Below are 51,528 nucleotides of genomic sequence, written 5' to 3' on the forward strand. Positions count from 1 at the left end.
CCACAAGCACAAGAAGCACAAGCGTTGTCTCGATCGACCGGGGCAGGACATATCTTATGAGATGAGGCCAGTCGGCGCCCGAGCCGGAGATTGCGACGAGGACGACAGTTGCTACGGGCAGCAGAACGATTGCCGCGATGATGATGCTGGCAGAGAACGAAGCGGGATTGCGGGGACGCCTCGCGGGAGCCGCGTGAACGGTCAAAGCAGGATCGATGATACCTTTGCCGTGCATTTCGGTCCTGCCGGCTTTCAGTTTTACCGATCGGACAGACGCCGGATGCAGGAGCACCCGGCGTCAGAGGGCTGTATTTTCGCGATGTCAGCTCGACGGGCCGTCATCAAGGCCCACGCGATCGACCATTTCCGACGCTTCCTTGCGATGCTTGGCGATCTCGGCCAATGACAGCTCGTCAGGCTTGATCTGGCCGAATGACTCGACCACCTCGGAAACCTCGGCCCCGGGCAGAAGCGGATATTCGTAGACCTGTTCGGCATAGATTGCCTGGGCCTCAGGGCTAGCCAGGAATTGCATCAGCTTCAGCGCGTTCTCGCGGTTCGGCGCATTCTTGGCCATCGCCATGCCGGAGATGTTGACATGCGTGCCGCGATCCTCGGCATTGGGGAACAGGACCTTGATGGCATTGGCCCATTCTTTCTGTTCCGGTTCCTTGTCGTTGGTCATCATCAGGCCGACATAATAGGTGTTGCCAATGCCCAGGTCGCATTCGCCGGCATAGATCGCCTGCGCCTGGTTGCGGTCGCCGCCGTCAGGCTTCCGTGCAAGGTTCTCCTTCAGGCCCTTCATCCAATTTTCCGTTTCTTCCACCCCGTGATGGGCAATCATCGAGGCGAAAAGCGCGATGTTATAATTGTGCTGGCCGCTGCGCATGCAGATGCGACCCTTCCATTTCGGATCGGCCAGTTCCTCATAAGTTATGCTGTCCTGCTCGACACGCTCTTTGGAGGCGTAGACGACGCGACCACGGGTGGTGAGTGCGAACCAGTTGCCCTCGGGATCGCGATACTGCGCCGGAATATGCTGCTCGATCTCCGCATCCTTGACCGGCTGCGTGATGCCGAGTTCCTCGGCATTGACGAGGCGGCCTATGTCGACCGTCAGGATGACGTCGGCAGGGGAGTTAGCGCCTTCCGCCGCAATGCGATCCTCGAGGCCCTTGTCGATGAACAGGGATTTTGCCTGAATCCCTGTCTTTTCCTCGAAAGCATCGAGAAGGGGCTGGATCAGATCCGGCTGGCGATAGGAATAGATGTTAACGCTACCATCAGCCTGGGCAGCGGACGGGACAGCCGCGCTGCCGACAGCCAGAACGSCTGCCACAACGCCAGCCTTGAGCAAATGACGCTTATGGATATTCATTGCTGTCTCCTCACCTCAATGACGCTGGCTCTGAAAACTTGAGCTTTCTACTCAAATAGTGCGAGGGTAACAAGTGAAAGGCAAGCAGAATCAGCAATTTAGAAACGTTCTAAACTGCTGATTCTGCTTGGCCCCAGGTCCCGGTATGTGGTGCGCGACTGCTCTCAATCGGCAAGCACACGGGTCGGCGGGAAGACGATTTCGACCAATGTCCCTTCGCCGGACGTGGAGCTTATGGAGAATTTCGCCCTGTTGGCTTCAACCATGGCTCGTGTCAGAGGCAGCCCGAGCCCGGTTCCATCTCCGCGCTGGCGCTTCAGTGTATTGAGCTGCTTGAACGGCTTCAGGGCCTGCTCGATCTCCGCGGCCGTCATGCCGAAACCGGTGTCGCGCACGCGCATGACCACCGTGCCGTTCGACTCATAGGCGGTGGACACGATGACCTGGCCGCCGGCCGGCGTATAGCGGATCGCATTCGACAACAGATTCAGGGCGATCTGGCGCACGCTCCTGAGGTCCGCCACCACATCGGGCAGGCGGGAGGCAAAGCTCGACCGGATGATGACGCGCTCGCGGTTTGCCTGCGGCTGCATCATGGCGACGGTCTCGCCAAGGGTATCGTTCAAGGATACCGCCTCATAATGCATTTCCTGCTCGCCGGCCTCGATCTTCGATATGTCGAGAAGGTCGTTAACGAGGTCGAGCACGTGATTGCCCGAGCGGTTGATGTCGCGCAGATAGTCGCGATAGCGCTCGCTGCCAATGGGGCCGAATTTCTCGTCCATCATCAGTTCGGAAAAGCCGATGATGGCGTTGAGCGGGGTGCGGATCTCGTGGCTGACGCGGGCAAGGAATTCCGACTTCTGCGAAGATGAGTGCTCGGCCTGCGCCCGCGCCTGGGTCAGTTCCTCCTCGGCCCTTTTCCATTGGGTGATGTCGCGCACCACCGCACAGAACCCGCTGTCATTGGGAAGCCGGCCGATGGTCATGAAAAGAGGAATGAAGCGCCCCTGCGCCTCGCGGCCGATCACCTCCCGCCCGTCATTCAGGACGCTGGCGACGCCATTGTCGGTCAGACTGGTAAGGTAATCCTGCGCGGCGCGCTGGCTTTCGATGGCGAAAAGCGAGGCGAATGGCTTGCCGGCGACATTTTCCGCATCGAAGCCGAAAAGAGCCTCGGCCGGCCGGCTGATCGAACGGATCATGCCGTCATTATCAATGATGACAACGCCGTCTGTCGCCGTATCAATGACGGTGCGCATCTCGGCCAGGCGGAGCTCCAGCTCCTGTAACCTCTCGTCGGGCTGCGCTTCGGCGGCATTGACGACCGTCGCTTCCAAGGGCGGAGCTCGGCGCAGAGCCAGCAGCAATGCCTTGCCCTGGTTCCAGGATACCGATTGCAGATGTGCCTCGACGGGGAATTCCTCGCCGTCCGGCCTGCGCAGCCGAAGCGTTCTTCCTGTGGAGTCCGTCGCCCCCTTCTCATAGGGTTCGGCAAAAATGGCGTCGAGCCCGCCAGCGGTTGCGAGTTCCTCGAGGCTGTCATAGCCCGTCAGTTCCAGGAATTCCCGATTGGCATAGTGAAGGTCGTCGCCGGTATGGATGAGGACCGGCAGGGGCAGATTGGAGAGAATGCCTATGTCGAGCGGCGATCGCGCCGTTGTCCTGACCGCGCCCGAGAAGGCAGAAGGCAGGTAAGTCACGGAGGCGGCCTGCCGGTCATGGTCTTTCGAGGCTGTCTGAGAAGCAGTTTGTCCCTTGTCCGGCGTTCCATCTGCTTTGGCCGTCGCTTTTTCGCTCGCGGCCGACTCTTCCGCCGTTTCGGTAGAACCGGTATCCGGAACTCCATCCGATGTCGCGGCTCCGGCTTCCGGGGTTCCTTCGTTCTGTTCGATGCCGCTTTCCCGCCGCAGCCGGTCGCCGATCTCGCGAAAGGCAGTCTGCTCCGTCAGGGAGAGGCCGACCTCTCGCGTCTGCCGGTGCTGGGCCAGATGGATGACCTTTTCGTCGGAGACGGAGGCAGGTTCTGTTTCGATCGGCTTCGGCCGCCCCCTGTCTTCCTCGCGAGATTCATTGTCAACGACGGCCTCCGGCTTCTCGGGTTCCAGCGTCTCTTCCGCCTGGGCGTCTGAGGTCAGCGGACCGGGCACGAGCGCCATGCCGATTGCTTCCGGATCGTCCACCGCATCGCCAATCCGCAGGATGCCAAAGCCGCGAAAGCCTTCGAACGTCCGGTCGCGGCTATAGGCGGGCAGGGCAGCGAGATCGACCGGCGCCTTCAGGGCGGTACCGGCGATGGGCCACAGGACCGTGCGGCCGGACCAAGTGTCGCGACGTTCCAGAAGCGTCGGGATTTCCCCGTGCGGATCGAGGCCAAAAGCGTTGGCAACCTCGCGAAAACGCCTCCCTATGACGTCTGCCGCGGCTGGGCCGACCGCTTCGGCAAATTCCTCGGAGATTGCAGTGAAGCGGGTCTCGGCATCGGTTCGCCAGACAAAGCGGATGGGCCCTGCCGTCGGGTGGGGCGCTTCAGCGGTGCTACCCTCTCCGCGCCTTTCTGAACCAGCGGCAGCGGCAGTGTCACGGCGTTCCTCTTCGGCAAAATACCAGCGGTCGTGATCGCCGTTATGGGGTGCTTTTTTGAAGGTGGCGGATGATTGGGCGGCTTCGCGTTGCTGCTCCGGGCGTCTGGCCTCCGGCCCGGAAACCTTATCCGGCCGATGTCCGACGGTTTCGCTTTTCTCAACTGTCTCGCCTGCTGCCGCTTCGGCATATTCTTCGTTGACAACGACAAGCAGATGCGTTGCCGGGTCATCCGTCAAACGGGCGATTCCCGCCGGCAATTGGATGGTCTTTCCGGGGATGAGCCGCTTCACCAGCCGGTCGCGTTCCAAGCGAACGTCCTCGACCAGTTGGCGTAGTGTCGAACTGGCGATACCGAGATCCGAAAAGCATTCCGAGGAAGCGAGAATATCTCCTCCGGCATCGACCAGCGCGGCGAAATGGCCGACCTTATGGAAGCCGCTGATCGCTTTTCGGGAACGCTCGCTTGCCTGTTGCGCCACGGGTGCGGACAGCGCGAAAAGAAGGGCTGGTTCTCCATCCGGCAATTCGATGTCGCTGGCGTGAAGCGTGACGGCAGCCGCCTTGAAGCCGCTACTGATCCTTATGGCGACCAGTCTGTCGCGTCCGATGCGGGGAAATTTCGGTATCGACATGATCTGCCGGCGTGCGGATGCCGAAAGGCGCGGGGGCGCACCGATGGCGGATTCGATGTCGGAATAACCGAAAAGCGCGGCGCCTGGTCCATTGGCCCACAGCACTTCCTCCAGATCTGTGGACAGGATCGCCAATGCATCACCGGCAGCGAAGCACGTACGCACCTCGTTGAGAACGGCGATATCTATGAAGGAATAAGGTCTGGATACCATTCACTCAGCCGAATGTTTCCGGATAAACCAGATTAACTCTTAATTAATAAAACCGCGCGCCGGGCACGTCCACAAAGTCGCGCCCGGTCCGCCGCGAAAACTCGCCGCTTGGTTAATCTCTCATATTGCGTCGCAAAAATTATGTTGCACTGCACAAAACAAGGTGCTATATGGAATGCCAAGGATAGGGGGCGTGTCTGACAACAGCCCAAAATCGAGCCCGGAAGGAACGTCCATGACCAAAACTGCAACCAAGACAGCCGAAACCATCGAATTTCCGGCTTTTGATGCGAGCAAGGCGACCGATCAGTTCCGCGCCTTTGCCGAAAAAGGCGTCGAACAGTCCAAACAGGCTTATGATCGTATCAAGTCGAGCGCCGAAGAGACCCAGAAGGCTCTCGAAGCCAGTTTCGAGAGTGCCAAGGCCGTCGGCAGCGAATTCTCCCAAGCCTCGATTGCCGCCCTGCGCACCAATGCCGAGGCTGGATTTACTCATTTGGAGGCTCTGATCGCGGCCAAGTCATTGTCCGAGCTCATCGAGCTGCAGAGCGCCTTTGTTAGCAAGAGCTTCGAGTCCTCGCTGGAGCAGGTCAAGGCTTTGCAGGCGATCTCCACGAAAGCGGCCACCGAGGTGTCCCAGCCCATCAAGGACGTATTCGAGAAGTCGCTGAAGGAACTCAAAGTCGCCTGAGGCGTTTTGATATCCAAGTACACCTGTCCGCGGTTTCCTCCTCCCTCCGCCGACAGGTTCAGGCCGGTACCTCCTCCCACCGGCCTCCTATAGGAAAAGACCGGGTTCCTCCCCCGGTCTTTTTCTTTTCGGGAGATAAAAAGGACATCTTTCGAGAAAGGCGGTGCCTGACGCCGCTGCGCTCTTGAAAAACGCCTGAATTGTCCGTAAGGACGCATCGCCAGAGGCTGGCGCCGGAACACCGGCGCCCGTGCGGTTGTAGCTCAGTTGGTTAGAGCGCAGGATTGTGGCTCCTGAGGTCGGTGGTTCGAATCCACCCAACCGTACCATTTCCCTTCCGCAGACAAGTCAGATGCAGAGCGTCCGGCGCTCGATCTCAATATGGCCGTCTACTGCAGCCGCCCTGAAGACAAAGCGATCTCCATCCCTGTCAAGGCTTACGGAAAGGATGCCTTCTTCGTCGTGAGTGACGTCTGCATGGGTGACGACGCCAGCCTCCATCAGCTCTGCGAAATCGTCCTTGATCCTGCGGTCGAATGCCGCGCGCGGATCCGGTTCGCACATCGTCTCCATGAGCCTCGTGCGAACCATCCATTTCAAGATGGCCAATGCTTCGGAATTGCTGAACCCCATCAGCCTTGTTCCCTTCTGATACGCCCCATTTCACCGTAACGGCGCAGCCGGCAGGCTATCACCGCTTTCTGTCGATCGCCCTGCGTCGCGATGCCGCCCGCATATTCGTGCCAGTCGACGCACTAAAACAGCGAGCCCTGTCCGCCTTTCGGTCCCGGCACCGGCTTGGGCTTGCTGCCGGCATTGGGTGATGGAACGCTGCTCTTGCCGGCCGCAAGGGCCTTGATCCGGCCGTCGGCAAATTCGATGGAAAGAAGAGTCGATCCGGCTGCCACTTCCGCCGCTCTTTTCATCGGTACATTGTCTTCATTGCGGATGACGGCAAAGCCACGTTCGAGCACAGCCTTGTAAGAAAGCGATTCGGCCAGCCGGGCCGCTTGCTCGAGACGTGTCCTGTCCTTACGCAGATGGACATCCACACAGCGATCCGCCCGTATGCCGGCCGACTGCAGGCGGCTTCTGAACGCCTCTAAGCGCCGTAAAGTGCCGGTCGGGCTCACACGTGCCGCATCGCGGTCGAAGCGGATGCGCCGGTTGCGGACGAGGCCAAGAAAGACGACCGGCAGGCGATCCGCGCATTGCATCTCCCGGCGTCTGGCTTCCCCGATGCGGCGATGGAGGATGGCGGGGCTGAGACGCAATCCGTTGAATTCGGTCCGCTTGCGCTGCGTACTGGTCTCCAGCGCTCGTGACAGCCTGCTCGCCGTCTCGTCGAAGCGCCGTCGGGGCAGCGCCAAAAGCTGGTCGGCCGACGGCATGGCCCGCGCACAAGCGCGGAATGCCTGCCGCTTGCGGTCTGTGTCGCGGGAGATGGCGCCCTTTAGGCGCGCCGAGAGCCGTGCAAGACCGGCTTCCAGCTCCGCCTTGACGGGCACGGCGATCTCCGCGGCTCCCGTTGGCGTTGGCGCACGGCGGTCTGCGGCGAGATCAACGAGCGTCCAATCCGTTTCATGCCCGACCGCCGAAATGACGGGAATGCGGGAAGCGGCGACGGCTCTTACCACGGCCTCGTCATTGAAGCCCCAGAGATCCTCCAGGCTGCCACCGCCACGCGCCACGATAATGACATCCGGCCTGGGTACGGCATCCAGGGGACCGAGCGAGTTGAAGCCGGCCACGGCATTCGAGACTTCCGCGCCGGTGGTTTCTCCCTGCACGCGCACCGGCCACACCACGACATGCACGGGGAAACGATCGGAGATCCGGTGAATGATATCGCGGATGACCGCGCCCGTCGGCGAGGTGACGACGCCAATGACGTGCGGCATGAAGGGCAGGGGACGTTTGCGGCTTTCGTCGAACAGCCCCTCGGCGGCCAGGCGCTGCTTGCGCTCCTCCAGAAGTGCCATCAGCGCACCGGCGCCCGCAGGCTCGATATTGTCGATGACGATCTGATATTTCGACGAGCCGGGATAGGTGGTGAGTCGTCCCGTCGCCACCACTTCCATCCCCTCCTCGGGACGGAAGCGCAGGCGCGAGAAGGTGCCCTTCCAGATCACGGCCTCGATGCGCGCCCGGTCGTCCTTGAGGGCGAAATAAGCGTGCCCCGAGGAATGCGGGCCGCGATAGCCCGATATCTCGCCGCGCACGCGCACATGGCCGAACGCATCCTCCACGGTGCGCTTCAGCGCCATGGAAATCTCGCTCACTGAGAATTCGACAATGTTGCTTCGCGAATCGTTCTCGACAATCTCTGACATGACGCGATTGAGCCCTTAGGCCACGCTGGGGTCAAGCACCGGTGGCCGATCCCTTGGAGAGCCTTACCAACCCGGCAGGATCTGTCCGGGCCGCAGCCTTTTGCCCCTGCCATAGGCAACGGCGGCGAAGTCGAAGTTCCCCGTCTCCTCCACCAGAGCCGGCACGGAGATATTGTCCAGACTTTCCGCGATATGGCGGGCGAGCGCGTCTACGATCTCGGGTTTGCTCGTATGGCCGCGCATGATGCCGATGCGGCAATCCGGCAGTGGCTTGAAGCCGTCGGCCTCGCCCAGAACCCGCATGCCGGGGCGCAGCGCGCATTCGGGGAGCACGGAAACCGCCAGGCCTGCAAGCACGGCTGCTATGATGACTGTGGCTGAAAAGCTGGTGAACAGGATGCGGTATTCCCTGTTCATCTCGGCAAGCGCTTCCGTCGCGCTGCGCCGCCACAGGCAGGTGGGGCGGCCGAAGGCCATGGGCAATACGAGCTGTTCGTGGGTGGGATGGTTGTTCGAACTGACCCATAGCAACGGCTCGCGCCGGACAACTTCGGACATGCCCTTATCCTGATCGTGCGTCACCAGTGCGATGTCGAGATTGCCACGCCGGATCTGCTCGACAAGGTTCGTCGTCGGTTCGCAGATGACGGAAAGCTCGACCCGCGGATTGGAGCGCGAGAAGCGCGCCATGATCTCCGGCAGGAAGCGGTCGGCATAGTCATCCGGCGTGCCGATGCGCACATGGCCTTCGAGGCTGTTGTCATCGAAAGCCGCCAATGTCTCGCGGTTCAGCCGCAACATGCGCCGGGCGTAGCTCAGAAGCCGCTCGCCATCTTCCGAAAGCCGGTTGGTACGGCCGTCCTTGACAAAGAGTGTCTTGCCGATGCGCTCCTCCAGCTTGCGCATCTGCATGGAAACGGCCGATTGCGTTCGATGCACTTCTTCCGCCGCGCGGGTGAAGCTTCCGGTGTCGGCAATCGTGACGAAAGTAGCGAGCTGGTCGAGATCGAGCGGAGTGGCCATGGCTTATACCAATCAGATTTGTTGATGCCAAAGATTAGAAACATTCGTTCGACTAATCAATCACTGGATGGCATTCTGTATCTGTTCCGATGAAAGGCGCGCCCCGCCTGTCCGGCTGCATCCTCCCTGCAGCCGCGAAGGGAGTTCCGCGCGCAGAGAGGAGAGACGCCATGAGCGCTATCGAATTTGTCCGCTTGCCCCTGACCGCCGGAACCCGTTCGGTCGGCAAAGTGCGCGTGCTCCGTGCGCTCAATGCTCTTTTCCGTACCTGGCGGAATCGCGGCGAGATGCGCCGGCTGTCCGAGATGACGGAATGGGAACTGGCTGATATCGGCCTTACGAGGCGCGACCTTGCGCTCGCCTGCGATGGTCCCATGAGCAGCGATCCGACGCGCATCTTGCAGAGGATCGTTGTCGAACGCGCTGCGCGCGATTACGCGGCACGCAAGGTTTCCTGACTTACCGACCTTCCCTTGCAGGCATCCTACTCCCATCGCGCCGGTCCCCCTCCGGCTGCCTGCAAAATCTGCCCGGTCCTTCTGGACCGGGCTTTTTTATAAGCACTGAATGCCGATAGCGGCGACGGAACCTTGAATGCAGTTGCGCGGTTGATGGGAGCGGCCACTGTTCGGCCGTTTCAACAGAGGCCGCCCATGAGTGACAGCCCCAAAACGGAGCGTTCGATCCTGGCCCCGATTCCGTCCATGGAAGCAAAGGCGGAACCGATATTGGCGAATGTCGAGGCGGAGGAATTCACTGCAGAGTCCCTGCGTGACCTTGTAAGCTCGGGCATTCCCTTTCTGCTGGCTGGAACCTTTGCCGTCAGCGCGTATACCGGCATTTCCAGGCCGACCAAGGATCTCGACATCTTCTGCAAGGGCGGTGACTATCCACGCATCCTCGCCCATTTCATGGAGCTCGGTTATGCCGTCGAAATCGAGGACGATCGCTGGCTTGGCAAGGTTTTCAAGGGCCGCAACTTCTTCGACGTCATCTTCGCCTCGTCAAACGGAACCATGCCGGTCAATGATCAATGGTTCGAAAATGCGCGTCGGGTGGAGGCGCTGGGACACAAGGTCTGGATCATAGGGCCGACCGAGCTGATCTGGTCGAAGGCCTTCATCCAGCTACGTCACCGCTATGACGGCGCGGATATAGCGCATGTCATCCTGCGTGCGCATGATGAGATCGACTGGCATCGTCTGCTCGATTACATGGAGGTCCATTGGGAGGTCCTGCTCATCCATCTCCTGAATTTCCGATGGATATATCCGACCGAGCGGGACAAGGTTCCTGCCTGGCTGCTCGATGAACTGCTCGACCGTCTGACGAGCCAGCGCGAATTGCCGCCGCCGCAGATGAAAGTATGCCGGGGCCGCATGTACTCTCGATCCGATTACGAGATCGATGTGAAGGAGTGGGGGTTCGGCGATGTCGGCGGCGAGGGGGAACTGCGCAGCGATTGAAAAGAAGGAGGACATAGCGATGCCTGAAGGCGGCGGCACCTTGAAGGTTGCGGCGCTTGCCGACCTCCATGTGCGGGAAGATTCTGCGACCTCCTATCGCGACCTGTTCGCCGAGATATCCAAGGCTGCCGATGTACTCGTGATCGCCGGTGACCTGACCGATCTCGGCAAGCCCCAGGAGGCAGAGGTCCTGGCCGCCGATCTGCAGGCCTGCTCGATCCCGGTCGTTGCGGTTCTCGGAAATCACGACCATGAAAGCGGAGCGGTGGAGCAGATATGCGAGATTCTTCGCAAGGCAGGCGTCCATCTGCTGGAGGGGCAGCCAAAGGAGATCGCCGGTGTCGGTTTCGTCGGCGTGAAAGGCTTTATCGGCGGATTCGGACGCCACATGCTGGGTTCCTTTGGCGAACCGGCGATCAAGACGATGGTGGCCGAGAGTGTCGAGGAGGCGATGCGGCTGGAAAATGCCATGCGTCAGGTGAGTGCCAAACGTTCGGTCGTGGTACTGCATTATTCACCGATATTGGAGACGGTCGCCGGAGAACCGCTTGAAATTCTGCCCTTTCTCGGATCGTCGAGGCTGGCGGAGACCATAGACCGCTTTCACGTAAGCGCGGTCGTCCACGGTCATGCTCATCGCGGCACCTATGAGGGGAAAACCCCAGCGGGCGCGCCTGTCTATAATGTAGCAATGCAGGTGGAGAAGCCTACAGGCCGGCCCTATGCCCTGCTAGAAATCTGATTCTCAAACGATACACTTAAAGACATAAACATTTCTTTATGTCATTCTTGACAGTCAGCCTCCTTTGCCCCATGCTTTTCTGGTCGAGGTTCTCCGGCCTTCACCGGCCGGAGCTAAGAGGGAATCCGGTGCGTCAGCGATCTTCCGATCGTTCAAAGCCGGAGCTGCCCCCGCAACTGTAAGCGGCAGTCCTGTCCAGAATGTCACTGGGGCTTTTGCACCCGGGAAGACGGATATGGGTGACGATCCGCGAGCCAGGAGACCTGCCCCGACACAATGATGTCCACGGGGCGGGGTGTCCCGGTGGCTGCTGCAACTTCGGCATTGCCCGTTGCAGGCGCCTGCCTGACCCATGCCCCCAGCAAATGGGGTATGCAGATGAGTTTTCCCAATATTCCCGTCGCAACACTCGGTGTCCCGCGGATCGGCCGCCGGCGCGAATTGAAATTCGCTCTCGAGGCCTATTGGTCGGGACAAATCGAAGCAGCCGAACTTCTCGAGACAGCGAGAAAGTTACGCGCCGAGAAATGGATCGAGCAGCGCGATCGCGGGGTAACGAAAATCCCGTCCAATGATTTCTCGCTCTACGATCAGGTGCTCGACACCGTCGCCATGGTCGGCGCTGTCCCGCCCCGTTTCGGCTGGATCGGCGGCGCTGTTTCGCTCGACACGTATTTCACGATGGCGCGAGGCAGGGGAGAGGAAAGCTGCGGCCATGCCGGGCACAGCCAGACCATGACGGCGCTCGAAATGACCAAGTGGTTCGACACCAACTATCATTATATGGTGCCCGAATTCGGTCCCGATCAGAATTTCACGCTCAGTTCCACCAAGCCACTCGATGAGTTTCTGGAAGCGAAGGCGCTGGGCATACACACGCGGCCGGTGATCATAGGGCCGGTGACCTTCCTGAAGCTTGGCAAATGCATAGGCGAGGATTTCGACCGCCTTGCCCTGTTACCCCGTCTCCTTCCGGTCTATGCCGAGCTGTTGGCGAAACTGCACAAAGCCGGGGCGGACTGGGTACAGTTTGATGAGCCCTGCCTCGTCACCGATCTGGAACCGCGCGAGCGCGAGGCGGCCAGCTTCGCCTACGGCAAGCTTGCAGCAGAAGTTCCGGGCGTGAAGGCCATGGTCGCAACCTATTTTGGCGGGCTTGGCGACAATCTGGAAACAGCGCTCGGCCTGCCTGTCGCGGGGCTTCATCTCGATCTGGTTCGCGCGCCGGAACAGCTTGCGCCCGTTGGCCGCCTGGCCCGTAAGGATCTGGTCCTGTCGCTTGGCCTGATCGACGGTCGCAATGTCTGGCGCTCCGATCTTTCTTCTATCCTCGACAGGATCAAGTCTGTCGTAGCTGGCTGGACGCTCGACCGCATCGAGATCGCCCCCTCCTGCTCGCTGCTACATGTGCCGATCGACCTCGAACTGGAAACCGCCCTCGACGGAGAGCTTAAATCTTGGCTCGCCTTTTCGGTGCAGAAGATGGATGAGCTCAGGGTGCTGGCGCGCGCGCTGTCTGAAGGCAGGGACGCTGTTGCCAACGAACTGAAGGCATCGGCTGAGGCCGCCGCCTCGCGGGCCGCGTCGCCAAAGGTTCATGATCCGCTTGTGGAAGGACGCCTTTCCGCGATAACGGAACCGATGCGGCGGAGGCGGAGCGTCTTTGCCGAGCGTCGCAGGCTGCAGCGGGAGAAGCTTAACCTTCCCGCCTTTCCGACCACCACGATAGGCTCCTTTCCACAGACGCCGGAGGTTCGCAAAGCGCGCGCTGCCCATGCCCGGGGCGAGCTCAGCTATGTCGACTACGAGGCCTTCCTGAAAAGGGAGACGGAAGCCGCAATCCGCTGGCAGGAGGAGATCGGGCTCGACGTGCTGGTCCATGGCGAGTTCGAACGCAACGACATGGTGCAGTATTTCGGCGAGCAGCTTGCCGGCTTCGCTTTCACGAAGCACGCATGGGTGCAGAGTTACGGCTCCCGCTGCGTCCGCCCGCCGATCATTTTCGGGGACGTGTCGCGCCCGCGCCCCATGACGGTTGCATGGTGGCAATATGCCCAGTCGCTCACCAGCCGTCCGGTCAAGGGCATGCTCACCGGCCCGGTGACGATCCTGAACTGGTCCTTTGTCCGCGATGATCTCCCCCGTGCGGCGGTGTGCCGCCAGATCGCTCTGGCGATTCGTGACGAGGTGGCCGATCTGGAAGAGGCGGGCACAAGCATGATCCAGATCGACGAGGCGGCTCTCCGGGAAGGCCTTCCCCTGCGCAAGTCCGAGTGGCAGGCCTATCTTGACTGGGCAGTCGAGTGCTTCCGTCTCGCCTCTTCCGGTGTGCGCGACGATACCCAGATCCACACGCATATGTGCTACTCGGAGTTCAATGACATTATCGAGGCGATCGCCGCTATGGATGCCGACGTGATCTCCATCGAGACCTCGCGGTCGCGCATGGAACTGCTGGATGCCTTCCGCAGCTACAACTATCCAAACGAGATCGGCCCCGGCGTCTATGACATCCATTCGCCGCGCGTGCCCGATGTCGCCGAGATGAAGAATCTGCTCGCATTGGCGCGTCGGCGGCTCACCGATGGACAGATCTGGATCAATCCCGATTGCGGTCTGAAAACGCGCAAATGGGAGGAGGTCCGTCCGGCATTGGTGAATATGGTGGCGGCCGCCAGGGAATTGCGGGCTGCGGCAGCCTGATGGCTTCAAGGCGGCGCGGCTTCAACCGAGCCGCCTTCTTCGCATCTGCATATTTCTATGCTTCCACCTCGATAGGGCCAAGCGGCCTGGAGCAGCAGGCGAGGATGTAGCCTTCGGCGATCTCGTCATCGAGGATGCCGCCATTGTGGCTCATTTCCACTTCGCCTGCGAGCTTCCGTATCTTGCAGGTACCGCACAGACCGAATTCGCAGGCGGCCGAAATGCGCACGCCCGAGGTACGCGCCGCCTGCAGCACCGTCTGACCCTCGAAGCAGGTTCCGTCCACTTCGGAAAGACTGAAGCGCACCGGTTGCGACGCAGCCGCAACTTCCGTCGGAAGGTCGTCGGCAGCGATTTCGGAGAAGGGAGCCGGCACGAGATCTACCGGCGGGGCGCCGAAGCTTTCCTGATGATAATGCGCCATGTCGAAGCCGCTTGCCTGAAGCATCTCCCGCACGGCCCGCATGAAGGGATCGGGCCCGCAGCAGAAGATTTCACGTTCGCGGAAATCAGGCGCGAGGAGAGGCAGCCGGATTGCGTCGATGCGGCCCATATGGCCGAACCAGGTTTCACGGTTGGACCGTTCCTCAATCAGGAAACCGAGCGACAGGCCGGGCATACGGCTTCCCAGCAGTTCCAGTTCTTTGCGGAAGATGATCTCTTCCGGGCGGCGTGCACAGTTGACGAAGGCCACGTCCGTCCACGGCGCGCAGTCGTTCAGCCAGCGCAGCATGGACATCATCGGGGTGATGCCAGATCCGGCCGAAAGGAAGAGATATTTCGCCGCCGGGCTGTTGTGCAGCGAGAAGTCCCCGGCCGGGCCGTAAGCCTTGACGTGCATGCCGGGCTTGAGATTATCGAACATCCAGCGTGTACCGATGCTGCCGGCCTGCGCCTTTGCCGTCACTGCGATGGAAAAGGGCCGCGACGGGCTGGAAGAGAGCGTGTAGGTCCGCAGGACGGGGCCGTCATCGGTCGGCAGCTCCAGCGTCACGAACTGCCCCGGCTTGTAACGGAACCAGGTCTGGTTGTCGGAGCGGAAGGTGAAAGTCTTCACCTCTGGTGCCTCGTCGGCAATGCCAACCACCTCCAGCACCTGGAGCCGGTCGTCCCAAGGCGTCATCTCGTCGAGGTGACGATACAGGGAGAGTTCCGTCATGGCGTTCACATTTGCCCTCCACTGAGCCGGGAAAGGTGGGCTTTGGGGATGAAACGCAGAGCCAGCACCGCCGTTCTTCCTTCCTATGCCACGCTTCTCAGGGCAGGTGTCTCGCTTTCGCTCAACCGCGGCTCGATGAAACGGCAATACCAGTCGACGAACTGCGCCACTCCGCCTTCGTGGATTTCCGAATAAGGGCCCGGCTCATAAGCTGGTGAATGAATGCCGAAGGCATTCTCTTCCACGATCCGGCGGTCCTGGTCGTTGGTTTCCGTCCATACATGGGTGAGTTCGGCTAGATCGTAATCCACGCCCTCGATCGCATCCTTGTGCACCAGCCACTTGGTCGTCACAGCCGTCTCGGTGGCGCTGATCGGCAGCACCCGGAACGTGACGGCATGGTCGCCGAGGATATGGTTCCAGGTGGTCGGATAGTGATAGAGCAGCAACGACCCGATCCTGTCTTCCGCCACAGTGTCGGAGAGGTTCTTCGTGACCGCCCGCTTGCCTGTCATCGTATAGCTCACTGCGTCTCGCAGAAGCGGCACGCGCGTCATCCGGAATTGGCCATCATCGGCAATGCGGAAGGTGCTCGGCAGTCCCCCGGCTTCGCATTTTTCCCAGTGAGCGACGATTTCCGGATCCTCCATCGCCCCTTGAACGCCGGTAACGGTCGGTGCCTCGGGAAAGGTTTTGCAAAGCTCAGGATGATTGGCCGCGCAGTGATAGCACTCGCGATTGTTCTCCCAGACAAGCTTCCAGTTGCCTTTTTCGACGATCGTGCTTTCAAATGCGACTTTCGCTTCCTTCAGCCGATGCGGCAGGAAATAAGGCTCCATCATTGCGCGGAAGGGGGCGAAATCCGCCGGCGTCTCGGCGAGGCAAATGAAAATATAGCCGCCGGCGCTTTCACAGGCCACCGGCTTCAGCCCGAATTGCGAGGCGTCGAAATCATCGGCCATCTGACGAGCGAAAACCAGCCTGCCGTCGAGATCGTAGGTCCATTGGTGATAGGGGCATACGAGCCGCGCGGAAGTTCCTTTCTCGGCGGTGCAGACGCGGCTCCCGCGATGCCGGCAGGAATTGTGGAAGGCGCGGATCATGCCCTCGCGGTCGCGTACGACGACGACCGGATAGGCTCCGATCTGCACGGTGAAATAGCTGCCGGGTTTAGGCAGTTCGCAATCATGGCCGACGAACAGCCAGTCCCGATACCAAATCAGCTCCAGGTCGAGCCTGAAATAATCTGGATCGATATAGAAAGGCTGCTCGAGGCTGTAGCCTCCGCGGCGGTTCCGCAACCGCCGGAGCATGTCACTGCGCACATCCATGTCCTGTCCTCGCATCCGTTATGCACAAGGACTGAACTGGTGGTGATTTCAGGGGTGGCCGACCGCGCGGCACGGTCAGCCACGCGATTACCCGCCTCTTGACCGCCCACCGCGATCAGTCGAGTCTATGCGTGTCCAAGGCTGGTTTCCGGGCTCCGAAGCCGTCCTCCCGGACCGTTCCGACACCTTCCCGGGCAGCTTACCCAGTGGTTTTCGTCGGGACCCTGCTTCGCTACCGTTGCGGGGGCAGCGCCGGCATTCCCTTCGCGAGAGGGGCACCGGCTTCCCAATTATCCGCTCCGCCTCGCCAGCGGAACGGCACCTCGAACAGCATCATCAGACCATCGAAAAAGAGCCGCCGCGAGCGCAAATGCGACGCCTGTTGCGCGCAAGACGACAGATGGATTGACCATTCAATCCCAGGAAAGCGCGCCGCCGTTCTGATATTCGATGACCCGGGTCTCGAAGAAGTTCTTTTCCTTCTTCAGATCCATCGCCTCGCTCATCCAGGGGAAGGGATTTTCCGTTTCGCCGAAAACGGGAGCGAGGCCGAGCTGCGCGCAGCGCCGGTTGGCGATGAAGTGCATGTACTGCTCGCACAGCGCCGCGTTCAGCCCAAGGAAGCCGCGCGGCATGGTATCGCGCCCGTAGGCTGCCTCGAGCTCCGCCGCTTCGGCGATCATGCCGCGCACCTCGTCCTGGAACGGCTTGGACCACAGATGCGGGTTCTCGATTTTGATCTGATTGATGACGTCGATGCCGAAGTTCAGGTGGATCGACTCGTCGCGCAGGATGTACTGGTACTGCTCGGCGATGCCGACCATCTTGTTGCGCCGGCCAAGCGACAGGATCTGCGCGAAGCCTGTATAGAACCACATGCCCTCGAAAATGACATAGAAAGCAATGAGATCGCGCAGGAAGGCCTGATCGGCCTGCGGCGTGCCGGTCTTAAAGTCCGGGTCGTCCAGATGCTGGGTATGTTTCAGCGCCCATGCCGCCTTGTCGGTGATCGACGGCACCTCGCGATACATGTTGAAGAGTTCGCCTTCATCGAGCCCGAGGCTTTCGACGATATACTGGAAGGTGTGGGTATGGACTGCTTCCTCGAATGCCTGCCGCAGCAGATATTGCCGGCATTCGGGATTGGTCAGGTGGCGGTAGATGGCCAGCACGATGTTGTTGGCGACGAGGCTTTCGGAGGCCGCGAAGAAGCCGAGATTGCGCTTGATCATGCGCCGCTCGTCGTCGGTCAATCCATCCTTCGACTTCCAGAGCGCGATATCGGCCTGCATGGAGACCTCGGTGGGCATCCAGTGGTTGTTGCATCCTGCGAGATACTTCTCCCAGGCCCAGCGATATTTCAGCGGCAATAGCTGGTTTACGTCGGCGCGGGCGTTGATCATCCGCTTGTCGTCCACCGACACACGCGCACCGCCGCGTTCGATCGCGCCGAGGCCCGTGGCGTCGGCGATTGGAGCGTCCTGCGAGTGCAGCGAAAGGGAGGGAGTGTTTTTCGGTTCGGACCAGTCGAGCATCATTTTATCCTCAAATTTCGAGCGTTTTGGTGAAATCTCATCGCGTCACCCCGGCTCGCGCTGTGCTCGGCCGGGGATGACGGCGCAGGCCAGGGCGCGAGCCCCTACTGACACGCCTCGCAGTCGGGATCATCGACGGCGCAGGCCTTGCCCCAGGCTTGGCCGGTGTCGATCTCGATCGGCGCGGCGGCAGGGCTCGCGGCTGACACCGCGTTAAGCTTTCCATCGGTGCCCTTGAGCGTTGATTTCTCCACATGGGTGGCTGAACTGGACCGCAGATAATAGGTCGTCTTCAGCCCTTTCCGCCAAGCCAACCGATAGAGCGCATCAAGCTTCCTGCCGCTCGGATTGGCCATATAGAGATTGAGAGACTGTGCTTGGTCGATCCACTTCTGCCGCCGCGAGGCGGCCTCGATCAACCAGTCGGGGTCGATCTCGAAGGCGGTGGCATAAAGCGCCTTGAGATCGTCAGGCACGCGGTCGATGCGGCCGAGCGAGCCATCGTAATATTTGAGATCCGAGACCATCACCTCGTCCCACAGGCCCCGTGCCTTGAGGTCATGGACAAGCGCGGCGTTGACCACCGTGAAGTCGCCAGACATGTTCGATTTCACGAACAGGTTTTGATAGGCTGGCTCGATCGACTGCGATACGCCGCAGATATTGGAAATGGTGGCCGTCGGCGCGATCGCCATGCAATTGGAATTGCGCATGCCGGTCTTCTTCACGCGCTTGCGCAAGCTGTCCCAGTCAAGCGTGGATGAACGATCCATCTCCACGCGCAGCCGGGCTTCCTCCAAAAGCCTGATCGAGTCGATGGGAAGTATACCTTTTGACCAGAGCGACCCCTCGAAGCTTGGATAGCGGCCTCGTTCAGCCGCAAGATCCACCGAGGCCGAGATCGCATGATAGCTGATCGCTTCCATGCTGCGGTCGGCGAATTCGATGGCCTCGGTCGAGGCATAGGGGATGCGAAGCTTCTGGAGCGCATCCTGGAATCCCATTAGGCCGAGCCCGACCGGACGGTGGCGGAGATTGGAGCGCCGCGCCTCGGGGATCGTGTAGAAGTTGATGTCGATCACATTGTCGAGCATGCGCATCGCAATGCCAACCGTGCGCGCGAGCCGGTCGAGGTCGAGGCCCTTTTCGGTGACATGATTGACGAGATTGACCGAACCGAGATTGCAGACGGCTACCTCGTCCCTGGACGTATTCAGCGTGATTTCGGTGCAAAGGTTCGAGGAATGCACGACACCGATATGGCCCTGCGGCGAGCGGATGTTGCACGGATCCTTAAAGGTGATCCAGGGATGCCCCGTCTCGAACAGCATGGTGAGCATCTTGCGCCACAGATCGACGGCCCGCGCCTTTTTGAAGACCTTGATGCCGCCGGTTGCCGCCTTGGCTTCATAGGCTTCATAAGCTGCCTTGAATGCCGGGCCGTAAAGGTCGTGCAGATCCGGCACCTCGTCGGGCGAGAAAAGCGTCCATTCCGCATCGGCTTCAACGCGCTCCATGAACAGGTCCGGCACCCAGCTGGCCGTGTTCATGTCATGGGTGCGGCGGCGGTCATCGCCGGTGTTCTTGCGCAAGTCGAGGAATTCCTCGATGTCCACGTGCCAGGTTTCCAGATAGGCGCAAACCGCGCCCTTCCTCTTGCCGCCCTGGTTGACGGCGATCGCCGTGTCATTGGCGACCTTCAGGAAAGGCACAACGCCCTGGCTTTCGCCGTTGGTGCCCTTGATGTGTGCGCCGAGACCGCGGACCGGAGTCCAGTCATTGCCGAGCCCGCCCGAATATTTCGCAAGCAGGGCATTGTCCCTGATGCCCTTGAATATGGCATCGAGATCATCGCCGATGGTGGTCAGGAAGCAGGAGGAAAGCTGAGGTCGCGTGGTGCCCGAATTGAACAGCGTCGGCGTGGACGCCATGAAATCGAAAGAGGACAAGAGGTCGTAGAATTCAATCGCGCGCGCCTCGCGGTCGATTTCGCGCGCTGCCAGCCCCATAGCGACGCGCATGAAGAAGGCTTGGGGCAGTTCGAAGCGCTTGCCCTTCGTATGCAGGAAATAGCGATCGTAAAGAGTTTGCAGGCCGAGGAACTGGAATTGCAGGTCGCGCTCCGGCTTCAGCGCCGAGCCAAGGCGGGCGAGGTCGAAGCGGCCGAGCTCGGGATCGATCAAACTGGCTTCGATGCCCTTTGCGATGAAATCGGGGAAGTAGCTCGCATAGCGTTCCGCCATCTCTGCTTGCGTCGCCTGTTCCGGCCGACCGGAAACGAAGGTCAGCGCCTCGCGCCGCAGCCGGTCAAGCAGCAGGCGGGCCGAGACGAAAGCGTAGTTCGGTTCCTGCTCCACCAAGGTGCGCGCCGCCAGAATAGGCGCAAGCGCCAGTTCATCCAGCGTTATCCCATCATAAAGATTGCGCCGTGCCTCGGCGAGGATTGGCTGGGGCGATACGGCTTCCAGTCCTTCGCAGGCTTCCTCCACGATGCGGGCGAGGCGCGCCTCGTCGAGCGGAGCCAGCTTGCCGTCCTCGCTTTTGACCTGGAGCAGGGGCTGGGTGGGCGCGGCCGGCTTCGCCGCTGAGCGCTCGCGCGCTCGCTCCTCACGATAGAGCACATAGGCTCGCGCAACCTTATGATGGCCGCCGCGCATGAGTGCCAACTCGACCTGGTCCTGTATCTCTTCGATATGGAAAGTGCGCCCCGCTTCCGCGCGCCGGGTGAGGGCAGAGACGACCTGCTCCGCCAGTTCCTCCACGACATCGTGAACGCGCCGCGATCCGGCGGCCACGGACCCCTCAACCGCCAGAAATGCTTTTGTCAGCGCTACCACGATCTTGGTGGCGTCGAAAGGCGTGACGGAACCGTTGCGCCGGATCACGCGATATCCGGGCTCAGCAGCTTGTGCGATCTCAGGAGTTGAAGGTGCGGGTCGGTTCAGGATCCCGTTGGAAGGAAGTTCGGCAGTCGCTGGCATCATCATCCCCGATGCTGTTGGGGACGGAGGTCGAAGCGGACGCGTGCCGAAATGCCGGGAATGGACCCGACAGCGAACAAGCGCCACCGGGACACCCCGCCCGTGGACGTTCAAATGCATCGCGGCAGGTCTCCTGGCTTGCAGGTCATCGCCGCTGTCTGGCCTTCCCAATGCCTCGCGGCATCAGTGACACGCTCGACAGCAACTCGCTGCTTACAGTTGCGGGGGCAGCGCCGGCATCCCTCGGTAGGTCACCGGCTTCCCTCTTAGCTCCCGATCGTTTCCGACTCGAAAGACCGCGATGCTAGATATGGTATCGATAGGCATGATCCTGTCAATATACAGAGATTTCATTTGCCCAAGGCGTTCGAGTAAGTTCCGGCGGGGACTACTGAACGACCCTTTGAAGGGGCGACAAATTGTCTCATCTGTGGTAGTATGATCTTGGTGCAGGTCGCGGATGGCGTGACCAGTTACGTCGGACGACGGCACCATTGACCGCGACCGGCCCGGACCAGGAGCCCATCGAGGACTCCGACCCAGGGAAGGACACGGTCATGGCAAGCTTTCACGTGATTGCAGGCGCCCGCGAAACTCAGGACCACACCAGGATTCGCAAGATCTATGTCGCCGATCTTTTCGACGCGCTCAGGCGTGGCGTCGATGACTTCATGGTCAAGCCGTCCCACCTCGTTTTTCTCTGCATGATTTATCCCATAGTGGGCGTGGTTCTGGCGGCCTGGACCTCCGGCAACAATGCCCTGCCGCTGCTGTTTCCCTTGGTGTCCGGCTTCGCGCTAGTCGGCCCTTTTGCAGCCATCGGTCTCTATGAGATAAGCCGGAGGCGGGAAGACGGACTCGACACCTCATGGAAGCACGCCTTCGATGTCAGGCATTCGCCGGCATTGCCCTCGATAGCTGCGGTCGGCATCATGCTTCTGGCGATCTTCATCACATGGCTTCTGACCGCGCAGGCCTTCTACCAGCAATTGTTCGGACCGGAGCCGCCCGACTCCATTTCCAGCTTCATCAACGAGATATTCGCGACGGGTCGCGGCTGGACGCTCATTGTCGTGGGCCACGCCATCGGTTTCATCTTTGCGGTTGTCGTGTTGTGTACCACGGTCATCGCGTTCCCGCTCCTGCTCGACCGCGATGTCGGGGCCTATGAGGCCGTCCATGCCTCGGTGCGGGCCGTCCTGGCAAATCCCATTTCCATGGCTATATGGGGGCTGATCGTTGCCACACTTCTGATCATCGGTTCCCTGCCGCTTCTCGCCGGGCTGGCTGTCGTGCTGCCGATTCTAGGCCATGCGACATGGCACCTCTACAGGAAGGTCATCGAGCCTTTGCCTTCTGGTAGCACCCGCCACAGAGCGAGCCCAAAGCGAGCTTAATGGCAAAGCGAAGCAGGTGAGCCGTGCTCTCCGGGCACGGCTTTTATCAGCCAGAGAAGAAGTTCATGCGCGTAAGAGCGGTGTAGTCGGACTCGAAGACCATGATGGCCACGAAGACCAGCACCGCGATCGGCGGCAGCAGGATGGCACAGACCATGGCGAGCCGCTCCCATGCCATGTGCATGAAGACGGCCACAATCAAACCTGCCTTCAGGATCATGAAAAGCAGGATCAGCGACCAGCGCAGATAGCCCTGCAGGCCGATATAGTCGACGAGATATGAGCAGGCGCTGAGGACAAACAGCCAGCCCCAGACGACGAGATAGAGCTTGATCGGATGCTCCTGATGAGCATCCGCCTGGATCACTGCCGCGGAAGCGTGCTTGTCGCGCAGTTGTTGTCCCGAGCCATGTACCGTTGCTTCTGCCATGTCCGCCTCTCACCAGAGATAGAAGAACGCGAAAATGAAAACCCAGACCAGATCGACGAAGTGCCAGTAGAGCCCCATGATCTCGACGCTCTCATATCGGCCTCGCCGGCTAGTAAAGAAACCCCGCCGTCCGACATCGTAGTCGCCGCGCCAGACCTTGCGCGCAATGATGAGGAGGAAGATCACGCCGAATGTCACGTGCGTTCCGTGGAATCCCGTGATCATGAAGAATGATGCGCCAAACTGTTCCGCTCCCCAGGGATTGCCCCAAGGGCGCACCCCCTCCATGATCAGCTTGGTCCATTCGAATGCCTGCACGCCGACGAAGGTTGCCCCCAGCGCGGCTGTCAGCAGCATCAGGATGGCGGCTTTTCGGCGGTCGCGCCGGTAGCCGTAATTCACCGCCATCGCCATCGTGCCGCTGGACGAGATCAGCACGAAGGTCATGATGGCGATCAGAAGCAACGGAACGCTGACGCCGGCGACATGCAGGCCGAAGACCTCGCTCGGATTTGGCCACGGCACGGTCGTCGACATGCGCGCCGTCATGTAGGAGAGCAGGAAGCAGCCAAAGATGAAGGTGTCGGAGAGGAGGAAGATCCACATCATGGCCTTCCCCCAGGAGACGTTCTTGAAGGCGCGCTGATCCGAGGACCAGTCGGCGGCTATGCCTCTCCAGCCATCCGGTTGCGCCTCGGAAATCCCGAAATTCGTCGTCGTTTCAGCCATCCGCCATTCTCCTATGTCAAAACCCGGCGGCAGATTTCGATGAAATCGGCGGCCCAGCCGGCCAGAAGAACGAAGAGGGCCAGCCAGACGAAAAGCAGGAAATGCCAATACATGGCGCACAATTCCGTGCCGAGCCGCAGCCGTTCAGGCGACGCGCTGCTCCATGCCCGGATTGTGGTTCTCGTCAGCGCGAGGAGCCCGCCGAGTATGTGCAGGCCGTGCATGCCGGTCAGCAGATAGAAAAAGCTGTTGGCGGGATTGGCGGTGAGGAAATTGCCTTCCGCCGACAATTGGCGCCATGCGACCAGTTGCCCGGCGAGGAAGGCGAGGGCGGTTATCCCTCCAGTCACCAGGGCAAGCCTGAGAGTGTCCATCTGGCCCTGACGCGCGGCAATGACTGCGCATTGTAGCGCGACGCTGCTCAGGACAAGAATCCCTGTGTTGAGCCAGAGCAGGCGCAATATGGGCAGAGCCTGCCAGTCCGGCAGTTCCATGCGCATGAAATAGGCACTGGCGAAGAGAGCGAAGAGAGCGCCGACTACGGCGAGGAAGACGGCGAGGCCGATCTTTTCGGTCGGGATGACCGGGTCCTCGACATCCTGCAATGCTCCCCTCGGCCCGTGTTCAAGCCAAGGCTTGGACATCACGCCCTGCTGGACCAGCCACCAGCCGGCGATACCGATAATAACGAGCAGGAAGACGAGGATGACGCTCATGCCGGTTGCGCCGCCTTCGCCGCCCCGGGGTCGTTCTGCGCCAGGAAATCCTCATTTGCGCCGGGCACGTTGTAGTCATAGGCCCAGCGATAGACGACCGGCAGCTCTTTGCCGAAATTGCCGTGTGCCGGTGGCGTTTCGGACGTTTGCCATTCGAGCGTGGTGGCCCGCCATGGGTTGCCGCCCGCTTCGCGGCCGAACTTCAGGCTCCAGAAGAGGTTGAAGAGGAACACCATCTGGGCGAAGCCGACGATCAGGGCTGCGATGGTGATGAAGGCGTTCAGGTCATGAACCGAATCGGGGATGAAGGCGGTATCGCCGATCTCGGGATAGCGCCGCGGCACGCCGACAAGTCCGACATAATGCATGGGGAAGAAGATCGCATAGGCGCCGACGAAGGTGACCCAGAAATGGAACTGGCCCATGACTTCGTTAAGCATTCTCCCGGTGATCTTCGGATACCAGTGATAGATCGCCCCGAAGATGACGAGGATGGGTGCGACGCCCATCACCATGTGGAAATGGGCGACAACGAACATGGTGTCTGACAGCGGCACGTCGACCACCACATTGCCGAGGAACAGGCCAGTCAGCCCGCCATTGACGAAGGTGACGATGAAGGCGAGCGCGAAGAGCATCGGTATGGTTAGATGGATGTCTCCGCGCCAGAGCGTCAGCACCCAGTTGTAGACCTTGATTGCGGTCGGAATGGCTATGATCAGCGTCGTGGTGGCGAAGAAGAAGCCGAAATAGGGATGCATACCGGACACATACATATGGTGCGCCCAGACCACGAAACTGAGCGCGCCGATGGCCACGATCGCCCATACCATCATGCGATAGCCGAAGATATTCTTGCGCGCATGGGTACTGATCAGATCAGAGACGATGCCGAAGGCCGGCAGCGCGACGATGTAGACTTCCGGATGGCCGAAGAACCAGAACAGATGCTGGAAAAGGATCGGGCTGCCGCCGCCATAGCTTAGCTGCTCTCCCATCTCGACTAACGCCGGCATGAAGAAGCTGGTGCCGAGCACCCGGTCGAAAAGCATCATCACGCAGGCCACGAACAGGGCGGGAAAAGCGAGCAGCGCCATCACCGTGGCGGTGAAGATGCCCCATACCGTCAGGGGTAGGCGCATCAGGGTCATGCCGCGGGTGCGGCCCTGCAGGACCGTCACCACATAGTTGAGGCCGCCCATGGTGAAACCGATGATGAAGAGAATGAGCGAAACGAGCATCAGGATGATGCCCCAGTCCTGGCCGCCGGGCGTCCCGGAGAGGATCGCCTGCGGCGGATAGAGCGTCCATCCGGCGCCAGTCGGTCCGCCGGGCGCGAAGAAGCTCGCCACGAGCACGAGCACGGCCAGCAGATAGATCCAGTAGCTCAGCATGTTGACATAGGGGAAGACCATGTCGCGAGCGCCGACCATGAGCGGGATCAGGTAATTGCCGAAGCCGCCGAGGAAAAGCGCGGTCAGCAGATAGATCACCATGATCATGCCGTGCATGGTGATGAACTGGTAATAGGCCTCGGGCGTGATGAAGTCGAAGGTGCCTGGAAAACCAAGTTGGAGCCGCATCAGCCAGGAGAGCACCAGTGCAACCAGTCCGATCGCCATAGCCGTGCCCGAATATTGGATGGCTATGACCTTGGCGTCCTGCGAGAAGACATATTTCGTCCACCAGCTATGCGGATGATAAAGCTCGACCTCTGGAACCTCGGCAGGCGGAACGGCATCGACCGGGCCAGGTGTGATATCGACCATCAGTTCGCCTCCTTGCTCCTCCCGGCGAAGTCCGGCGTCTCAGAACTTCGCCGTTAGTTCTCGGCGTCTCCTTGGGCTGTTGTCGTGCCGAGAGCGTCTGAATCTGCGCGGCTGGTCTGAAGCGCCTCCGTCAATTGGGCAAATGTCTGCTGCTCCCCGAGCCAGACCGCATAGTCCTCCTCCGAATCGACCATAACGAACCCGCGCATGAAATTATGGCCGGTGCCGCAGAGTTCGGCGCAGAGCACCTCGAATGTTCCCGTCCTGGTCGGGGTGAGCCAGAAATAGGTGACGGAGCCGGGAATCATGTCCATCTTGGCGCGGAATTCCGGCACATAGAAATCATGCAGCACGTCTATGGACCGGAGGAGCATCTTCACCGGTTTGTCGACCGGCAGGTGCAGGTCGGCTGCCTCCACGACGATATCATCCTGCCCGTTCGGGTCGTCAGGGTTTATGCCCAGCGGATTTTCGAAGCTGACCAGCCGGTTATCGGAGGTGCCGAGCCGCCCGTCGGTGCCTGGCAAGCGGAAGTTCCATTGCCATTGCTGAGCGATGACCTCGACTTCGGTGGCGTCGGCCGGCACGGTGATGAACCGGTGCCATACGAACAGGCCGGGCACCAGCATGGCCGCGACGCCTATGGCAGTCACAACCGTGAGCCACCCTTCGAGCCGCTTGTTCACCGGCTCGTAATGGGCCTTGTTCCCTTCCCTGTGGCGGAACCGCCAGACGCAATAGGCCATGAACAGGACGACCGCGGCAAAGACAGCCCCGGTTATCCAGAACGTGATGATCAGCGTGTGGTCGATATAGCTCCAGTTCGAAGCGATTGGTGTCCACCACCAAGGGCTCAGTACGTGGAACGCGATCGATCCCACGACCACCAGGACGAGTACAAGCGCAATCGCCATGACCCGGTTCCTTTCGGCCCGAAGGTATTTCCCTACGGAATACCCTCACTATGTCCGGCTATCATAGCTTGATTTCAGAATGAAATTCTAGTGCAGCAGTTTTCCACAAGCCGGATCGTCTACAGATACGGCCAAGAAGGCTACCATGAGGAGCCAATAGGGACGAGCGAATGTATTGGGGCGGCGGTTTTGGCCCTCGACGCGATGCGTCGGATCCCGTTAGCTTTTTGATCACGGGCTTTCCTGGCGCAATTTTCCATGCCACAAAGCCGGAAGCATTGCCAAACAGGGGAGCATATAAGATGCATCGACAATCATGGTTTTCCCGGGTCATCGGAGGAGCTGCGCGCGCGGCCGTTGTTGCCGGCGCACTGACAGCGGCGACATTGGCGGCGAGTGCGCAGGAAAAGACGCTGCGATTTGCTTTCCAGGGCACGCTGAACGCCCTCGACCCATACTCCCTGAACGAGACCTTCACGCTCGGCATGCTGGGTAATGTCTATGAGGGTCTCACCAAGCGTGACAAGAATCTGGAGATCATTCCGGGCCTGGCCGAAAGTTGGGAGCAGCTCGATCCGCTGCACTGGCGTTTTCACCTGCGCAAGGACGTCAAGTTTTCCAATGGCAACGATTTCACCGCCGACGATGTGATCTTCTCGGCGGAGCGCATCCGTGCGGACGGCTCCGACCTCAAGACGCGCATTCCCGCCGATTCGGAATGGGTCAAGGTGGACGACCATACGGTCGACGTGAAGCTGAAGACGCCCAACCCCATTCTCTTTGCCGAGTGGGATACCTTTTACATCATGGACAAGGAATGGGCCGAAGCTGAAGGCGCGACGAAACCCGTTTCGGCCAAGGACACCAATCCTGGACCTTCGGCCTATAAGGCCAATGGAACGGGGCCATTCGTGATCGAAAGCCATGAGCCGGGCGTCAAGACGGTATTCAAGCCGAACGAGGCATGGTGGGGTGAGGTAGAGCATAATCTCGACGGCGTCGTATTCACGCCGATCGCCTCTGACAGCACACGCGTTGCCGCACTGCTTTCCGGCGACGTCGACCTGATCGAACCGGTGCCGGTTCAGGATATTGATCGTGTCAATTCCGACCCGAATACCGAGGCGCTGACGGGACCGGAACTGCGCGTCGTCCATCTGGGTTTCAACCAGATTCGTGACGAGCTCCCGACTTCGAACATCAAGGGCAAGAACCCGTTCAGGGACGCCAATGTCCGCAAGGCGATCTATCAGGCAATTGATATTGATGCTATTGCCAAAAGGGTTATGCGCGGCCTTGCCACGCCGGTGTCCCTCCTGATCGCCCCGGAGCTTTATGAAGGCTCGGCCGATTTCCAGCGCTGGCCATATGATCCGGAGGCGGCAAAGCAACTCCTCGCCGATGCCGGTTATCCGGAGGGCTTCACCGTCGGCATGGATTGCCCGAATGATCGTTATGTCAATGACGAGCAGATCTGCCAGGCGGTGGTTTCCATGCTTGCCAAGATCGGTGTCAAGGTGAAACTCAACGCGCAGCCGAAAGCGCAGTATTTCGCCAAGGTGCTGGCGCCGGGCGGCTACGATACGGATTTCTATTTTCTGGGCTGGACGCCGAGCTCCTTCGATTCCTGGAATGTTCTGACCAGCCTTGCCACCTGCCGTGACGAGACCGGCGCAGGAGGTCCGTTCAATCTCGGCGGATACTGCAACAAGGAGGTCGACGAACTGGCGGCCAAGATCCTGGTCGAGACCGATGAGGCGAAGCGCGAGGATATGATCAAGCAGGCCTACAAGATCCTCACCGAGGATACCTCGCATATCCCCCTGCATCAGCAGTCGCTGGCCTGGGGCAAGCGCAAGAACCTCGATATCGTGCAGCGCCCTGACGATCAGGTGCTGTTCTATTGGGCAAAGCTCAACTGAGCCTCAAGTGAAATCGCCTGTCCGGACCATATAAGGTTCGGACAGGCAAGCCTGCGAGGCCACTGATGCTCGCTTTTGCCATTCGGCGCTTGATACAGGCTGCCGGCGYCATGCTTGTCGTCGCGCTGATCTCGTTCGTCATGTTCCGTTTCGTCGGTGATCCGGTGAACCAGCTTGTCGGTGTTGACACGACGCCGGAACAACGCGCGCAACTGCGCGAGGATCTTGGCCTGAATGATCCAGTCTATGTCCAGTTCGGGCGTTTCGTCGCAAAGGCTGCCCGCTTTGATTTCGGCATTTCCTATCAGATCAAGCAGCCGGTCGCCGATCTCATCGCATCACGTCTGCCGGCGACGCTCGAACTTTCGCTGGTTTCTGCGATCTTCGCCTTGGTCGTCGGCCTGCCGATGGGCGTCTATACCGGCCTCTATCCAAGCAGTTTCCTGTCGCGGTTCTTCCTGGCAGTCAGCCTGACCGGTATTTCACTACCGACATTCCTGATCGGCATCCTGCTCATCTTCATCTTTTCCGTGAACCTTGGCTGGTTCCCGTCCTTTGGCCGAGGCGAGACTGTTGCCCTCGGCGGCTTCTGGACGACCGGTCTCCTGACCCGCTCCGGTCTTGTTTCGCTGGTCTTGCCGGCGATTACGCTGGGGCTGTTCCAGATGACGCTGATCATGCGTCTGGTGCGCGGCGAGATGCTGGAGGTTCTCAGAACCGACTATATCAAGTTTGCGCGCGCCCGCGGACTTTCGCGCCGGGCGATCAATTTCGGCCATGCGCTGAAGAACACGCTGGTGCCCGTAATCACTATCACCGGTCTGCAGATCGGCTCCATCATCGCCTTTTCGATCATCACTGAAACGGTCTTTCAGTGGCCCGGAATGGGGCTCCTCTTTCTGCAGGCGGTACAGAATGTCGATATCCCGATCATGGCGGCTTACCTGCTCTTAATCGCCTTCCTGTTCACGCTGATCAACTTCATCGTCGACCTCCTCTATGTCGCGGTCGATCCGCGCATCCGTATCGGAGGCGCCAAGGCATGAGCGAATTGACGGAGGTCACTGCCGTGCGTCCCGGTCCCGGGCGCCGTTTTCTGCAAAGCGATCTTTTCTATTCCTTTCGGCGGTCACCGCTGACCATCGCATCGGCCGTCGTGAGCCTTATCCTGGTCCTGGCCGCTCTTTTCGCGCCGCTCATTGCGCCGCAAAATCCCTTCGACCCGGCCTCGATTTCCATCATCGACAGCTTCTATCCGCCGGCATGGTCTTCCGAGGGGCAGGCAGGCTTTCTGCTCGGCACTGACGATCAGGGTCGCGACGTGCTCTCGACCATCCTTTACGGAATGCGCATCTCGCTTGCGGTCGGCTTCGCGAGCGTCATTCTCGCCATGGTAATCGGCGTCACGCTTGGTCTCATTGCCGGCTATGTCGGCGGCGTCACCGATGCGATCATCATGCGCATCGCCGATGTGCAACTTACCTTTCCAGCCATCCTGACCGCGCTTCTGATCGATGGGGTGGCGCGGGCAATCGCCGGACCGCACGCCTATGACCAGATTGTCTTCTTCGTCCTCGTGCTGGCGATCGGCCTGAGCTTCTGGGTGCAGTATGCGCGCACGGTTCGCGGCTCGGTGCTGGTCGAGGCCAACAAGGAATATGTTCTGGCAGCGCGGCTCATTGGCCTCAGCCCGTTCACCATCATGTTCCGCCACGTATTGCCCAATGTGCTCGGCCCGGTGCTGGTGATCGCTACCATCAACCTGGCGCTCGCCATCATCACCGAAGCAACGCTATCCTTCCTTGGCGTTGGCGTGCCTCCGACGCAGCCTTCGCTCGGCACGCTGATCCGTATCGGCAATGACTATCTTTTCTCTGGCGAATGGTGGATCACGATCTTTCCTGGCATCACGCTCGCCATTCTCGCGCTGGCCGTGAACCTTCTCGGCGACTGGCTGCGCGACGCCCTCAATCCGAAGCTCCGATGAACCCAACGCTTTCCGTAAAAAACCTCCGGGTCGAGATCCCGACGCGCCGCGGTGTTCTGACCGCTATCGATGACCTTTCCTTCGACATCGCACCGGGGGAGGTGCTCGGCGTCGTCGGTGAATCCGGCGCCGGAAAATCGATCACCGGTTCGGCGATCATAGGTCTGCTCGATCCGCCGGGGCGGATAGCCAGCGGCGAAATCCGGCTTGGCAAAGAGCGCATCGACAATCTGCCGCCTTCCGCCATGCGCCGCATTCGGGGCAACCGCATCGGCATGATCTTTCAGGATCCGCTGACCAGCCTCAATCCGCTCTACCGGATTGGCGAACAGTTGACGGAAACCATCCTGACCCACGAAAGGATGTCCGCCAAGGCCGCGTGGGAGAAAGCGGAACGGTTGCTCATCGAGGTCGGCATCCCGGCTGCGGGCACGCGCCTTTCCTCCTATCCGCACCAGTTCTCGGGCGGCATGCGCCAGCGCGTGGTGATCGCGCTCGCCCTTGCGGCCGATCCGGAACTCGTCATTGCGGATGAACCGACGACAGCCCTCGACGTCTCGGTTCAGGCACAGATCATTTCGCTGCTCAAGCGGCTCTGCAAGGATCGCGGCACTTCCGTCATGCTGATCACCCACGATATGGGTGTGATTGCCGAAACGGCAGACCGCGTCTGTGTTCTCTACGCCGGCCGGCTGGCGGAAATCGGCGCGGTCCGCGATGTGGTCAAACATGCTCAGCATCCCTATTCCCTCGGCTTGATGGCAGCAATCCCTTCGCTTTCCGGCAATCCTGATGAGAAACTGGAGCAAATCCCGGGCTCCATGCCGCGTCTCGGTGCGATACCGGAAGGCTGCGCTTTCAATCCTCGCTGCACCTATGCCTTCGAGCGTTGCCGGATGGAACGGCCGGCTGTCTATCCGGCAGGGGCGAGCCGGGCTTCCTGTTTCCTCCATGATCTCGCCGGAGGGCAGATGCCGCCGACCGAAACGCTGAGGCGCGCGGAGGCGGATGGCATCTTGCTGACCGCCCCGGCAGGAGAGGGCGGACGATGAACAATCAAGCCGCATCCATGCAAGCAGTTCCGGCGGAAGCGAATGCTCCGCTCGTGGAAGTGAGAGAACTGCATCGGGTCTTCGACCTTTCCAAACGCTGGCTGAACCGCGTGCTGGAAGGCAGTGGCAAGGTCGTGCTGACTGCGGTTGACGGCGTCGATATGACGATCAGGCGTGGTGAAACCTATGCGCTGGTCGGCGAATCCGGCTCGGGCAAGTCGACCATCGCCAAGATGGTGGTCGGGCTGCTCCCGCCGACAAGCGGCACTGTCCATATTAACGGCGTCGACATCTGGGGCGAGCGTGGTGCCCGCCAGCGCCAGATGCGCCGGAAAATCCAGATGATCTTTCAGGATCCCTTTGCCAGCCTCAATCCGCGCTGGCGGGTTGGCTCGATTGTCGCCGAGCCGATCAAGGCCTTCGGACTGATTGCAGATGCCCATGATCGGCAGGCCCGCGTAGGCGAACTCCTGTCGCTGGTCGGCCTGGATCCGCTTGACGCCGGCAAGTTTCCGCATGAGTTTTCCGGCGGACAGCGTCAGCGCATCGCCATCGCCCGCGCTCTCGCCTCCGAGCCGGAATTCATTGTTTGTGATGAGCCTACGTCGGCCCTCGACGTATCGGTGCAGGCGCAGGTGCTCAACCTCTTGCGCGATCTGCAGGAGCGCCTCGGTCTCACCTATCTGTTCATCAGCCACAACCTTGCCGTGGTGCGTCATATGGCGACCCGGGTCGGCGTCCTTTATCTCGGTCGACTGGTAGAAGAGGCGCCGTCGCGCGAACTCTTCTCGGAGCCGAAACATCCCTATACGAGGATGCTGCTGGACGCGGTTCCCGATATCGGCATGGAGGGCGTGGAGCGCGAGCCGATCGCCGGCGAGATACCCAATCCGGTCAACCCGCCGCCCGGCTGCCACTTCAATCCGCGCTGCCCGCATGTGATGGAGCACTGTCGGACGACAGTTCCGCCGCTCTGCGAGGTCAATCAGGCCAATGTGCTCTGCCACCTCTATGAGGGCGGCGCGCTTGCGCGGCCCTATGGTATCTGACCTTCAGTCGGCCGGCATTGCTGTCTCGACCAGCTTTGCCCAATAGGACACGCCGATCGGGATGATCTCGTCGTTGAAGTCGTATTCCGGGTGGTGAAGATACTGCGTGTCTCCTTGCCCTATATAGATGAAGGCGCCGGGACGGGCTTCTAGCATGAAGGAGAAGTCCTCGCCGCCCATGACCTGCGGCGTGTTCATGTCCACCTTGTCCGAGACCATGCGTGCCACTTTGCCGGCGAATTCGGCTTGCTCGGGATGGTTCGACAGCACAGGATAGTGGCGCTGGTAGTCGAGCGTAGCCTTTGCTCCGAAGGCCGCGGCTGTGTGTTCCACGATCTCCTTCATGCGAATTTCAAGAAGATCGCGCACCTCCGGCGACAGGGTCCGCGCCGTTCCGGTCAATTGAGCCGTCTGCGGGACGACATTGAACGCGTCGCCGGCCTTGAAGGTTGTGACCGAGATCACCGCGGCCTCGACAGGATCGACATTGCGCGACACCACCGATTGCAGCGCCGTCATGATATGTGCGCCGACCAGCGTCGTGTCGATGACGCGCTGCGGGCGTGCTGCATGGCCGCCTTTGCCCTCGATGTCGATGATGAACATATCCGCTGAAGCCATCATCGGGCCGGGGCGGATGGAGAACTGGCCGAAAGGGATGCCCGGCGCATTGTGCATGCCGTAGACCTCGTCGATGCCGAAGCGGTCCATCATGCCTTCTTTCACCATCTCCCGGCCGCCACCCCCGCCTTCCTCGGCAGGCTGGAAGATGACGACTGCAGTGCCGTCGAAATTGCGCGTCTCTGCGAGATAGCGCGCCGCACCGAGCAGCATGGCCGTGTGGCCGTCATGGCCGCAGGCATGCATCACGCCCGGCGTCTTGGACTTGTATGGCCGATCGACGATTTCCTGGATCGGGAGTGCATCCATGTCGGCACGCAGCCCGATGGTCCGGCCGCTTTGCGATTTCCGGCCCTTGATGACGCCAACCACACCTGTCTGACCAATTCCGGTGACAATCTCGTCCACGCCGAATTCCTTCAATTTCTCGGCCACGAGCGCTGCGGTGCGATTGACATCGAACTGCAGCTCAGGATGGGCGTGGATGTCGCGGCGCCATTCGGTGATGTCGTCATGGAATTCCGAGATCCGGTTTATGATCGGCATGCTTTCTCTCCTAGGTACAGGCTCGCGAGAATGGACGCTTGATCCGCTGGAGGCAAGATAACTGGCAGCGCCACGTAGAGCTGGCTGATGGTCCAACCGACAGGGGACGGTTGGCGTCTTTCGCATGCCTTCGCCCAGTGGCCTGAGTCCTGACAGTGTGCTTGCTGCAGTAACGGGCATGATAAAAATCGTCATAGACGCTTTCATAGCCTGTGCGACTGCATTAGAGATCACGACAATGATTTGTGGAGGAGGTAGTATGCGAATTCTCCTACTTGCGCTGGCAGCCTCGGTTGCCATTTCATTGCCGGTGCAGGCAGCCGACGTCACTGTTGCGGTTACCGCCATCGTGGAGCATCCGGCTCTCGATGCCACCCGGGACGGCGTAAAGGATGCCCTGGAGGAAGCCGGTTACAAAGACGGCGAAGGCCTGAGCTTCGTCTATCAATCCGCACAGGGCAACGCTGCCACAGCCGCTCAGATCGCCCGCCAGTTCGTCGGGCAGGCGCCGGATGTGATCGTCCCCATCTCCACCCCATCGGCGCAGGCCGTGGTTTCTGCCACGCGCGACATTCCGGTTGTTTTCACTGCCGTTTCCGATCCGGTCGGCGCGCAACTGGTGAAGGATATGGAAAATCCGGGCGGCAACGTTACCGGGATCTCCGACATGTCACCGGTCGGCGATCACGTCGCCCTGATCAAGGAAATCCTTCCTGAAGCCAAGACGATCGGATTTTTGTACAATTCGGGAGAAGCCAATTCGGTTTCGCTCCTCGATGCCTTCAAGGAAGCGGCCGCAGCGGCCGGAGTGAGCGTGGTCGAATCGGCGGCTACGAAATCGGCGGAAGTGCAGGGCGCGGCGCGGGCTCTCGTCGGTCGCGCTGATGCGATCTATGTCCCGACTGACAATACGATCATTTCCGCCCTTGAAGGCGCAGTCTCCGTGGCCGAGGAAGCAAAACTGCCGCTGTTCACTGCCGATACCGACTCTGTCGACCGCGGCTCCATAGCCGCTCTCGGCTTCAACTATTACGACGTCGGCAAGCAGACGGGCGAAGTCGTGGTCCAGGTCTTGAAGGGCGAGAATCCTGGAGAAATCCCGGTGAAGGTGGCGGCTGGAACCGATCTCGTTGTCAACAAGGGCGCGGCGGAAAGAATGGGCGTGACCTTGCCTGAAGCTGTCTTATCTCGTGCCACCAAAGTCGTGGAGTAGAAGCTGCGCCGGAAGGCTCCACGAGAGCCTTTCCGGTTTGCCCGCCGCTTTGACTTTCATGCCGGATTTCGGCAGATGAAGCCGCAATCATTGCGCTGATCCGGTGTAGTGAGGCATGAGCTGCGGAAAGGTCCAGCAATCTTGAGCCAGATCGCTTTTTGGGGAGCCGTTGAGCTTGGCCTCGTCTACGCCTTCGTGGCGATGGGTGTCTATCTGGCGTTTCGTGTACTAGATTTCCCGGACCTGACGGTTGATGGATCTTTCCCGCTCGGAGCGGCCGTGACGGCCGTGCTGATCATAGCCGGCGTCAATCCATGGCTTGCCGCTCTGGTGGCGATGGTTGCCGGTGCTCTCGCCGGTCTCGTGACGGCGGTCCTGAACGTTCGCTTCCGTATCCTGCACCTTCTGGCATCGATCCTGACCATGATCGCACTATTCTCGGTCAACCTGCGGGTAATGGGACGGCCCAATGTCGCGCTCATCAATGCCGACACGATGCTGAGTCCTTTTTACGGGCTTGGTTTGAGCGATTATTTCGTTCGGCCGCTTTTCGTCGGCGTTCTGGTCTTGGTCGCGCTGCTCGTCGTCTGGCGTTATCTGGAGAGCGATACCGGCCTTGCCATGCGTGCGACGGGAGCAAATCCGCGTATGGCGCGTGCGCAGGGTGTCGATACCAGCCGCCAGATCTATTTTGGTATGGGGCTTTCCAACGCCCTGGTCGCGCTTGCCGGTGCGCTTTTCGCGCAGACCAATGGCTTTGCTGACGTAACCTCCGGCGTCGGGACGATCGTCGTTGGCCTTGCTGCGGTCATCATTGGTGAAACCCTGCTCGGCAGCAGAGGCATTCTCATCGCGCTTGTCGGCTGCGTTTTGGGTTCCATTCTCTATCGCATCGCCATCCAGCTTGCGCTTTCAAGCAACGTCCTTGGGCTGCAGGCTTCGGACCTCAACCTTGTGACCGCTGTGCTGGTGACATTCGCGCTCGTTCTGCCGCGTCTGCGCAGGCGGGGAGGCACGGCATGATCTCCCTCGAGAAGATAGACGTTGTCTTTGGTCGCGGCACGCCGTTGGAAAAGAAGGCGCTCAACGGCATCGATCTGGAGATCGAAGAGGGCACGTTCGTCACAGTCATCGGCTCGAACGGTGCCGGCAAGTCCACGCTGCTCGGCGTGCTGGCCGGAGATGTGCCCGCTAGCGCCGGCAAGGTGATGATCGGCGGCGTCGACGTGACGCGCAGGCCGACGGCCAAGCGTGCCAATCTTGTTGCCCGCGTGTTTCAGGATCCGCTGGCTGGCAGTTGCGGCTCGCTTACCATCGAGGAGAACCTCGCTTTGGCCGAAAGGCGCGGCAAGCCTCGCGGCCTGACGTTTGCACTGAACGCGAAGCGCCGTGCTTCCTTCCGCGAGCGAATCGCGGAACTCAATCTCGGCCTCGAGGACCGCATGGGCGACCGGATGGATCTGCTGTCCGGCGGCCAGAGGCAGGCCGTGTCGCTGGTCATGGCCACGCTCACCGGCTCCGAGGTGCTTCTGCTAGACGAGCACACCGCCGCGCTCGATCCGGGAATGGCCGAATTCGTCATGATGCTCACTCAGAGATTCGTTTCAGAGCGCAAGCTGACGACACTGATGGTGACTCATTCCATGCGGCAGGCACTCGACTTCGGCGACCGGACGATCATGCTCCATGCTGGCGAGATCGTCCTGGATGTGCGCGGCGAAGAGCGCAAGGATCTCGAAGTCGAAGATCTTGTCGCCATGTTCCGTCGCATACGCGGGCAAACGATCGATGACGATGCTCTTTTGACGGGATAGCCATTTCGGCACGCAGAGAGAGCTACAACAAAGTGGCTCTCAAGAACATTTCGCCTTTCTTCGATCTGAAGGCCGTAACGCCGTGATTACCGGCACGAGCGGTAGGCATGCCGTTGCTGAAGCAGAGTCAGCTCTCCCCAGCCAGTTTTCCCTCGATGGCGCTATCGAGCAACATCAAGGCCGCTTTCTTGGTGAGCTTCACGGGATTGCCGCCGGCTGTCGGATCGACCACGGCCATATCAGCTATCAGGCTTTTCCGTTTCTTGTCCATCTCCAGGCCCTTGATGAGGCCAGGCAGAGTGTGGGGCACCTTCAGGTCCCTGCGCAGCTTTACCACAGCTCTGACAAAACCGTCGAAGCCACCTTTGATGCCGCAATAGGCGGAGAGCCTGGCAATCTTGTCCTCGATCGCTTCGCGGTTAAATGACAGCACATAGGGCATGAAGACTGCGTTGGTCATGCCATGGTGAGTGTCGTAGAGGGCGCCGATCGGGTGCGATAAGGAATGAATGGCGCCGAGCCCCTTCTGGAAGGCGGCTGCGCCCATGGCGGCGGCACTCATCATATGGGCGCGGGCCGTTAGATCTTTTCCGTTAGCGAAGGCTCTAGGCAGGTTCTCGAACACCAGCCGTATGCCTTCGACCGCAATGCCGTCCGCCATGGGATGATAGCCGGGCGCGCAATAGGCTTCGAGGCAGTGGGCCAGGGCATCCATGCCCGTGCCGGCGGTGATGAAGGGCGGCATTCCTGTTGTCAGCTGCGGATCGGCGATAACGATTGCCGGCAGCATCTTCGGGTGGAATATCACCTTCTTGGTGTGGCTGGCCTCATGCGTTATGACTCCGGCCCGGCCAACCTCGGAACCGGTTCCGGCTGTTGTGGGTATCGCTATGATGGGTGCGATGGCATCAGGATTGGCGCGGGTCCACCAGTCGCCGATATCTTCGAAATCCCATACCGGCCGTGTCTGCCCGGCTTGGAAGGCGATCAGTTTGCCGAGATCGAGTGCCGAACCTCCTCCGAAGGCGATGACGCCATCATACTTGCCCTTCCTGAATGCGGAGATGCCTGCGGCGAGGTTGGATTCGACCGGGTTTGGCTTGACGTCCGAGAAAACACCATAGGGCACCTTGGCCGTATCGAGGATTTTAAGTGTCGAAGCCGCGACAGGCAGTTTCGCCAATCCCGGATCGGTGACGAAGAGCGGCCGCTTGATGCCAGCCTCGGCAAGCGCGTCTGCTAGTTCCTTGATGCGTCCGGCGCCGAAGCGGACGGTGGTGGGATAATTCCATTTGGAAACAAGTTTGGTCATGGAGTGTCTTTCAGTGAAGCAGGAAGGTGACGATAGAGACCGCGTTATCCCGGAAGCAGTCCGAAGACAGCTAGCCGGGATCCACTCCGCGCAGTTGGAGATGTTCCGGAATGGATCCCGGCTCTCCCCGCTTCGCTCGATCGGCCGGGATGACGTCAGGCATCAGATCGCTTCTCTGAGATGATATGACTTCGGCCTGGTCAGATGGTCATAGCCGATGGCCGAGAGCGCCGCACCCTTGCCAGTATCCTTCACCCCGGTCCAGACCAGCGCCGGATCGAGATAATCGCAACGGTTCATGAACACGGTACCGGTTTCAAGGCGGTCGCCAATGGCGACGGCATGCTCGGTGTCCGATGTCCAGATCGAGGCGGTCAGCCCATAGGGGCTGTCATTCATCAGCGTTATCGCCTCCTCGTCGTTGCGCACCTTCATGATGCCGACGATAGGGCCGAAGCTTTCTTCGCGCATGACGCTCATCTGATGATCGACATTGGTGAGCACTTCGGGTGCCAGGTAGGGAGAGCCGGGTTCGTCTCTTTCGATCTTCATGTTGATATGCGCCACGGCACCCTTGCGCAGCGCTTCGGCCTTCTGTTCGCGGATTAGATCGGCGAAGCGGGCCTGCGCCATCGGTCCCATGGTTGTCGCCTGATCGAGCGGGTTGCCGACCACATAGTTCTTCGTCTCGGCAATGAAACCATCGACGAAATCGTCATAGACCTTTTCATGCACATAGATGCGCTCGATGCCACAACAGCACTGGCCGGAATTGTAGAAGGCGCCGTCCACAAGATTTGCCACCGCATGGTTGAGCCTCGCATCAGGCAGAACATAGGCCGGGTCCTTGCCGCCGAGTTCTAGGCCAAGCGTCATGAAAGTGCCGGCCGCCGCCTTCTCGATGGCACGCCCACCCGCCACCGATCCCGTGAAGTTGACGTGATCGATCTTGCCGGAGCCGAGCAGCTTCTCCGTCTGATCGTGGCTGAGAACCAGGTTCTGGAACACGCCTCGGGGCAGTCCGGCCTTCTCAAAAGCCTGTGCGAAACGCTCGCCGACCAGCAGAGTCTGGGCGGCATGTTTGAGGATCACTGTCGAGCCCGCCATCAGCGCCGGTACGATGGTATTGACGGCGGTGAGGTACGGATAATTCCACGGGGCGATGACCAGGACGACGCCGAGCGGCTCCTTTTTCACATAGCGGCGAAAGCCTTCCTTGGGATTCGAGGCCATTACGGGTTTCAGCACAGCTTCCGCGATTTCGACCATGTAGGTGACGCGTTCCTTCACACCGCCGAACTCGCCGCCGTAGCGGACAGGACGTCCCATCTGCCAGGCGATTTCCGGCACGATTTCGTCGTTCATGACGACCAGCGCCTCCAGCATGGCCAGCATGTATTTGCCGCGCTCTGCAATCGATGTCATTGCCCATTCCGCCTGGGCTGCCCTGGCGCGTTCAACCGCGGCATTGACCGCCTTGTCGTCTGCAACCGGACGCTCGGCATAGATCGAACCATCTATCGGGGATTTTATTTTGACCGTTTCGGCCATCGTGTCAGTCCTTCACTGTCTCGCGTCTAATACCGCTCGAATCCCCTGTGCAGTTCCCAATCCGTGATGCGGCGATCATATTCGAACTGCTCCCAGCGGGCCGTATGCACATAATGCTCGATGACCTCCTCCCCGAAGGCCGTCCTCAGCATCTCGGATCCAGCCAGGGTTTCGGTGGCCTCACGCAGTGTCTTGGGAATCTCAGGCAACTCGGATGCCTGGTAAGCATCGCCGACAAAAGGCTTCTGCAATTCCAGCTTCTCATCGATGCCGGCGAGCCCCGCGGCGATCAGTGCTGCGAAAGCGAGATAAGGGTTCAGATCGGCGCCACCGATCCGGCATTCCATGCGGATACCTTTGGTACCCTGACCGCATAACCGGAAACCGGCGGTCCTGTTGTCTTCGCTCCACATGATCCTGGTCGGGGCAAAAGTGCCGGTCTGGAACCGCTTGTATGAATTGATGTAGGGCGCAAGGAACCAGGTGAATTCGCTTGCATATCTGAGTTGGCCCGCTGCCCATTGCTGGCCAAGCTTGGACAAAGTCCATTCCGCGTCCTTGTCGTAGAACAGCGGCCGGGTGCCGTCGGTGCTCCACAGCGAATTGTGGATGTGGCTGGAACTGCCCGCCAGGCCATAATCGTACTTTGCCATGAAGGAGATCGCCTTGCCTTCGGACGCGGCTATCTCCTTGGCTCCATTCTTCAGAATGACGTGGCGGTCCGCCATCTCGAGCGCGTCCGCGTAACGCACATTGATCTCTTCCTGGCCCGGCCCCCATTCGCCCTTGGAATTCTCAATCGGGATACCGGCTGCCTCCATCTCATTGCGCAGCCTGCGCATGTAACCTTCTTCCTTGGTCGTCAGATGGATGACGTAGTCTTCGATATAGGGCGAAGCGGTGCCGAGATTCTGCCAGCGCTTGGCGCGTGCGGAATCGTAGGTTTCATCGAACAGGTAGAATTCAAGCTCCGATGCGAAATAGGCAAGATAGCCGCGTTCCTGCAGCCGCTTCACCTGCTTCTTGAGGATGCCGCGCGGCGAATGAGGCAGGTCGTCATGGGTATGGTGATCGAGGACATCACATAGCACCAGCGCCGTCTTTTCCAGCCAAGGAATCCGGCGCAGCGTCGAGAGGTCGGGCTTCATGACGAAATCGCCGTAGCCCTTGTCCCAGCTTGCCGCCTTGTATCCTGGCACAGGTTCCATATCGATGTCGTTGGCAAGCAGGTAGTTGCAGCCATGCGTCTCGTCATAGGCCGACTCGACGAAATAGCGCGCCAGGAATCTCTTGCCGATAAGGCGGCCCTGCATGTCCACCGCGCAAGCCAGAACCGTGTCGATGTCACCGGCGGCCACATCCTTCTTCAACCGGTCGAAAGTGAGGTTTCCTGCCATTCTCGAACTCCGCCGCGACGAGGCGGCTTTTCACTTTTGCGCCCGGCTGCACCGTGCAGCCGGGCGTTTAAAGGTCGTTATCCTACGGTCAGGAATAGCGATAGGGCGCGCCGGCCTTCCGCATCGACTCATTATACTTCTTGATGATCTCCACAACCTTGGCGTTGCGAGGGCTCTGCTGCGCGATCTCTTCCCAGAAGGAGACCGCCTCTTCCTCGACCTTCGCCCATTCAGCCTCGGGAATGGTGGTGAGTTCGAGCTTGCCCTCATTGCGATATCTGGCTTCGCCCGCCCAGTACCAGTGCTGGCGGTAATAGTGCGAGGCGTCGATCGCCAGCTGGAAAAGCTGCTGCAGGTGCTCCGGCACAGCCTTCCACTTCTCGGTGTTGACGAAGTAGGAACCGGCCCAGGCACCTGAGAGCGGGTTGGTAAGGTAGTATTTCAAGGCGTCCGCCCAGCCGACGGTGTGCATCTCTGTGATGCCGCACCAGCACACGCCGTCGAGTTCGCCCGTCTGCATGGCGGGCTGCACGTCTTCATAGGGAAGCGAAACTGGAACAACACCGAAGCGTGACAGGAACTGGCCGCCAGTCGGGAAGGTATAGACGCGCAAACCCTGCAGATCGGCCAGCGACTTGATGGGCTTGGTGGTGCCGAAGTTGCAGGGATCCCAGGCGCCGGTAGACAGCCAGGTCACTTCCGGGATTTCCGCATAGGCTTCCTCCCAGATCTCCTTCAGTCCGTGCCAGTGCCACAGCGCCGGCACATCCAGCGAATAGCGCGCGGCGAGCGGGAAATAGGCGCCGAACACCTTGACGTCGACCGGCGCGGCTGCCGAGTCGTCGTCGCTCTGGGCGGCATCGATCGTGCCCGACTGGACAGCCCGGAACAGTTCGCCATGGGGAACGAGCTGATCGGCGGTGTAGAGCTCGATCTCCATCTCGCCATTGGCCGCCTTGTTGAACCAATCGATCGAGTTCTTGATGACGTGCTCGGCAAGAGCCGGGCCGGCATAGGTCTGCAGCCGCCATTTGATCGGGGTCTGCGCCTTCACGTAAGGCATAGCCAGTGCCGAAGCGCTGACCGCGCCCGCGGTTGTCAATCCGGCCTTTCGCAGGAAATCACGTTTGCTGATGTTTTTCTGACTAGTCATCGTTCAGTTCTCCTCTTGCCATTGTCGCTGCATGTTTGCTTCGGACACGATCTGCGGGAAGCTGACCTTCCTCTTCTGCGTTCCTTTTTCGCGAATGTTACCCTCTTCATCGCCCGCCTATCGTCCCGAATAGAGGTCCGGGAGCCACAGCGCAATTTGCGGGAAGATCATGATGGTGACCAGCGATATCACCATCAGGAAAAAGAACGGCACGATAGACCGGTAAATGTCCATCAGCGTGATCTCGGGCGGCGCCATGGCGCGCATCAGGAACAGGTTGTATCCGAAAGGTGGGGTGATATAGGCGATCTGGCAGGTGATCGTGTACAGCACACCGAACCAGATCGGATCGAATCCGAGGCTTCTGACGAGCGGTATGTAAAGCGGCGCTACGATAACCAGCATCGCCGTATCATCCAGAAACGCCCCCATGACAAGGAATGATGCCAACATCAGGGTCAGTATCATCCAGGGGGTGAGATCCCAGGTATGAAGCAGCAGCGTCTCGACCGCCTTCACCGCGCCCAGCCCGTCATAGACGGAACTGAAGCAGAGCGCGCCGAGGATGATCCAGAGGAACATGCAGCTGATTCCGAGCGTGTTCCGCGCCGCCTTCTCGAGAGTCCCCCGGTTTAGGTTGCCCGCCCACCAGGCAGCGAGCATGGATAGAACCGCACCCACTACCGAGCTCTCCACCAGGCTGGTCACGCCAGTCATGAAGAGACTCATCATGATTGCGAAAATAGCAAGCGGCAGAACGCCTTCCCTCAGCAGCGCGAATTTTTCCGAGCGGGTGATCCGTGCTCGTTCCTCTGCGGGCAGCGCCGGCCCGATATTCGGCTGCAACAGGCAGCGCAGATAGACATAAGCACCGAAGATCAGCGCCATGAGCAGACCGGGACCGACGCCGGCGAGCCAGAGGTCGAGCACGGGTTGGCGCGCAATCATGGCATAGAGAACCAGCACGACACTTGGTGGGATGAGGATGCCGAGAGAGGAGCCCGCCTGGATGACCCCCGTCACCATCGACTTGTCGTAGCCATGACGCAGGAGCTGCGGCAAAGCGATGGTCGCGCCGATCGCCATGCCGGCGACGGAGAGGCCGTTGAGTGCCGCAATCAGAACCATCAGCCCGATGGTACCGAGCGCCAGGCCGCCGCGCACGGGTCCGAACCAGACGTGGAACATCCGGTAGAGGTCGCCGGCCATGCCCGATTCCGACAGCATATAGCCCATGAAGATGAAAAAGGGCACGGTGATCAGCGGATACCAGTTCAGCACCTGGAAGGAGGCGTTGAAAGGCATCTCGAAGGAGCCTTGCCCCCACAGCCAGAGTGCTGCAGCCGAGCCGACGAAGCCGATTACGCCGAAGACGCGCTGCCCGGTAAAGAGCAGCACCATCATCGTGCCGAACATGAAGAGGGTAATTGCCTCCGAACTCATGCGATGGGCTTCCCGCGGGCAATGGCGATGTCTTTGATGAAGGTCGAGATGCACTGCAGCAGCATCAGAAAGACGCCGATCGTCATCACCACCTTGATCGGCCAGAGCAGGGGGCTCCAGGCCGTATAATTCCTCTGATTGTACTGGATGGCGTAATTTGTGCTCGAAATCCCTCCGACCAGGAGCACGACAAGAAAGAATATGACAAAAAGGATTGTGAAGGCGTCGGTGACCGCGCGCCTGCGCGCATCGAGCCGACCGTAGAAAAGGTCCATACGCACGTGCTGGTCCATCTGCAAGGCATAGGCGCCGCCGACCAGGTAATAGGCGGAGAGCATGAACTGGGACATTTCAAGCACCCAGTTGATCGGTACGCCAAAGATGATGCGCGATAACGTGGAGTAGAGCAGCATCGCCCCCATGACGAAGAGCAGGTACATGGCGACGCGCCCAATGCGATAGTTCATCGCGTCGACATAGCGGACGAATGTCACGGCAAAGCTAGGCAATGTACTTCCTCCGAGCCGTCATCCGCGCCTCGTTTTCAGATCCATGGAATGCTCCGCTTCCGTGATTGCTTCTGCAAGAATGGTTGCCCATTTCTCCTGACCTGCCTTGTCGGCGATCTCGTCGTTTCGGATCTCGATCATCGCGCAAGGAAGGCCATGCGAGCGGGCGTGACGTTCCAGCGTGAAATACACTCGATCGGCCGGCGAATAAGGTTCGTTGACACCCACCACGAGATCCCCACGTGCTTTCAGTGCTTCGATCAGCGGCGAGGCAAGCCGGATATCCTCGTCATGGATGACGCCGACCTGCCAGGGCCTGGCAACGCCCTTGTAGATCGGCGTGAAGGAATGAATGGAGACGAGCCTTGTGTCCCTTCCCTTGGATAGCCGTTCTCCGATCAATGCCTCGACCGCGTCATGATAAGGCTGCCAGGCAAGCTGGATACGAGCCTCGCGCTCACTTTGCGACAGGCCGATATTTGCGGGAATGGTCGTGGTCTCGCTGATTTCGGAGATCAGATCAGGCGCATCGAGCGGCCGATTGCAGTCAATGACCAGGCGCGAGATTCGAGATTCGACGAGGGTCGCGTCAAGAGTGCCGGCCATTAGCCGCGCCACAGCCAGCGCCCCCGGATCCCATGCTATGTGGCGGACAAGATCGGCTGCCGGCAGTCCAAGCGTACCATATTCCGCCGGCACGTGATTGGAGGCATGGTCGCAGGTGAGGACGAATGCACCTTTTCCGCCAGGGTTGCTGAACCTGACCGCATCCGATCTTTCAAACTGCGCGAGCCAAGCCGCTACCATTCGCCCTCCGTCCTGAGCGCGGGCCGTATTATCTGTTACTTATTTTGCCAGATTGCGCCAGTATGGATAATTTCATACAACTTGAGCGGGCCTTGTCAAATCTATTGTCAGCCGAAATTTGCGGAATGCTCATGCAGGGGTGGAGAAGAAAGCAATGCTGTCGAGCATTACCGAGCGGATCGCGGAACGCCTTGATCTGATGCCCGCCGGAGAGCGGCGCGCGGCACAGGCGTTGATCGCGAACTATCCGATGATCGGGCTAAAGACGGTTGCGGAATTCTCCGCCTGCGCCGGGGTGAGTTCACCGACGATCCTGCGTTTCGTGGCCCGTCTGGGGTTCCAAAGCTACCCGGAGTTCCAGTCGGCCTTGAAGGACGAGCTTGCGGCGCAATTGCAGTCGCCCCTCTCACGCACTGCTGCCTCTGGGGCGACGGCAAGGCCTGGAGATGCTTCTCCTGCCCTAGAGGCCACATTGGAAAATATCCGCGAGACATACCGGCATGTCCCGCAAAGGCAGATCACAGATATCGTGACCCTGCTTGCCAATCGCCGCGCCAAGATTTTTCTGATCGGCGGCCGTTTCACCGATCCGATCGCCCGTTATATGGCCGCGCATCTGACGATCATCCGGCCGAATATCTTTCATCTCTCCGGCCAGGAAAACAACTGGCGTGATCGTCTCATCGATATGGGCAGGCGGGATGTCCTCCTTATCTTCGACATACGCAGGTATCAGGACAGTCTCGTGCGCTTTGCCGAGAAGGCGCATCAGCGCGGTGTCCAGATCATTCTGTTCACCGATCAATGGCTGTCACCGATCGCACGGTTCTCGCGCCACGTGATTGCCGGACGCACCGCCGTTCCATCCGCGTGGGATTCGTCAGCCGCCCTTTTTGTTCTGGTCGAAATGTTCATCGGGGAACTGACGCGCGCTTTGGAAGCCGAGAGCGCAAAACGGATCCGGGAAATAGAAGCTCTGCGCTGAGGTGGCCTCCACCCGCGTCGATACCGTTTGCAGGTTCAGACCGAAGGTAAAAGCGCTCCGGTTGTGCCAGCCCTGGGTTCGCAACCTTACCTCAAGCAGGTGAGCGAGGTTGAATAGCTGATGTACGGCGCCAGTCCGTTGTCAAAGAGATAGGTCAGTCCGATCCTGCCAGTAAAGGCATCGTCCCTCTGTACCGTTGTACGGCCACCCCATAGATGGTCCTCAGTGCTGCCTTCCGCCCAGTCGTATTGTCCGCCCAGCGCCAACCGCCAATGGTCAAAGGCGATTTGATCCTGTGCGGAAAGACCGGTCTGCGCGGCCTTCTTCAACTTTGAAATGCCCGGCGTGCGCCGCCCTCATTCAAATAGAGATCAGGACAAGCGCCAATGTCCGCTGAGTTCAGGTGGCAATCTATGGCAAATGCTGATGAGCTTACCCTTGCTGCACACGAAGCCATCCAGTAGCCGGGAAGTTCTTGCGGGGAGGGAACTCATGTCATCCTACAACAAACCGTACCCTATCGCCGACGAATTTCATCACGTGGAAGGAGCGCCCGCACCTTAAAGTGCCTCATAAAGCTGCTGCACCCGAGCCCGGTATTGCAGCGCATTGAAAGATGCAGGAGGGGGAGGCGGTTTGCGACAACGTTCTTCAAGGCACCCTGCTACTGATCCCTACGAGCGCACATCGCGATCTTGAATATCGACGGACCAAGCGGCTGGTCGAAGCAGCGAAAGGAAGGTGGACGCCTGCCGCCACAACCGACTTACTTTTTGGGCCACTGCGGCCACGTCTTATGGCGCGCGGGTGCGTCCTCGAACAACTTTACGACAGGGTGACTGCCCAGATCATGCGTTCGCGCCATACCGCGGGACACGCATCTGTCCGAGGCGGGCGATCATCGCCGCCCCGACCTGAATGCCACTGTAGAAGCATTCGATCTTCAGGTTCTCGTTCGGCGCATGATTGGCTTCATCTGCGTTGGCGTAAGGTACGACAAATGCTGGCGTCTCCAGTATCTTGGTGAAAACATAGTCAGGCAGACTTCCGCCCAGCGCTGGATAGAGCAGGGGATCTTCTCCTCGCGCGTCCCTTACCGCGGCGATGAGAGCCTTCGCATAGGGTGAATCCATCTGTGTCTTCGAGGGCAACATGCCAGCGCGTCTCACGACACGCACTTCGGGAGCATGAAGCGCAACATGCTTTTCCACCTTGTCGAGAACATCTTCGGGTGTCATGGCTTCGACCAGGCGAATGTCACACTTGGCGATGGCCTCGCAGGGCAGGACGGCTTTTGATCCCGGTCCGCCATAGCCGCCGTGCAGCCCGTTAATGGTTAGGGTCGGATGAAACATCAGGCGATCGGCGAAGGGGCGATCCGCCGGAGCGTCCAGCCGCGACAGGCTGAGGTCCTGCATGACATCGTCGACACTGTCGGGGAGGTTTGCAACGGCGGCAAGTTCCGCTTTGGTCGGTGATACGATGGCATCGTGCAGCCCGTCGATGGTAATGCGCCCGTCAGCTGTCTTCATCGTTGCGAGAAGATGGACCAGTGTCCAGATCGCGTTGGGCATCACGCCGCCGAAATTGCCGGAATGCGTGTCGCGCGAGGCGGTTCGGACCTCAAGGTCGAAACTGACCATGCCACGCACGCCGAAAACGATGATTGGTCTGCCTGAAATGTGCAGTGGGCCATCGGAAGTTACGACAAGATCGGCCTTGAGCCGGTCGCGATGCGTTTTCACAAATTCCGCGATATGGGGGCTTCCCACCTCTTCCTCGCCCTCAAGCAGGAAGATGACGTTACAGGGCAAGTCGCCATGCACCGCTAGCCAGGATTCGAGCGCCAGCAACTGCGCGAAGTGTTGCCCCTTGTTGTCGCCGACACCGCGTGCGTAGATACGCCCGTCCCGTATGGTCGGTTCGAAGGGGGGGCTTACCCATTCCTCATAGGGTTCTGGCGGCTGAACGTCATAATGTCCGTAGAACAGCACGGTCGGTCGATCCGGATCGTCGCCGCGACGTCCAAGAACCATGGGATGTCCCGTGGTTTCGATGGCCTCGGCCTCCATGCCCAGCCTGTCGAGCATGGTGACCAGAAGCTGGCACACTTCGCGGATACCCTTGTTCTGCGCGCTGATCGAGGGATGGCGCACATAGTCCATGAGACGAGCGAGGAAGCTCTCCTCATTTTGTTTTATGTAGGCGCTGACGGCATCGAGCCCTTCAGGCCGCGCATCGCTTGTCATGTTGCTCATTGTTCCGCTCCCGTATCTACGAGCAGGATCGCCCCGGAAGGATGAACCTCACCCTCCCAGCCGGGTGGTATGACGGTGGTCGTATCGAGCTGCGTCACGATCATCGGTCCGGTCAGGACTATGCCTGAGCGCAGGCCGGCGCGGTCCACGACGGGCACTTCGGTTTCTCCGCCCGGGAAGTGGRCGGGAGCCGTATCGTACGGTTTGACTTCCGCGCCCTCAGGCAAGGGCAGGCCAGCAGGACGCTCTGCAAGCCCCACCGCCTCGATGCGCAGGGTCACGAGTTCTATTGGAACCTGCAACTCGAAACCGTAGAGCTGGTTGTGCGCCGTGCGAAAATTGGCCTCGGTTCCTTCATTGTCGCCGGCCCATGCAACCGCGATTTCGCCGCCCTGTCCGCGATAGCGCAGAAGTGCGACGACATTGATGAGCCTGCGAGCCGGATCGACCTTCTCTGCGTCAAGCCACTCTGCGGCCTGCGAGGAAAGCTCCGCGACGATGGCGTCCGTATTTACTGTGGCGAGTGGCCCGGCCTTCGGCAGCGTTCGGCTGAACTCGACCCTCAGATCGGCCGAAAGCAGGCCATCGGCGCAAAGGATGCCAGGCGCAGGCGGTACCATGACCTTGCGGATGCCGAGCAGAGAAGCCAGCGAGCAGCCATGCAGCGGCCCGGAGCCGCCGAACGGCACAAGGGTGAAATCGCGGGGATCGTACCCACGCTCGACGGAGATGATCCGCATCGCGCCGACCATGTGGTTGTCGGCGATGGAGAGGATACCGCGCGCAGCGGCAATCCTGTCGAGGCAGAGCGGCGTTGCAACCTCGCTCTCGAGCACTGCAAGGGACGCGGGGCGATCGAGTTCCATGCGTCCGCCGAGCAGCCGCGCCGGAAGGTGTCCGAGCGCGACATGCGCGTCCGTCACCGTCGCTTGCGTGCCGCCGTGGCCATAGGCAGCCGGGCCGGGCCGGGCTCCGGCGCTATCGGGACCGACCGTCAATGTGCCATCGGCCACGCGTGCGATTGAGCCGCCGCCCGCGCCGATGGTGACCATGTCGACCATGGGAAGCGACACCGGCCATTCGCCGACGCGGCCTGTCTGCGTCAGCCCGATCTTGCCGTCGCGGATCAGGCAGATGTCGGCGCTGGTGCCGCCTATATCGACGGTGATGATGTCGCGGATGCCGCATTCGGCGGCAATGGCGCGTGCGCCGACCACGCCAGCAGCCGGCCCTGAAAGCGCCGTGAAGGCCGGAGCGCGAAGAATGGTGTTCACGCTCGCGACACCGCCGTTGGACTGCATCAGAAGCAGGGGGGCCGAGACGCCTTCCGTATAAAGGCGTTCCTGCAGGCGCTGCACATAGGTCGTGACGCCGGGCATCACGGAAGCATTCAGAACAGTGGTTAGCGAGCGTTCATACTCCCGCACCACCGGCTGGACCTCCACCGAAGCCGTGACAGCCAAGCCGGGCAGCATCTCCCGTAGGATTTCGGCGACGCGCAGTTCATGCTCGGGAGCGGCGAAGGAATGAATCAGGCAGATCGCGACGGCCTGCACGTCCATCGCCTTCAGCGCTTCGGCAGCTGCCCGCACGCTTGACTCGTCCAGCGGTTTGAGCACCGCACCGCCGGACGCGACACGCTCATCGACTTCGACGATGCGCGAGGCGGGAACGGGGCGCGCGGGCTTCACCCAGGTGTACAGGTTTTCATTGCGCGGAATATCCTGGCGCCCGATCGCCAGAACATGCCGGAAGCCGCGCGTGGTCACCAGTGCCGTGCGGGCACCCTTGCCCTCCAGGATCATATTGGTGGCGACCGTCGTCCCGTGGAGAACCCGGTCGAGCGATGCAGCCGTCTGCCCGGCTTCGTCGAGAGCGAGACGAATGCCGTTCATGAAGGCGACAGACGGATCGGAGGGCGCGCTCGGCGTCTTTGCACGCCATGTCCGGCCGGTTTTCCGGTCGATGAGCGCGACATCGGTAAATGTCCCGCCAATATCGACGGCGACGGCGAACGACGTGTCAGCTGACGACATCGACATACTCCATTCGATGGAAGGTTTTGGCGGCGGGCCGGTTGGCACGCCTGCGTTGCGTGGCCTCGGCGTCCACCTTTCCGTGTGCAATGACGACGCCGTAGTCGCGCTCGGCGGATTCACGGCTGACGAAACCGCCAAGAACATCCTCCAGAACATCCTCTGCCGCGCGGTCATAGGGATGGCCGAAGCCACCGCCGCCGCCCGTGACGATGCGCAGGATATCTCCCTTCAAGAGGCGGTTGCCGTCCGAGAGCGGGACGAGCTTGCGCTCCTGCGGCGTGCCGGGATTGACCACGGCATATCCGCTGCCGCCATTCATGCCGCCATGCACGCCCCATGGGGGATTGCGCACACTGTCGATACGGATGGACAGGTTGGCGTCGTCGGCAAGAATTTCATATTCGCGCACAATGCCCGTGCCACCGCGATGGCGGCCCGGTCCGCCGGAATCTTCGGCAATGCCGTAGCTCTTCAGTCGAACCGGATAGGATGTCTCAAGGAACTCGACAGGATAGTTCTCCTGCGCCACGAAATAGACGGCGTCGATGCCATCGGCGTGGTCGCGCCCGCCATAGCCGACACCAAGGCCGTCAACGAGTAGGAAGCGCTGGCTTTCGCCAGTGTCATCGGTGTAGCTGCCGCGCAGCATGGCGACGACATAGGCGGAATGCGCGGCAGGGGCCTTGCCTCCACCGACATTGAGTAGGCCGTTGATGGCGGCCAGTAGCCGCATCATCGTCAGGCCGCGCATGCCGAGCGGCGCGGGCGAGCGCGGCTGAAGGATCGAACCTTCGCGAAGCAGTACTTCATCCAGCGATTGCGGGCCGCCGGCATTGATAACCTGCCCGCGGTCGCCGCCGAGGAAGTAGATCCCTGTCCGGCGTCAGCACTGATGGGACCAAATCGGCTTAACTGAGAACGGAGGATTTCTGGTTCATCGTAGCCTTTCAAAGGAGCGAAGATGAGACAGAAATCCGGAACCGGGAAAGCGCCGGCAGAGCAGGTCATCAAAGACATCCGCCGCGCAACCCGCAAGCAATATTCGGCCGAGGAGAAGATCCGCATCGTGCTGGAGGGCTTGCGCGGCGAAGAGTCGATCGCGGCGCTGTGCCGGCGCGAGGGGATCGCGGAGAGCCTTT

General features: G+C 60.3%; 41 protein-coding genes, 1 tRNA gene, 2 pseudogenes and 3 riboswitches. Of the genes and pseudogenes, 17 read left to right on the plus strand and 27 right to left on the minus strand.

Annotated features, from left to right (window positions below):
• The 3 genes and pseudogenes from L598_RS21575 to L598_RS01770 form a co-directional block, all read right to left on the minus strand.
• A pseudogene (locus L598_RS21575) lies at positions 1-235 on the minus strand (iron ABC transporter permease); the annotation flags it as partial.
• 87 nt (positions 236-322) lie between these two features.
• Positions 323-1,381, minus strand: coding sequence for a Fe(3+) ABC transporter substrate-binding protein (locus L598_RS01765; protein ID WP_144859517.1), 1,059 nt, complete (start codon positions 1,379-1,381; stop codon positions 323-325).
• Between the two features lie 164 nt (positions 1,382-1,545).
• Entirely contained in the window at positions 1,546-4,812 is a 3,267-nt protein-coding gene (locus L598_RS01770) for a PAS domain S-box protein (RefSeq protein ID WP_144859520.1), read from the minus strand.
• 235 nt (positions 4,813-5,047) lie between these two features.
• On the opposite strand from L598_RS01770, the gene L598_RS01775 reads away from it, so the two are divergent.
• Both L598_RS01775 and L598_RS01780 read left to right on the plus strand, forming a co-directional pair.
• The gene (locus L598_RS01775) at positions 5,048-5,503 is read left to right on the plus strand and encodes a phasin (RefSeq protein ID WP_144859523.1); all 456 of its coding nucleotides are present in this window, start codon (positions 5,048-5,050) and stop codon (positions 5,501-5,503) included.
• A gap of 252 nt (positions 5,504-5,755) precedes the next feature.
• Positions 5,756-5,832, plus strand: a tRNA-His gene (locus L598_RS01780).
• Between the two features lie 19 nt (positions 5,833-5,851).
• Here L598_RS01780 and L598_RS01785 read toward each other — a convergent pair.
• The 3 genes from L598_RS01785 to L598_RS01795 form a co-directional block, all read right to left on the minus strand.
• Complete coding sequence (locus L598_RS01785) at positions 5,852-6,136, minus strand: hypothetical protein (protein WP_144859526.1); 285 nt, start codon at positions 6,134-6,136, stop codon at positions 5,852-5,854.
• A gap of 122 nt (positions 6,137-6,258) precedes the next feature.
• Positions 6,259-7,836 (minus strand): exodeoxyribonuclease VII large subunit, encoded by a 1,578-nt coding sequence (xseA, locus tag L598_RS01790; RefSeq protein WP_144859529.1) that lies wholly within the window; start codon positions 7,834-7,836, stop codon positions 6,259-6,261.
• Positions 7,837-7,899: 63 nt separating this feature from the next.
• The gene (locus L598_RS01795) at positions 7,900-8,859 is read right to left on the minus strand and encodes a LysR substrate-binding domain-containing protein (RefSeq protein WP_144859531.1); all 960 of its coding nucleotides are present in this window, start codon (positions 8,857-8,859) and stop codon (positions 7,900-7,902) included.
• Between the two features lie 170 nt (positions 8,860-9,029).
• Here L598_RS01795 and L598_RS01800 point away from each other — a divergent pair, with 170 nt between their 5' ends.
• The 4 genes from L598_RS01800 to metE all read left to right on the plus strand — a co-directional run bounded on the left by L598_RS01800 (position 9,030) and on the right by metE (position 13,770).
• Positions 9,030-9,317 carry a DUF1127 domain-containing protein gene (locus L598_RS01800; protein ID WP_144859534.1) on the plus strand — a complete coding sequence of 96 codons (288 nt, stop codon included), beginning with the start codon at positions 9,030-9,032 and terminating at the stop codon, positions 9,315-9,317.
• Between the two features lie 195 nt (positions 9,318-9,512).
• The gene (locus L598_RS01805; RefSeq protein ID WP_246658581.1) at positions 9,513-10,325 is read left to right on the plus strand and encodes a nucleotidyltransferase family protein; all 813 of its coding nucleotides are present in this window, start codon (positions 9,513-9,515) and stop codon (positions 10,323-10,325) included.
• 19 nt (positions 10,326-10,344) lie between these two features.
• Positions 10,345-11,067 (plus strand): metallophosphoesterase, encoded by a 723-nt coding sequence (locus L598_RS01810; RefSeq protein WP_144859537.1) that lies wholly within the window; start codon positions 10,345-10,347, stop codon positions 11,065-11,067.
• Between the two features lie 69 nt (positions 11,068-11,136).
• Positions 11,137-11,353: riboswitch (cobalamin riboswitch) on the plus strand.
• A gap of 86 nt (positions 11,354-11,439) precedes the next feature.
• On the plus strand, positions 11,440-13,770 hold the full coding sequence (gene metE / locus L598_RS01815; protein WP_144859632.1) for a 5-methyltetrahydropteroyltriglutamate--homocysteine S-methyltransferase: 2,331 nt from the start codon (positions 11,440-11,442) through the stop codon (positions 13,768-13,770).
• Between the two features lie 55 nt (positions 13,771-13,825).
• Here metE and L598_RS01820 read toward each other — a convergent pair whose 3' ends face one another.
• The 4 genes from L598_RS01820 to L598_RS01835 form a co-directional block, all read right to left on the minus strand.
• Positions 13,826-14,929 (minus strand): hybrid-cluster NAD(P)-dependent oxidoreductase, encoded by a 1,104-nt coding sequence (locus tag L598_RS01820; RefSeq protein WP_144859635.1) that lies wholly within the window; start codon positions 14,927-14,929, stop codon positions 13,826-13,828.
• 83 nt (positions 14,930-15,012) lie between these two features.
• Complete coding sequence (locus L598_RS01825; protein WP_144859539.1) at positions 15,013-16,260, minus strand: aromatic ring-hydroxylating dioxygenase subunit alpha; 1,248 nt, start codon at positions 16,258-16,260, stop codon at positions 15,013-15,015.
• A gap of 121 nt (positions 16,261-16,381) precedes the next feature.
• Positions 16,382-16,601, minus strand: a riboswitch (cobalamin riboswitch).
• Between the two features lie 72 nt (positions 16,602-16,673).
• On the minus strand, positions 16,674-17,795 hold the full coding sequence (locus tag L598_RS01830) for a ribonucleotide-diphosphate reductase subunit beta (protein ID WP_144859541.1): 1,122 nt from the start codon (positions 17,793-17,795) through the stop codon (positions 16,674-16,676).
• 104 nt (positions 17,796-17,899) lie between these two features.
• Positions 17,900-20,776, minus strand: coding sequence for a ribonucleoside-diphosphate reductase subunit alpha (locus L598_RS01835; RefSeq protein WP_144859544.1), 2,877 nt, complete (start codon positions 20,774-20,776; stop codon positions 17,900-17,902).
• 105 nt (positions 20,777-20,881) lie between these two features.
• Positions 20,882-21,092: riboswitch (cobalamin riboswitch) on the minus strand.
• Positions 21,093-21,333: 241 nt separating this feature from the next.
• Between L598_RS01835 and L598_RS01840 the strand changes: the two genes are divergently transcribed.
• Positions 21,334-22,173, plus strand: coding sequence for a DUF2189 domain-containing protein (locus tag L598_RS01840; protein WP_144859547.1), 840 nt, complete (start codon positions 21,334-21,336; stop codon positions 22,171-22,173).
• A gap of 46 nt (positions 22,174-22,219) precedes the next feature.
• On the opposite strand, the gene L598_RS01845 is transcribed toward L598_RS01840, so the two are convergent.
• Genes L598_RS01845 through L598_RS01865 form a run of 5 tightly spaced genes read right to left on the minus strand, consistent with a single transcriptional unit; the run spans position 22,220 to position 26,731 of the window.
• A complete protein-coding gene (locus L598_RS01845; RefSeq protein WP_144859549.1) occupies positions 22,220-22,603 on the minus strand; it encodes a cytochrome C oxidase subunit IV family protein in 384 nt (127 codons plus the stop codon).
• A 9-nt stretch (positions 22,604-22,612) separates the two neighbouring features.
• Complete coding sequence (locus tag L598_RS01850; RefSeq protein ID WP_144859552.1) at positions 22,613-23,332, minus strand: heme-copper oxidase subunit III family protein; 720 nt, start codon at positions 23,330-23,332, stop codon at positions 22,613-22,615.
• A gap of 11 nt (positions 23,333-23,343) precedes the next feature.
• Positions 23,344-24,048, minus strand: a complete 705-nt coding sequence (locus L598_RS01855; protein ID WP_144859555.1) for a cytochrome c oxidase subunit 3 — start codon at positions 24,046-24,048, stop codon at positions 23,344-23,346.
• Positions 24,045-25,817: a cytochrome c oxidase subunit I gene (gene ctaD / locus L598_RS01860; protein ID WP_186444903.1), complete on the minus strand. Its 1,773-nt coding sequence runs from the start codon at positions 25,815-25,817 to the stop codon at positions 24,045-24,047. Before ctaD ends, L598_RS01855 begins: the two co-directional genes overlap by 4 nt.
• Positions 25,818-25,870: 53 nt before the next feature.
• Positions 25,871-26,731 (minus strand): cytochrome c oxidase subunit II, encoded by an 861-nt coding sequence (locus L598_RS01865; RefSeq protein WP_144859560.1) that lies wholly within the window; start codon positions 26,729-26,731, stop codon positions 25,871-25,873.
• Between the two features lie 302 nt (positions 26,732-27,033).
• Here L598_RS01865 and L598_RS01870 point away from each other — a divergent pair, with 302 nt between their 5' ends.
• The 5 genes from L598_RS01870 (at position 27,034) to L598_RS01890 (ending at position 32,741) form a co-directional block, all read left to right on the plus strand.
• The gene (locus tag L598_RS01870; RefSeq protein ID WP_144859563.1) at positions 27,034-28,653 is read left to right on the plus strand and encodes an ABC transporter substrate-binding protein; all 1,620 of its coding nucleotides are present in this window, start codon (positions 27,034-27,036) and stop codon (positions 28,651-28,653) included.
• A gap of 65 nt (positions 28,654-28,718) precedes the next feature.
• On the plus strand, positions 28,719-29,699 hold the full coding sequence (locus tag L598_RS01875; RefSeq protein WP_144859565.1) for an ABC transporter permease: 981 nt from the start codon (positions 28,719-28,721) through the stop codon (positions 29,697-29,699).
• Positions 29,696-30,640: an ABC transporter permease gene (locus L598_RS01880; RefSeq protein ID WP_144859567.1), complete on the plus strand. Its 945-nt coding sequence runs from the start codon at positions 29,696-29,698 to the stop codon at positions 30,638-30,640. Before L598_RS01875 ends, L598_RS01880 begins: the two co-directional genes overlap by 4 nt.
• Positions 30,637-31,692, plus strand: a complete 1,056-nt coding sequence (locus L598_RS01885) for an ABC transporter ATP-binding protein (RefSeq protein ID WP_144859570.1) — start codon at positions 30,637-30,639, stop codon at positions 31,690-31,692. Before L598_RS01880 ends, L598_RS01885 begins: the two co-directional genes overlap by 4 nt.
• Before the next feature lie 17 nt (positions 31,693-31,709).
• Entirely contained in the window at positions 31,710-32,741 is a 1,032-nt protein-coding gene (locus L598_RS01890) for an oligopeptide/dipeptide ABC transporter ATP-binding protein (protein ID WP_144859638.1), read from the plus strand.
• Between the two features lie 3 nt (positions 32,742-32,744).
• Here L598_RS01890 and L598_RS01895 read toward each other — a convergent pair whose 3' ends face one another.
• A complete protein-coding gene (locus L598_RS01895) occupies positions 32,745-33,908 on the minus strand; it encodes a M20 aminoacylase family protein (RefSeq protein ID WP_144859573.1) in 1,164 nt (387 codons plus the stop codon).
• 259 nt (positions 33,909-34,167) lie between these two features.
• Here L598_RS01895 and L598_RS01900 point away from each other — a divergent pair, with 259 nt between their 5' ends.
• From L598_RS01900 to L598_RS01910, 3 genes are all read left to right on the plus strand, one after another.
• Positions 34,168-35,121 (plus strand): ABC transporter substrate-binding protein, encoded by a 954-nt coding sequence (locus L598_RS01900; RefSeq protein ID WP_144859575.1) that lies wholly within the window; start codon positions 34,168-34,170, stop codon positions 35,119-35,121.
• Positions 35,122-35,262: 141 nt separating this feature from the next.
• Positions 35,263-36,144 carry an ABC transporter permease gene (locus L598_RS01905; protein WP_144859578.1) on the plus strand — a complete coding sequence of 294 codons (882 nt, stop codon included), beginning with the start codon at positions 35,263-35,265 and terminating at the stop codon, positions 36,142-36,144.
• Positions 36,141-36,935: an ABC transporter ATP-binding protein gene (locus L598_RS01910; protein WP_144859580.1), complete on the plus strand. Its 795-nt coding sequence runs from the start codon at positions 36,141-36,143 to the stop codon at positions 36,933-36,935. Before L598_RS01905 ends, L598_RS01910 begins: the two co-directional genes overlap by 4 nt.
• Before the next feature lie 127 nt (positions 36,936-37,062).
• Here the strand turns inward: L598_RS01910 and L598_RS01915 are convergent, their stop codons facing one another.
• From L598_RS01915 to L598_RS01945, 7 genes are all read right to left on the minus strand, one after another.
• Complete coding sequence (locus L598_RS01915; RefSeq protein WP_144859582.1) at positions 37,063-38,247, minus strand: iron-containing alcohol dehydrogenase; 1,185 nt, start codon at positions 38,245-38,247, stop codon at positions 37,063-37,065.
• Positions 38,248-38,409: 162 nt separating this feature from the next.
• Positions 38,410-39,798 (minus strand): aldehyde dehydrogenase family protein, encoded by a 1,389-nt coding sequence (locus tag L598_RS01920; RefSeq protein WP_144859585.1) that lies wholly within the window; start codon positions 39,796-39,798, stop codon positions 38,410-38,412.
• Positions 39,799-39,824: 26 nt separating this feature from the next.
• The gene (locus tag L598_RS01925; protein WP_144859588.1) at positions 39,825-41,195 is read right to left on the minus strand and encodes a glutamine synthetase family protein; all 1,371 of its coding nucleotides are present in this window, start codon (positions 41,193-41,195) and stop codon (positions 39,825-39,827) included.
• An 88-nt stretch (positions 41,196-41,283) separates the two neighbouring features.
• Complete coding sequence (locus tag L598_RS01930) at positions 41,284-42,348, minus strand: TRAP transporter substrate-binding protein (protein ID WP_144859591.1); 1,065 nt, start codon at positions 42,346-42,348, stop codon at positions 41,284-41,286.
• Positions 42,349-42,465: 117 nt separating this feature from the next.
• On the minus strand, positions 42,466-43,791 hold the full coding sequence (locus L598_RS01935; protein ID WP_144859593.1) for a TRAP transporter large permease subunit: 1,326 nt from the start codon (positions 43,789-43,791) through the stop codon (positions 42,466-42,468).
• Entirely contained in the window at positions 43,788-44,258 is a 471-nt protein-coding gene (locus L598_RS01940; RefSeq protein WP_246658585.1) for a TRAP transporter small permease subunit, read from the minus strand. The genes L598_RS01935 and L598_RS01940 overlap by 4 nt, the downstream gene beginning before the upstream one ends.
• Before the next feature lie 60 nt (positions 44,259-44,318).
• Positions 44,319-45,107 carry an N-formylglutamate amidohydrolase gene (locus L598_RS01945; RefSeq protein ID WP_144859596.1) on the minus strand — a complete coding sequence of 263 codons (789 nt, stop codon included), beginning with the start codon at positions 45,105-45,107 and terminating at the stop codon, positions 44,319-44,321.
• 154 nt (positions 45,108-45,261) lie between these two features.
• Here L598_RS01945 and L598_RS01950 point away from each other — a divergent pair, with 154 nt between their 5' ends.
• Positions 45,262-46,092, plus strand: coding sequence for a MurR/RpiR family transcriptional regulator (locus L598_RS01950; protein ID WP_144859599.1), 831 nt, complete (start codon positions 45,262-45,264; stop codon positions 46,090-46,092).
• Positions 46,093-46,178: 86 nt separating this feature from the next.
• Here the strand turns inward: L598_RS01950 and L598_RS01955 are convergent, their stop codons facing one another.
• From L598_RS01955 to L598_RS01970, 4 genes are all read right to left on the minus strand, one after another.
• Entirely contained in the window at positions 46,179-46,421 is a 243-nt protein-coding gene (locus L598_RS01955; RefSeq protein ID WP_210244959.1) for a TonB-dependent receptor, read from the minus strand.
• 519 nt (positions 46,422-46,940) lie between these two features.
• Positions 46,941-48,350, minus strand: a complete 1,410-nt coding sequence (locus L598_RS01960; RefSeq protein WP_144859605.1) for a M20/M25/M40 family metallo-hydrolase — start codon at positions 48,348-48,350, stop codon at positions 46,941-46,943.
• On the minus strand, positions 48,347-50,386 hold the full coding sequence (locus L598_RS01965) for a hydantoinase/oxoprolinase family protein (protein WP_210244960.1): 2,040 nt from the start codon (positions 50,384-50,386) through the stop codon (positions 48,347-48,349). Before L598_RS01965 ends, L598_RS01960 begins: the two co-directional genes overlap by 4 nt.
• Positions 50,373-51,260 carry a hydantoinase B/oxoprolinase family protein gene (locus L598_RS01970; protein WP_144859611.1) on the minus strand — a complete coding sequence of 296 codons (888 nt, stop codon included), beginning with the start codon at positions 51,258-51,260 and terminating at the stop codon, positions 50,373-50,375. The genes L598_RS01965 and L598_RS01970 overlap by 14 nt, the downstream gene beginning before the upstream one ends.
• Before the next feature lie 90 nt (positions 51,261-51,350).
• Here L598_RS01970 and L598_RS01975 point away from each other — a divergent pair.
• Positions 51,351-51,528 (plus strand): annotated as a pseudogene (locus tag L598_RS01975) (IS3 family transposase); the annotation flags it as partial.

It is taken from the genome of Mesorhizobium sp. J18, assembly GCF_007829525.1.
In the GTDB taxonomy this organism is placed as follows: domain Bacteria; phylum Pseudomonadota; class Alphaproteobacteria; order Rhizobiales; family Rhizobiaceae; genus VLJP01.

What these genes read in the sequence shown, in the direction of transcription:
- L598_RS01770 (WP_144859520.1), bottom strand. Translation starts at nt 4,812, where the DNA reads ATGGTATCCAGACCTTATTCCTTCATAGATATCGCCGTTCTCAACGAG.
- L598_RS01775 (WP_144859523.1), top strand. Translation starts at nt 5,048, where the DNA reads ATGACCAAAACTGCAACCAAGACAGCCGAAACCATCGAATTTCCGGCT.
- L598_RS01785 (WP_144859526.1), bottom strand. Translation starts at nt 6,136, where the DNA reads ATGGGGTTCAGCAATTCCGAAGCATTGGCCATCTTGAAATGGATGGTT.
- xseA (WP_144859529.1), bottom strand. Translation starts at nt 7,836, where the DNA reads ATGTCAGAGATTGTCGAGAACGATTCGCGAAGCAACATTGTCGAATTC.
- L598_RS01795 (WP_144859531.1), bottom strand. Translation starts at nt 8,859, where the DNA reads ATGGCCACTCCGCTCGATCTCGACCAGCTCGCTACTTTCGTCACGATT.
- L598_RS01800 (WP_144859534.1), top strand. Translation starts at nt 9,030, where the DNA reads ATGAGCGCTATCGAATTTGTCCGCTTGCCCCTGACCGCCGGAACCCGT.
- L598_RS01805 (WP_246658581.1), top strand. Translation starts at nt 9,513, where the DNA reads ATGAGTGACAGCCCCAAAACGGAGCGTTCGATCCTGGCCCCGATTCCG.
- L598_RS01810 (WP_144859537.1), top strand. Translation starts at nt 10,345, where the DNA reads ATGCCTGAAGGCGGCGGCACCTTGAAGGTTGCGGCGCTTGCCGACCTC.
- metE (WP_144859632.1), top strand. Translation starts at nt 11,440, where the DNA reads ATGCAGATGAGTTTTCCCAATATTCCCGTCGCAACACTCGGTGTCCCG.
- L598_RS01820 (WP_144859635.1), bottom strand. Translation starts at nt 14,929, where the DNA reads ATGACGGAACTCTCCCTGTATCGTCACCTCGACGAGATGACGCCTTGG.
- L598_RS01825 (WP_144859539.1), bottom strand. Translation starts at nt 16,260, where the DNA reads ATGGATGTGCGCAGTGACATGCTCCGGCGGTTGCGGAACCGCCGCGGA.
- L598_RS01830 (WP_144859541.1), bottom strand. Translation starts at nt 17,795, where the DNA reads ATGCTCGACTGGTCCGAACCGAAAAACACTCCCTCCCTTTCGCTGCAC.
- L598_RS01835 (WP_144859544.1), bottom strand. Translation starts at nt 20,776, where the DNA reads ATGCCAGCGACTGCCGAACTTCCTTCCAACGGGATCCTGAACCGACCC.
- L598_RS01840 (WP_144859547.1), top strand. Translation starts at nt 21,334, where the DNA reads ATGGCAAGCTTTCACGTGATTGCAGGCGCCCGCGAAACTCAGGACCAC.
- L598_RS01845 (WP_144859549.1), bottom strand. Translation starts at nt 22,603, where the DNA reads ATGGCAGAAGCAACGGTACATGGCTCGGGACAACAACTGCGCGACAAG.
- L598_RS01850 (WP_144859552.1), bottom strand. Translation starts at nt 23,332, where the DNA reads ATGGCTGAAACGACGACGAATTTCGGGATTTCCGAGGCGCAACCGGAT.
- L598_RS01855 (WP_144859555.1), bottom strand. Translation starts at nt 24,048, where the DNA reads ATGAGCGTCATCCTCGTCTTCCTGCTCGTTATTATCGGTATCGCCGGC.
- ctaD (WP_186444903.1), bottom strand. Translation starts at nt 25,817, where the DNA reads ATGGTCGATATCACACCTGGCCCGGTCGATGCCGTTCCGCCTGCCGAG.
- L598_RS01865 (WP_144859560.1), bottom strand. Translation starts at nt 26,731, where the DNA reads ATGGCGATTGCGCTTGTACTCGTCCTGGTGGTCGTGGGATCGATCGCG.
- L598_RS01870 (WP_144859563.1), top strand. Translation starts at nt 27,034, where the DNA reads ATGCATCGACAATCATGGTTTTCCCGGGTCATCGGAGGAGCTGCGCGC.
- L598_RS01880 (WP_144859567.1), top strand. Translation starts at nt 29,696, where the DNA reads ATGAGCGAATTGACGGAGGTCACTGCCGTGCGTCCCGGTCCCGGGCGC.
- L598_RS01885 (WP_144859570.1), top strand. Translation starts at nt 30,637, where the DNA reads ATGAACCCAACGCTTTCCGTAAAAAACCTCCGGGTCGAGATCCCGACG.
- L598_RS01890 (WP_144859638.1), top strand. Translation starts at nt 31,710, where the DNA reads ATGCAAGCAGTTCCGGCGGAAGCGAATGCTCCGCTCGTGGAAGTGAGA.
- L598_RS01895 (WP_144859573.1), bottom strand. Translation starts at nt 33,908, where the DNA reads ATGCCGATCATAAACCGGATCTCGGAATTCCATGACGACATCACCGAA.
- L598_RS01900 (WP_144859575.1), top strand. Translation starts at nt 34,168, where the DNA reads ATGCGAATTCTCCTACTTGCGCTGGCAGCCTCGGTTGCCATTTCATTG.
- L598_RS01910 (WP_144859580.1), top strand. Translation starts at nt 36,141, where the DNA reads ATGATCTCCCTCGAGAAGATAGACGTTGTCTTTGGTCGCGGCACGCCG.
- L598_RS01915 (WP_144859582.1), bottom strand. Translation starts at nt 38,247, where the DNA reads ATGACCAAACTTGTTTCCAAATGGAATTATCCCACCACCGTCCGCTTC.
- L598_RS01920 (WP_144859585.1), bottom strand. Translation starts at nt 39,798, where the DNA reads ATGGCCGAAACGGTCAAAATAAAATCCCCGATAGATGGTTCGATCTAT.
- L598_RS01925 (WP_144859588.1), bottom strand. Translation starts at nt 41,195, where the DNA reads ATGGCAGGAAACCTCACTTTCGACCGGTTGAAGAAGGATGTGGCCGCC.
- L598_RS01930 (WP_144859591.1), bottom strand. Translation starts at nt 42,348, where the DNA reads ATGACTAGTCAGAAAAACATCAGCAAACGTGATTTCCTGCGAAAGGCC.
- L598_RS01935 (WP_144859593.1), bottom strand. Translation starts at nt 43,791, where the DNA reads ATGAGTTCGGAGGCAATTACCCTCTTCATGTTCGGCACGATGATGGTG.
- L598_RS01940 (WP_246658585.1), bottom strand. Translation starts at nt 44,258, where the DNA reads ATGAACTATCGCATTGGGCGCGTCGCCATGTACCTGCTCTTCGTCATG.
- L598_RS01945 (WP_144859596.1), bottom strand. Translation starts at nt 45,107, where the DNA reads ATGGTAGCGGCTTGGCTCGCGCAGTTTGAAAGATCGGATGCGGTCAGG.
- L598_RS01950 (WP_144859599.1), top strand. Translation starts at nt 45,262, where the DNA reads ATGCTGTCGAGCATTACCGAGCGGATCGCGGAACGCCTTGATCTGATG.
- L598_RS01960 (WP_144859605.1), bottom strand. Translation starts at nt 48,350, where the DNA reads ATGAGCAACATGACAAGCGATGCGCGGCCTGAAGGGCTCGATGCCGTC.